General features: G+C 40.6%; 55 protein-coding genes (2 of these 55 only partly in view). 36 read left to right on the top strand and 19 right to left on the bottom strand.

Features of this window, described 5'->3' with window-relative positions; genetic code table 11:
- Window positions 1-456: the 5' portion of an IS30 family transposase gene (locus tag MsAm2_RS02030; RefSeq protein ID WP_420846959.1), read on the bottom strand. 423 nt of this gene lie to the left of the window's left edge; 456 of the gene's 879 nt are visible here — the first part of the coding sequence; the start codon lies at window positions 454-456; its stop codon lies beyond the left edge, outside the window.
- Window positions 457-1256: 800 nt separating this feature from the next.
- Here MsAm2_RS02030 and MsAm2_RS02035 point away from each other — a divergent pair.
- Both MsAm2_RS02035 and asd read left to right on the top strand, forming a co-directional pair.
- Window positions 1257-1643, top strand: coding sequence for an MreA family transcriptional regulator (locus MsAm2_RS02035; protein WP_338098153.1), 387 nt, complete (start codon window positions 1257-1259; stop codon window positions 1641-1643).
- Between the two features lie 467 nt (window positions 1644-2110).
- On the top strand, window positions 2111-3151 hold the full coding sequence (gene asd, locus MsAm2_RS02040) for an aspartate-semialdehyde dehydrogenase (RefSeq protein WP_338098154.1): 1041 nt from the start codon (window positions 2111-2113) through the stop codon (window positions 3149-3151).
- Window positions 3152-3311: 160 nt separating this feature from the next.
- On the opposite strand, the gene MsAm2_RS02045 is transcribed toward asd, so the two are convergent.
- The 5 genes from MsAm2_RS02045 to MsAm2_RS02065 form a co-directional block, all read right to left on the bottom strand.
- Window positions 3312-4148: a metal ABC transporter permease gene (locus MsAm2_RS02045; RefSeq protein ID WP_338098155.1), complete on the bottom strand. Its 837-nt coding sequence runs from the start codon at window positions 4146-4148 to the stop codon at window positions 3312-3314.
- Window positions 4148-5122 carry a metal ABC transporter ATP-binding protein gene (locus MsAm2_RS02050; RefSeq protein ID WP_338098156.1) on the bottom strand — a complete coding sequence of 325 codons (975 nt, stop codon included), beginning with the start codon at window positions 5120-5122 and terminating at the stop codon, window positions 4148-4150. The genes MsAm2_RS02045 and MsAm2_RS02050 overlap by 1 nt, the downstream gene beginning before the upstream one ends.
- A 30-nt stretch (window positions 5123-5152) precedes the next feature.
- Window positions 5153-6100 (bottom strand): metal ABC transporter solute-binding protein, Zn/Mn family, encoded by a 948-nt coding sequence (locus MsAm2_RS02055; RefSeq protein WP_338098157.1) that lies wholly within the window; start codon window positions 6098-6100, stop codon window positions 5153-5155.
- A gap of 120 nt (window positions 6101-6220) precedes the next feature.
- Window positions 6221-6715, bottom strand: a complete 495-nt coding sequence (locus tag MsAm2_RS02060) for a metal-dependent transcriptional regulator (RefSeq protein WP_338098158.1) — start codon at window positions 6713-6715, stop codon at window positions 6221-6223.
- 299 nt (window positions 6716-7014) lie between these two features.
- Window positions 7015-7149 (bottom strand): hypothetical protein, encoded by a 135-nt coding sequence (locus tag MsAm2_RS02065; RefSeq protein WP_338098159.1) that lies wholly within the window; start codon window positions 7147-7149, stop codon window positions 7015-7017.
- A 235-nt stretch (window positions 7150-7384) separates the two neighbouring features.
- Here MsAm2_RS02065 and MsAm2_RS02070 point away from each other — a divergent pair, with 235 nt between their 5' ends.
- The 5 genes from MsAm2_RS02070 (at window position 7385) to MsAm2_RS02090 (ending at window position 14477) form a co-directional block, all read left to right on the top strand.
- Entirely contained in the window at window positions 7385-8689 is a 1305-nt protein-coding gene (locus tag MsAm2_RS02070) for a hemolysin family protein (protein ID WP_338098160.1), read from the top strand.
- 828 nt (window positions 8690-9517) lie between these two features.
- Window positions 9518-11812 carry an S-layer protein domain-containing protein gene (locus MsAm2_RS02075; RefSeq protein ID WP_338098161.1) on the top strand — a complete coding sequence of 765 codons (2295 nt, stop codon included), beginning with the start codon at window positions 9518-9520 and terminating at the stop codon, window positions 11810-11812.
- Window positions 11813-12394: 582 nt separating this feature from the next.
- Window positions 12395-12676: a PGF-CTERM sorting domain-containing protein gene (locus tag MsAm2_RS02080; RefSeq protein WP_338098162.1), complete on the top strand. Its 282-nt coding sequence runs from the start codon at window positions 12395-12397 to the stop codon at window positions 12674-12676.
- Between the two features lie 281 nt (window positions 12677-12957).
- On the top strand, window positions 12958-13545 hold the full coding sequence (locus MsAm2_RS02085; RefSeq protein ID WP_338098163.1) for a hypothetical protein: 588 nt from the start codon (window positions 12958-12960) through the stop codon (window positions 13543-13545).
- Window positions 13546-13982: 437 nt separating this feature from the next.
- Window positions 13983-14477 carry an Lrp/AsnC family transcriptional regulator gene (locus MsAm2_RS02090; RefSeq protein ID WP_338098164.1) on the top strand — a complete coding sequence of 165 codons (495 nt, stop codon included), beginning with the start codon at window positions 13983-13985 and terminating at the stop codon, window positions 14475-14477.
- Window positions 14478-14498: 21 nt separating this feature from the next.
- On the opposite strand, the gene MsAm2_RS02095 is transcribed toward MsAm2_RS02090, so the two are convergent.
- Window positions 14499-14645, bottom strand: coding sequence for a hypothetical protein (locus MsAm2_RS02095; RefSeq protein ID WP_338098165.1), 147 nt, complete (start codon window positions 14643-14645; stop codon window positions 14499-14501).
- Window positions 14646-14676: 31 nt separating this feature from the next.
- Between MsAm2_RS02095 and MsAm2_RS02100 the strand changes: the two genes are divergently transcribed.
- The 4 genes from MsAm2_RS02100 to MsAm2_RS02115 all read left to right on the top strand — a co-directional run bounded on the left by MsAm2_RS02100 (window position 14677) and on the right by MsAm2_RS02115 (window position 21598).
- Window positions 14677-15831, top strand: coding sequence for an aminotransferase class I/II-fold pyridoxal phosphate-dependent enzyme (locus MsAm2_RS02100; RefSeq protein WP_338098166.1), 1155 nt, complete (start codon window positions 14677-14679; stop codon window positions 15829-15831).
- A gap of 386 nt (window positions 15832-16217) precedes the next feature.
- Complete coding sequence (locus MsAm2_RS02105; RefSeq protein ID WP_338098167.1) at window positions 16218-17864, top strand: sodium:solute symporter family transporter; 1647 nt, start codon at window positions 16218-16220, stop codon at window positions 17862-17864.
- Between the two features lie 603 nt (window positions 17865-18467).
- Window positions 18468-19859, top strand: coding sequence for a DUF1214 domain-containing protein (locus MsAm2_RS02110; protein WP_338098168.1), 1392 nt, complete (start codon window positions 18468-18470; stop codon window positions 19857-19859).
- 275 nt (window positions 19860-20134) lie between these two features.
- On the top strand, window positions 20135-21598 hold the full coding sequence (locus tag MsAm2_RS02115; protein ID WP_338098169.1) for a right-handed parallel beta-helix repeat-containing protein: 1464 nt from the start codon (window positions 20135-20137) through the stop codon (window positions 21596-21598).
- Between the two features lie 220 nt (window positions 21599-21818).
- Here MsAm2_RS02115 and MsAm2_RS02120 read toward each other — a convergent pair whose 3' ends face one another.
- A complete protein-coding gene (locus MsAm2_RS02120) occupies window positions 21819-22598 on the bottom strand; it encodes a Nif3-like dinuclear metal center hexameric protein (protein WP_338098170.1) in 780 nt (259 codons plus the stop codon).
- A 326-nt stretch (window positions 22599-22924) separates the two neighbouring features.
- Between MsAm2_RS02120 and engB the strand changes: the two genes are divergently transcribed.
- The 8 genes from engB (at window position 22925) to MsAm2_RS02160 (ending at window position 29384) form a co-directional block, all read left to right on the top strand.
- A complete protein-coding gene (engB, locus tag MsAm2_RS02125) occupies window positions 22925-23578 on the top strand; it encodes a GTP-binding protein EngB (protein ID WP_420846982.1) in 654 nt (217 codons plus the stop codon).
- A 54-nt stretch (window positions 23579-23632) separates the two neighbouring features.
- A complete protein-coding gene (locus MsAm2_RS02130) occupies window positions 23633-25051 on the top strand; it encodes a tRNA pseudouridine(54/55) synthase Pus10 (RefSeq protein ID WP_338098172.1) in 1419 nt (472 codons plus the stop codon).
- Between the two features lie 416 nt (window positions 25052-25467).
- Entirely contained in the window at window positions 25468-25767 is a 300-nt protein-coding gene (locus MsAm2_RS02135; protein WP_338098173.1) for a 50S ribosomal protein L21e, read from the top strand.
- 120 nt (window positions 25768-25887) lie between these two features.
- Window positions 25888-26241: an RNA polymerase Rpb4 family protein gene (locus MsAm2_RS02140; RefSeq protein WP_338098174.1), complete on the top strand. Its 354-nt coding sequence runs from the start codon at window positions 25888-25890 to the stop codon at window positions 26239-26241.
- Window positions 26242-26397: 156 nt separating this feature from the next.
- On the top strand, window positions 26398-26961 hold the full coding sequence (locus MsAm2_RS02145) for a hypothetical protein (RefSeq protein ID WP_338098175.1): 564 nt from the start codon (window positions 26398-26400) through the stop codon (window positions 26959-26961).
- Window positions 26962-27117: 156 nt separating this feature from the next.
- Entirely contained in the window at window positions 27118-27912 is a 795-nt protein-coding gene (locus tag MsAm2_RS02150) for a translation initiation factor IF-2 subunit alpha (protein ID WP_338098176.1), read from the top strand.
- A 305-nt stretch (window positions 27913-28217) separates the two neighbouring features.
- Entirely contained in the window at window positions 28218-28403 is a 186-nt protein-coding gene (locus tag MsAm2_RS02155; RefSeq protein ID WP_338098177.1) for a nucleolar RNA-binding Nop10p family protein, read from the top strand.
- Between the two features lie 186 nt (window positions 28404-28589).
- A complete protein-coding gene (locus MsAm2_RS02160; protein ID WP_338098178.1) occupies window positions 28590-29384 on the top strand; it encodes a proteasome assembly chaperone family protein in 795 nt (264 codons plus the stop codon).
- A 397-nt stretch (window positions 29385-29781) separates the two neighbouring features.
- Here MsAm2_RS02160 and ilvD read toward each other — a convergent pair whose 3' ends face one another.
- Complete coding sequence (ilvD, locus tag MsAm2_RS02165; RefSeq protein WP_338098179.1) at window positions 29782-31443, bottom strand: dihydroxy-acid dehydratase; 1662 nt, start codon at window positions 31441-31443, stop codon at window positions 29782-29784.
- An 868-nt stretch (window positions 31444-32311) separates the two neighbouring features.
- Between ilvD and MsAm2_RS02170 the strand changes: the two genes are divergently transcribed.
- The 3 genes from MsAm2_RS02170 (at window position 32312) to MsAm2_RS02180 (ending at window position 34488) form a co-directional block, all read left to right on the top strand.
- Window positions 32312-33715 (top strand): ATP-binding protein, encoded by a 1404-nt coding sequence (locus MsAm2_RS02170; RefSeq protein ID WP_338098180.1) that lies wholly within the window; start codon window positions 32312-32314, stop codon window positions 33713-33715.
- Between the two features lie 92 nt (window positions 33716-33807).
- Window positions 33808-33972: a hypothetical protein gene (locus MsAm2_RS02175; RefSeq protein WP_338098181.1), complete on the top strand. Its 165-nt coding sequence runs from the start codon at window positions 33808-33810 to the stop codon at window positions 33970-33972.
- A gap of 249 nt (window positions 33973-34221) precedes the next feature.
- Window positions 34222-34488: a hypothetical protein gene (locus MsAm2_RS02180; RefSeq protein WP_338098182.1), complete on the top strand. Its 267-nt coding sequence runs from the start codon at window positions 34222-34224 to the stop codon at window positions 34486-34488.
- A 55-nt stretch (window positions 34489-34543) separates the two neighbouring features.
- Here the strand turns inward: MsAm2_RS02180 and MsAm2_RS02185 are convergent, their stop codons facing one another.
- Window positions 34544-36394: a chloride channel protein gene (locus tag MsAm2_RS02185; protein ID WP_338098183.1), complete on the bottom strand. Its 1851-nt coding sequence runs from the start codon at window positions 36392-36394 to the stop codon at window positions 34544-34546.
- 51 nt (window positions 36395-36445) lie between these two features.
- On the opposite strand from MsAm2_RS02185, the gene MsAm2_RS08345 reads away from it, so the two are divergent.
- On the top strand, window positions 36446-36553 hold the full coding sequence (locus MsAm2_RS08345) for a hypothetical protein (protein ID WP_420846983.1): 108 nt from the start codon (window positions 36446-36448) through the stop codon (window positions 36551-36553).
- 94 nt (window positions 36554-36647) lie between these two features.
- On the opposite strand, the gene MsAm2_RS02190 is transcribed toward MsAm2_RS08345, so the two are convergent.
- On the bottom strand, window positions 36648-38414 hold the full coding sequence (locus MsAm2_RS02190; RefSeq protein WP_338098184.1) for a SulP family inorganic anion transporter: 1767 nt from the start codon (window positions 38412-38414) through the stop codon (window positions 36648-36650).
- A 226-nt stretch (window positions 38415-38640) separates the two neighbouring features.
- Between MsAm2_RS02190 and MsAm2_RS02195 the strand changes: the two genes are divergently transcribed.
- From MsAm2_RS02195 to MsAm2_RS02205, 3 genes are all read left to right on the top strand, one after another.
- Entirely contained in the window at window positions 38641-39195 is a 555-nt protein-coding gene (locus MsAm2_RS02195; protein ID WP_338098185.1) for a CBS domain-containing protein, read from the top strand.
- Between the two features lie 331 nt (window positions 39196-39526).
- Entirely contained in the window at window positions 39527-40690 is a 1164-nt protein-coding gene (locus MsAm2_RS02200; protein WP_338098186.1) for a pyridoxal-phosphate-dependent aminotransferase family protein, read from the top strand.
- Window positions 40691-40956: 266 nt separating this feature from the next.
- On the top strand, window positions 40957-41238 hold the full coding sequence (locus tag MsAm2_RS02205) for a hypothetical protein (protein WP_338098187.1): 282 nt from the start codon (window positions 40957-40959) through the stop codon (window positions 41236-41238).
- A gap of 98 nt (window positions 41239-41336) precedes the next feature.
- Here MsAm2_RS02205 and MsAm2_RS02210 read toward each other — a convergent pair whose 3' ends face one another.
- The 4 genes from MsAm2_RS02210 to radB all read right to left on the bottom strand — a co-directional run bounded on the left by MsAm2_RS02210 (window position 41337) and on the right by radB (window position 44055).
- Window positions 41337-41510, bottom strand: coding sequence for a preprotein translocase subunit Sec61beta (locus tag MsAm2_RS02210; protein ID WP_338098188.1), 174 nt, complete (start codon window positions 41508-41510; stop codon window positions 41337-41339).
- 156 nt (window positions 41511-41666) lie between these two features.
- Window positions 41667-42158 (bottom strand): 5' nucleotidase, NT5C type, encoded by a 492-nt coding sequence (locus MsAm2_RS02215; RefSeq protein WP_338098189.1) that lies wholly within the window; start codon window positions 42156-42158, stop codon window positions 41667-41669.
- 31 nt (window positions 42159-42189) lie between these two features.
- The gene (locus MsAm2_RS02220; protein WP_338098190.1) at window positions 42190-43260 is read right to left on the bottom strand and encodes an S-methyl-5-thioribose-1-phosphate isomerase; all 1071 of its coding nucleotides are present in this window, start codon (window positions 43258-43260) and stop codon (window positions 42190-42192) included.
- 57 nt (window positions 43261-43317) lie between these two features.
- On the bottom strand, window positions 43318-44055 hold the full coding sequence (gene radB, locus MsAm2_RS02225; protein ID WP_420846984.1) for a DNA repair and recombination protein RadB: 738 nt from the start codon (window positions 44053-44055) through the stop codon (window positions 43318-43320).
- A gap of 179 nt (window positions 44056-44234) precedes the next feature.
- Between radB and MsAm2_RS02230 the strand changes: the two genes are divergently transcribed.
- Together MsAm2_RS02230 and MsAm2_RS02235 are read left to right on the top strand one after the other, a co-directional pair.
- Window positions 44235-44435 carry a hypothetical protein gene (locus tag MsAm2_RS02230; protein WP_338098191.1) on the top strand — a complete coding sequence of 67 codons (201 nt, stop codon included), beginning with the start codon at window positions 44235-44237 and terminating at the stop codon, window positions 44433-44435.
- A 53-nt stretch (window positions 44436-44488) separates the two neighbouring features.
- A complete protein-coding gene (locus MsAm2_RS02235) occupies window positions 44489-44740 on the top strand; it encodes a hypothetical protein (protein WP_338098192.1) in 252 nt (83 codons plus the stop codon).
- Between the two features lie 142 nt (window positions 44741-44882).
- On the opposite strand, the gene MsAm2_RS02240 is transcribed toward MsAm2_RS02235, so the two are convergent.
- Both MsAm2_RS02240 and MsAm2_RS02245 read right to left on the bottom strand, forming a co-directional pair.
- Window positions 44883-46310 (bottom strand): RecJ family nuclease, encoded by a 1428-nt coding sequence (locus MsAm2_RS02240; protein WP_338098193.1) that lies wholly within the window; start codon window positions 46308-46310, stop codon window positions 44883-44885.
- Window positions 46311-46934: 624 nt separating this feature from the next.
- Window positions 46935-47333 (bottom strand): Panacea domain-containing protein, encoded by a 399-nt coding sequence (locus MsAm2_RS02245; RefSeq protein ID WP_338098194.1) that lies wholly within the window; start codon window positions 47331-47333, stop codon window positions 46935-46937.
- Window positions 47334-47635: 302 nt separating this feature from the next.
- Here MsAm2_RS02245 and MsAm2_RS02250 point away from each other — a divergent pair, with 302 nt between their 5' ends.
- The 5 genes from MsAm2_RS02250 to MsAm2_RS02270 all read left to right on the top strand — a co-directional run bounded on the left by MsAm2_RS02250 (window position 47636) and on the right by MsAm2_RS02270 (window position 51579).
- The gene (locus MsAm2_RS02250; protein WP_338098195.1) at window positions 47636-48760 is read left to right on the top strand and encodes a transglutaminase-like domain-containing protein; all 1125 of its coding nucleotides are present in this window, start codon (window positions 47636-47638) and stop codon (window positions 48758-48760) included.
- Window positions 48761-48898: 138 nt separating this feature from the next.
- Window positions 48899-49258: a DUF3788 family protein gene (locus MsAm2_RS02255; protein ID WP_338098488.1), complete on the top strand. Its 360-nt coding sequence runs from the start codon at window positions 48899-48901 to the stop codon at window positions 49256-49258.
- A 306-nt stretch (window positions 49259-49564) separates the two neighbouring features.
- Window positions 49565-50554 carry a hypothetical protein gene (locus MsAm2_RS02260; protein ID WP_338098196.1) on the top strand — a complete coding sequence of 330 codons (990 nt, stop codon included), beginning with the start codon at window positions 49565-49567 and terminating at the stop codon, window positions 50552-50554.
- A gap of 50 nt (window positions 50555-50604) precedes the next feature.
- The gene (locus MsAm2_RS02265; protein WP_338098197.1) at window positions 50605-51051 is read left to right on the top strand and encodes a hypothetical protein; all 447 of its coding nucleotides are present in this window, start codon (window positions 50605-50607) and stop codon (window positions 51049-51051) included.
- A 138-nt stretch (window positions 51052-51189) separates the two neighbouring features.
- Window positions 51190-51579 (top strand): hypothetical protein, encoded by a 390-nt coding sequence (locus MsAm2_RS02270; RefSeq protein ID WP_338098198.1) that lies wholly within the window; start codon window positions 51190-51192, stop codon window positions 51577-51579.
- A 107-nt stretch (window positions 51580-51686) separates the two neighbouring features.
- Here the strand turns inward: MsAm2_RS02270 and MsAm2_RS02275 are convergent, their stop codons facing one another.
- Window positions 51687-52994 carry a geranylgeranyl reductase family protein gene (locus MsAm2_RS02275; RefSeq protein WP_338098199.1) on the bottom strand — a complete coding sequence of 436 codons (1308 nt, stop codon included), beginning with the start codon at window positions 52992-52994 and terminating at the stop codon, window positions 51687-51689.
- A gap of 195 nt (window positions 52995-53189) precedes the next feature.
- Here MsAm2_RS02275 and MsAm2_RS02280 point away from each other — a divergent pair, with 195 nt between their 5' ends.
- The 3 genes from MsAm2_RS02280 (at window position 53190) to MsAm2_RS02290 (ending at window position 57180) form a co-directional block, all read left to right on the top strand.
- Window positions 53190-53714 (top strand): hypothetical protein, encoded by a 525-nt coding sequence (locus MsAm2_RS02280; protein ID WP_338098200.1) that lies wholly within the window; start codon window positions 53190-53192, stop codon window positions 53712-53714.
- Window positions 53715-53865: 151 nt separating this feature from the next.
- Window positions 53866-54366, top strand: coding sequence for a hypothetical protein (locus MsAm2_RS02285; protein WP_338098201.1), 501 nt, complete (start codon window positions 53866-53868; stop codon window positions 54364-54366).
- A 975-nt stretch (window positions 54367-55341) separates the two neighbouring features.
- Window positions 55342-57180, top strand: coding sequence for a DEAD/DEAH box helicase (locus MsAm2_RS02290; protein WP_338098202.1), 1839 nt, complete (start codon window positions 55342-55344; stop codon window positions 57178-57180).
- Window positions 57181-57338: 158 nt separating this feature from the next.
- Here MsAm2_RS02290 and MsAm2_RS02295 read toward each other — a convergent pair whose 3' ends face one another.
- Window positions 57339-57671, bottom strand: partial view of an ABC-2 transporter permease gene (locus MsAm2_RS02295; protein WP_338098203.1) — the final stretch only. The gene runs 333 nt beyond the window's last position; the window shows 333 of its 666 coding nt (coding positions 334-666); the start codon falls outside the window, past its right edge; its stop codon occupies window positions 57339-57341.

A 57671-nucleotide genomic window follows, 5' to 3' on the forward strand; every position in this document is an offset into this window, starting at 1 on the left:
TGACCCCAAAGTGTCAATTTCAAAATCGCCCACTCTGATTCTGAGATTTACAAACTCGGGTCTATCCTCAATTGAAACTCTGTTTGATATCTTTCCTTCATGCTTTTTTGATTCCTTTCCTCTTTTCCTTCTGATTCGATGATGTCTTGGCAGATACTGAATTAATTCTTTCCCGACAGAATAGATGTATCGATAAATTGATTCATAATTGGTCTTGAGATTTGGATAATCCATGGATATTCTTTTAGCAATTTGTTCCGGCGTCCATCGGTTTTTCAATTTTTCATGAACGTACCGGCGAATATATCTATCCTTCAATATTTCCTTCTTTGCAGCATCATACTTTCGTTTTTCGCTTCTTTTATGTGCTTGGAGAGGATTATAGCACACATCATTATGTGGTGGTTGATTCCGCTTTAATTCCCGGGAAACAGTTGATTGTGAACAGCCAATCACGGTTGCAATCTGAGTTTGAGTACATTTCTATGATTTGTACATTCCAATGTCTATTCGTTGTTCTAATTCTAGGTGCGAATATTTTTTATCTTTCAATGTGTTTTGCATCATGGGTGCTTTCCTCTTCTTTTTGTGCAAGAATTAGATAAGTTAAGCACCCACATTATTTTTTCGGAGATTATGCACTTCTCCATTGAATGTGGGATTTTTTATTATTTCTGATTTTTTATTATTTCAATTTTTCAATTTTTTATTTTTCTGATTTTTATTTTTTAATTATTTTCAAGGATTTTTCTAAATCTTTCATTTTTTTATTTTTGTCTTAATTTTTAGAAATAAAAAGGTCAAATAAATTTATCAAATCCAAATCGAAATATTTCTTCTTATCTTGGTTTTTCTGTTTTTTTATTTTTTGGTTGCTTTTATTTACTTATATTTTACTATTCTTATAATTTCGAATAGTTTAAATATAATTTGAATAATCTGGTTGGATAGGCAACTGCAAAAATTTATTTTTTATTTTTGCTCGTCTTTTTAAGGCTAAATATAAATAAATTGGACGACTTTATTTTATTATAATTATAATAATGATGTAATAAATATAATTCATTATTATAATTTTTTGAATATATCTAAAAATAATTAAAAATAATTAAAAATTATTAAAAATAATTAAAAATAATTCAAAATAATTAAAAATTATTAAAAATAACCGGACTTAAAATCGATATGTGTTATTAGAAATTAAAAAGAACTCAATTCAAAATCAATTTAGAATTTATAAAATGGCAGGTGTTTTTTTGAAAGATTATGAAATAAAAGTATTGGATGAGGATGACTTGTTATTTGCGAATCATTTAAAGAATCTGGGAATTCAAAAAAATGTCGCATTGACATTGACTTATCTCCTTAATGTGGAAGAAGCGTCTTCACGGGAAATTGAAATCGGAACCGGGCTGCGTCAGCCTGAAATCAGCTTGGCACTTTGTTACATGAAATCCAACGGTTGGATTTCCGGACGTTTGGTCAAAGTCAATAGAAAAGGTCGCCCAATGCATGTTTATTCTTTGAAAGTCACACTGGAATATATCTTTGAACATTACGAGGAAATCGTTTACAATAATTCTCAAGAATCCATTTTAAAAATACAACGGGTCAAAGACTTCTTAAAAAATACGGAAAAATAAATTACAGCCTGCTTCGTTTTTCATGGTTTTTTATTGAATCTTATTTTTATATTTATATTTGTATTGTTTTTAATACTATTGTTTCGATTAATATTTAATTAATATGTTTCCAAATTTTATTGTTTGGAATTTCAATTTTATGTTTGAATCGTTTTTCAAATTTATTGTTTGGACAGTTTCAAATATTGTCCATTGTCCGCTGTCCATTGTCCGCTGTCAACTGTCCATTGTCCGCTGACCATTGTCCACTGTCCACTGTCAACTGTCTGAGTTGTCAAATTTTGTTAAAATTTGATGTTGTCAAAACATTTCAATTCCTCTACCTCTTCCTTTTTTTCTTTCTCTTCCCTATTATTTTTCATATCAGCGAAACCGTTATATTATCCATTATTTTTAATTAGCAATACCTTTTTTGAGGGTTTAACGGATTTAAACTTTTGAGGGTTTAACTTTTTGAGGTTTTGATTATGGCAAAAATAAAAGTGGGAATTTTAGGTGCAACCGGCAACGTCGGACAGCGTTTCATTCAGGTTTTGAACAATCATCCGTGGTTTGAGATTTCAGCGCTGGCCGCGTCCGAAAGAAGTGCCGGAAAAATGTATGCCGATGTGGCGGACTGGAAAGTCGGGACGGAAATTCCGGACAGTGTTGCCGGCATTGAAGTTGTTCCGATCGATCCCAAAAATATTGACGCAGACATTGTTTTTTCGGCCCTTCCCGCCGATTTGGCGCTGACAATTGAGCCGGCTTTTGCCAAAGAAGGTTTTGTCGTTGCCAGCAATGCTTCCTCTTTTAGAATGGAAGAGGACATTCCGCTCGTCATTCCGGAAGTCAATCCCGAACATCTCGGATTGATTGATGTTCAAAAGAAAAACCGCAAATGGGACGGCTGCATTATTACCAACCCGAATTGTTCAACCATTATGATGTCGGTTACACTCAAACCACTTCTCCAATTCGGGCTTCAATCGGTTCAAGTCGCGACCATGCAAGCCATTTCCGGCGCCGGCTACAACGGAATTTACGCCATGTCCATTTATGACAACGTGGTTCCGTTCATCGGCGGCGAAGAAGAAAAGATTGAGACGGAAAGCTTAAAAATTTTCGGAAAATTCGACGGCAAAAAAGTGGTCAACAACACGGATTTCAAAGTCAGCGCGTCTTGTAACCGGGTACCGGTCATCGACGGTCACACTGAAGCGATTTGGGCCGGCTTAAAATCTAATCCGAAGCCGGACGCGGTCAAGGAAGCTTTCTTGAAATTTGATCCGGGACTTTCCCACTTGCCGACCGAACCCAAGTATCCGATTATTGTTCGGGATGAAAAAGACCGCCCACAACCTCGTCTTGACCGGGACATGGGAAAAGGCATGAGTGTCTCGGTTGGAAGAATCCGGGAAGGCGTCGGCGGAGTCCGCTACATGGCGCTTGGACACAACACAATTCGCGGGGCTGCCGGCGCCAGCGTATTAAACGCGGAACTGATGCATAAAAAAGGTTATCTCTAACCTTTTTTTGTTTTTTTATTTTCCTTTTCTTTTTTTCTTTTTTGCGGGCGGCATCTCGCGCGCGTTATGGCGACCATTTTTTTAAAGATTTTTTAAAAAATGGGGGCCGTTTTTTTAAGTTTTTCATTTCATGTTTTACGTTTATTTTTTTTTTTTTATGTTAAAAGTCGGCCGCAAACTTTTTTTGATTCATCTTTTGCCGGAGATAGGCAACGCCTGCGACAATCAGATATACGGTTCCCATCACCAATATGATAACGGCGCCCGACGGCAAATCAAATTCATAAGACAGGTAAAGTCCGGCAAAACTGAGGATGGCGCCGATAACGCTTGAATAAACCATCATCGTTTTCATGTTGTGCGAAAATTTCCGACTGATTGAAGCCGGAATGGACAGCATGGCGATGATCAGGATGATACCGACGACTTTAATCATGGCAACCACGGTCAACGCGATGAGCGCCAAGAGGATCAAATACAAAGCATCGGCGGCAACGCCTGCGACTTTTGTAAATTCTTCGTCAAAACACATGGCTAAGAATTCTTTGTAAAATAAAATCACAATCAGAAGGATTGTTAGGTCGATGCCGATCATCAGCCCAATATCGGACGCGGGGACTGTTAGAATGTTTCCAAACAAATACGTCATCAAATCGGGAGCATATCCGGGCGTCAGATAAATTAAAATAATGCCGATGGCGACGCCGAGAGACCACATAATTCCAATGGCGGTGTCTTCTGAAACCCGTGTTTTTTTGCTGAGAATTCCAAGGGTGACGGCGGACGCGATGCTAAATGGCAAAAGCCCGATAAGCGGATTTAAACCGAGATAAAAACTCAGACCCAGGCCGCCAAAACAAGAGTGGGAAATACCGCCGGCAATAAATACGATTCTTTTGGTGACGATATACACTCCGATGACACCGCACGCAAGCGACGTTAAAAGGGTGGCGACGATTGCGCGCTGCATGAATTCGTAGCCGAAAATCTCAAACATTATTTTTCCTCCGGCTTCTTCTTGTCTTGCCGCTGTATATTTTTGTCTTGTTGCGGTGTGTTTTTGTCTTGCAAATTTATATTTTTATCTTGTTCTTTTTTTCCATCCGATTTTCTCAGCTGAACCGGTGCCGCACATCCGCATTCCGAATGAGTGTGGCTGCCGTGCGTGTAGGCATGGCTGTCAAAAACGCGGTGCGGAACGCCGTGTGCCACAAGGTCGATGGAACAGCCGTAAGCGGCGGCAAAGTCGTCTTTTGACATTTCTTTACTGTCATGAAAAAAGAGCTTTTTGTTGAGGCAAGCGATTTTGTCCATATGGGCAGAGACGGCGCCGATATCATGACTGATAACGATGATTGCCATTTCCTTTTTGAGCTCTTCCAATATTTTGTACAACTCTTCCTGCATAAACGTATCCAAACCGGTGTTGGGCTCGTCCATTAAGAGGAATTTCGGACGGTTCGCCAAAGCCCGCGCGATAAAAACACGCTGGCGTTGGCCGCCGGAAATCTCTCCGATTTGTTTGTTTTTGTAGTCGGACATGCCGACCACCGCCAAAGCATCTTCGGCGGCCTTTTTGTCTTCTTTGGAATAGCGGCGGATGAGTCCGGCATGTTTGAGCCGTCCCATTAAAACGACTTCCATCACACTGATGGGGAATTCATAGTCAAATTTGCTGTATTGGGGGACGTATCCTATGTATTTTCGAGCTTTTTCCGGTGTGTCCCCAAAAACCAAAACACTTCCTTTGGAGGGGGAAACGAGCCCCAAAACCGCTTTTAAAAAAGTGGTTTTCCCGCCGCCGTTGGGGCCGATAATTCCGAGAATTTCTCCGGGGCTGCCGATTGTTATGGAAACATCTTCCAAAACGGTTTGCACTCCGTATCGGACCCACAGGTTTTTGACCTCCAGAATCGGAACGCTTCCGGCGGCAACAGCTGGCGTTTCATCATTTAATTTAAGGGAATGCATATGGATTCTCGACTTTTATTTTTTATTTTTTCATTGCAAATTTTCAGCCAACAATTCGGAAACGTGCCGGGTGTTGTTGACATAATCTTTGGCCAGTGGATTGATCACAAATACTTTTGCGCCGACGCTGTCCGCAATGGCTTTCGCGCCGGTCGTGCTGACTTGTTCTTGGACGAAAATGACTGTGATGTTGTTTTCTTCAGCCATGTCCATGAAGGCCGATAGGGTTTTTGGAGTCGGCTCTTTTCCGTCAATTTCGGCAGCGATTTGATTCAGGTTGTAATCTCGTGCAAAGTAACTCCATGCGGGATGATATACCATGAAATTAAGGTTGGAAAGACTGGACAGTTCATCGGTAATTTCCACATCCAGCGTTTCCAGCTCTCTCAGATAGCTATCTCGGTTTTGTTCGTAATAAGTTGCATTGGCCGGGTCAAATTCAACAAGCCCGTCACAGATGTTTTTTACCATGATTTGTGCGTTTTTTGGGGAAGTCCAGACGTGCGGGTCGGTGGTGTTTCCGCTAACAATGAGCGCAATTCCGGTGGATGAATTAATGATTTTCATTGCCGGGTTCAATTGGCCAAACGCATCCATGTGCATCGTTTCAAATATTTCTCCGGATCCGAGCTGAACATACAAGGCGGCGCTTGATAAATCTTTAATTTGACGCGGGGATGGATCGTAGTGATGGGCGGCGCCTTGCGGAATCATGGAAATGGCAATCACTTTGTCGCCACCGATTTTTTCGACAAATTCGGCTTGCGGAACAACGCTGACGGCGACCAATATTTTTTCTCCGGAATGGATCTGTTTTAAGGCTGAATCATTAAGCGCGGTGTAGGCGGCTGAATTTTCATGATCATGACCGGACTCTCCCTCATATTCATGTTCGTCTTCGGACGGGCCGATGCAGCCGGACGCGGCCGCCAACACTAAAAAAATGACTAAAAAACCGGCAATCAATTGATTTTTCATATTTTCCTTTTTCCTTATATTTTCTTTTTTTATTGTTTTTTTATTATTTTAAATTTTAGGGGGAAGTTAAATTTTTTGGTATATGGCTAAATTTTAAATTCGTTGTCAATGGATGGTTTTTTAATGATGGGCGTGAAGTTTGCATTCGTCTAAGCAAGATCGGTGTTTGATTTGTTTGTCTTCGCCGGGCGTTGTGCAAAAAGAGGTGGTTGGGTGTCCCATGGATGCGCAAATCGTATCAATTGCTGTTTTTGAGACATTGTTTTCAATTCGGGACACTTCTTCGCAAGCGGCATTGGGATTGAGGCCGTAGTGGGAAAAGACGAGGCTGAGTATTTGGTGGCGTTTTTGACAAAATTCCGCGTAAACTTTTCCTTTCGCGGTCAAGCGAACGCCTCGGTATGGAATATGATCTACATAATCCTCTTCGGCCAGTTCCCCGATCAGTTTGGTAATGGTGGATGGCTCCACATCGAAATTTTCAGCAATTTCCGTTGTGCGGACGGCTTCGTCCCGGCTGAGCAAATATTTCAGGCAGGCGGCTTTTCGAGGACTGAGTTCAAGTCCGGTGATTTCGGCGGAAGCGGATGTTTTTTCAATCGAATTTTCAGTCATAATTCTAAAAGCGTTTTTGAGTTTATAATTCTTTTTATGTTTTTAAAAAATTGGACTATTTTTTGGTATTATGGCAAATTTGGAAATTTATTTCTGAATGTTAACTCTCTATTTTTCTCATTCTCTTCTTCATTCTCATTTTTGTTTTCATTTTTTATTTTTGGTACGGTGCCGCGCGCGTTATGGCATCCAATTTTTTAATTTTTTCAAAGCCTATGGGGTGGTTTTTGATATGCGTTAAAGTTGCTCTTCTTTTATAATTTTACAGATTGAGCGTTACCACACTCTTCTTATTTTTTTCAGTAGGCAGCATGCATTTCCGCAACACATTCCGCAACATATCCATTATATATAACAATTCGATTCAATCCGACGTGTTTTCGCGTCGGATTGAATCGGAAAGGGATTGCTTGGATCGAATAGTTGGGAGTCATTTTCAATTTTTTCGCAACTATGGGGTCATTCGCAAAGCAAAACTTGGAAAATCCTTCCTGCCCTTTGAAAAATTCCGAAGCGAAGCGGAGGAATTTTTTTTCAATAAAGTATTTAACGGATTCAATCCTAATTCCCTTTGCTAAATTGCAATTTATTCGTTCTTATAATTCTATTAATTCATATTTTATAAAAATAGTTCTTTGTTGATTGTGGGGTTTTGGGGTTTAATTCGATATGTGGCTTGAGATTTTTATTATTTTCATTTTGATTTTGATCAATGGTTTTTTGGCGATGTCGGAAATTTCCATCGTATCTGCACGCAAGTCCCGCCTTGAGGCGGAAGCCAAAAAAGGCAATTCCGGCGCGAAAAAGGCTCTGTTTTTGTCCGGGAATCCGGACCGGTTTTTGTCCACCGTCCAAATCGGAATTACATTTGTCGGCATTTTTGCCGGTCTTTACAGCGGTGAGACCATTTCCGCCGAGCTTGAAATTTATTTTGCTCAAATTCCGCTGCTTGCGCCTTACGCCGGGCCGTTGTCATCGCTTTTCATCGTTGTTTTGATTACCTACTTTACGTTGGTTCTTGGAGAATTGGTTCCCAAAAGAATCGGTCTCTCCAGTCCGGAAAAAATCTCCTCAAAAATCGCGGCGCCGATGAATGTGTTGTCCAAAATCATGGCGCCTTTTGTCGTATTGCTTTCCGCCTCCTCAAATTTTATTCTTCGAATTCTTCGCGTCCGGCCGTCTGATCAAAAAGCGACGGAAGAAGATGTGAAAGCCGCTCTTCAGGAAGGTTTTGAAGGCGGCGCGATCGACGAAACCGAACAAGACCTTGTCGAGCGTGTTTTTAGTCTTAATGACCGGAAGATCAGTTCGCTGATCACGCACAAGAATGATATTACCTGGGTGGACGTTTCAACGACGCCGAGTCAATTGTTTGACATTATCCGGAAAAAACCGTACACGGTGTATCCGGTGGCTGACAAATCGCTTGAAAATGTCGTCGGCGTCGTCCTTCTCAAGGATTTGGTCGGCAAGATCAAAAATCCGGATTTCGTGTTGGCAGACGCGATAATGGAAGCACACTTTTTGCCCGAAAATTTAACCATCCTGTCCGTTCTTGATAATTTTAAGGACCAAAAAATCCAGTACGCGCTTATCACCGACGAATTCGGAAGTATTCAGGGAATTGTGACGCTCAACGATATTTTTGAGGCGCTTGTCGGCGACGTGACCGCCGGGCCGTCTCCGGATGACTTTGAAATCATTCAGCGCGACCCGGTCTCCTGGATTGTCGACGGCCAGTATCCGTTTTATGAATTTTTGGATTACTTTGACCTTCAAGATTATTACAATGATTTCCCTTACAATACGCTGAGTGGTTTTATTCTCGATAAACTTGGGAAAATGCCGCATGCCGGCGATAAATTCGAGTGGCTCGATTTTGAAGTGGAAGTTGTGGACATGGATTTGGCCCGAATCGACAAAGTGATTGTGACAAAAATACATTCAGACGAACCGGATGAAATTTTAGAATGATGTTTTTTAAAATAATTAGATCTATTTTTATATTACAATTTTCGTTATCCGGATAAGTTGTTCGGAATTTCCGAATAACTGAATCTATTAATTTATATTTCTCTCAATTATATTATATTCTAAGAAATGTAATTAAATATTTATATTGTATGTAAAGTAATTTGATTTGCAGCAAAAACTAAAAAATCTATATGCTTGGTTTTTTGGTTTTTGCTCACTTTTACTCACATTTTACTCACATGTTCTTTCGCTTACCGGTATTGCGGAGTCAAAAATAAGTTGCCGGGTCCAAATGTTCTCCACTTACCGGTGTTGCGGAGTCACAAACAAATTGCCGGATTCAAATCTTTTTTCTTTCTCATCATTTTGTTTAATTACATCTTCTCATCATTTTATTATGTTATCTATGTTATTATGTTATTATGTTCTGTTATCTTTTTTCTTCTAATTTCTCAAAAAAATATTTTTTCGACAAAACCACAAAAAAAATCAAAAACCCCGAAAAATCCAAAGTCATAAATAAATTGTCGACATTTCTTCAATAAAATTCGATAAATTTCAAATTTTGGTCAAAATCCAATCCAAAATTCGCAATCAATAAACACATCCATAATTAAAATCCAACTCTTTCGGTCAAATCTATGCCAAAATCGGAGTCTTTCAGCGTTAAAAGGTCTGTCGTCGATTATCGACTTGACAATCGTTTTAAAGTGTAATTCTCCTCCCTTTTCTATATAAATGACCGCAAAAGTTTAATACCTCTTTCATCAGTTCTACCATCTGTATAAGCTCGGGTACCGTGGAGTGTCGGGCGTTGGGCGTTGCTCAATGGCCGATAAATGTTTTTCACATATGCGAAAAACACCTCGTTCCGGTGCTTACCATAACAATTATGGAGGAAAATACATGCAAATGAAACACTTAATCGTTGCGTTAATTGTCCTTCTCGTTCTCGCCGGAACCGCATCTGCGGCAACCTCCGTCGATATCAGAAGCTCAATTATTAAATTCGCTGGCGATGCAAAAACTTTTAACTATGACGATGGTGCTGCTGGTACCAATGCTTGGAAACTTGATGCCATGACATGGGCTGGTTTCTACTATGACCTTAACAACAACCGCTTTACAGAAAACCTTCTTATTAAACAAAATGGTACTGCTGTTAAAGTGGATATTAAATACACAACTGCTCCTCAATTTGTTGAATACGAATACACTTGGAAGAGCGGTGCCAACAACCTGGGATATTCCGTCATTGGATTTTTCGCTGAGCCGTATGTTGCAATCAGTAACAACTCCAGCATGATCGACGACACTGACCTTGGTGATGCTGACAAGATTGCAAAACTCGTTATTGATTCAAATGACAAGTACACATTATCTACTGGTCAATCCCTTGACCTCGGCAATGGCTACACAATGGTTGCAAACCAAATCGATGTCAACGGTGACAAAGCTTACTTCTCCCTTCTCAAAGACGGAAAAGAAATTGACACAGGTATTATTAATGCATCTGACAAAACCAACAACAATGACACCTGGTTCCTCAACAAAACTATTCTTGGTGTGAGCAATGCTGAATACTTAAGGGTTCACGTGAACCAAGTGTTCCAAGGAACATCAAGCAGCCTTGTTGAAATTAAAGGTATCTGGCTCATCGACGTTGCAAATGCAATTGAAGTTGACAGTGAAACCGACTACGGAAAATTCGAAGCTTCCTCCATCGGTAAAACTGAACTTGTGTACGAAGCAAAAGGTATTGCTTTGACTGATGATATGTCTACCGACCTCGGAAAGGGTATTCTCCTCGAAACTCAAAAGAACTTTACTGGCGCAGCTAACCTCGACAAATTCTACTTCTTGAAATCTTACACGACACCAGGAAAGTATGAAGTCAGAAGTACAGTTACTCCGTACGCTGATGATGATCAAACAACTTTAAAGACATACAAAGCAACTGTTCCAGCATTGGCAACTGATCTTACTGGTGCAGCTCTCCAATACGATTACTTAAACTTTGCAGCATTCTACTACAATGTTGATGCAAATGCATACACTGAATTCTTAATGGTTGACCTTGTTGGTTCTCCGGTTCCGGCCGCAACTGCAACAACATATAAGATCGCTGAAGGCGACCTCTTGTACTACACACAGGCCAAACCGGTTGGGTATGAATACAACTGGAAAACATCTGCTGATGCAAAAATGAACTACTACGTGATTGGTCTCTTTGGCGAAGCATATGTTCCGTTCAATATGAATGCAACAAATGATGTTGCAAATCCCAATGTTGATGTTGAAAAAATCAGCAAACTTGTTCTTGATTCCAATGATAAGTATGTGTTGTCCACTGGTCAAACTCTTGACCTTGGAAGCGGATACACAATTGTTCCGAACCAAATTGATGTTAACGGGGACAAAGTTTACTTTGAATTCTTCAAAGACGGAAAGAGTGTTGACTCTTCAATCATCAATGCATCCGAGAAAACAAACAACAACGATACATGGGTTTATGATGCGGAACTCCTTGGCGAAAAGAATGTCCAAATTTTGAGAGTTCACGTAAACCAAGTGTTCCAAGGAACAGAAAGCAGCCTTGTTGAAATTAAAGGTATCTGGCTCATGGACTATGCAACAGCTCAAGCACTGGACACCGATGATTCATTTGGTGCTCTTGACTTCGATGGAAAATTCTCCTACAAGGATATCGCCACTAACACTGGTGATAACCTCCCCACCTTGAAATTCAGTTCAAACAAAGACATCTCAATCACTGCAGACAGTGACTCCAAGATTGCAAACAACTTGTACTACAAGGCAGGTTCAAAGGACACTCCGAACACATTGAAGAACTTCTACTTCTATGTCGTGAAGGAAGTCGATGGAAGTGGCCCGACACCGGACAACAACACAACCACACCAGTTCCGCCAACCCCGGAACCACCGCAGAACAACACCACTCAACCTGAACCACCGAAGGACAACAACACTACCACACCGGCTGAGCCGACTCCGTCCTTCTGGGACCAATACAAGTGGTGGATCATCGGCGCAATCGTGTTGATCATCATCATCGGTGCTGGTGCATACTACTACTTCAACGTCTACTCGAAGAAGAACTAATTTGAACGACCATTAAACATAAAGTGAAGTGAAAGGATTTTTCCAAAAATCCTTTCTACTTTTCTTTTTTTATTTTTCGATTTATTGACTGCTTTTTTTGAATTGTTTTTTTTGATTAACTTTGTTTTTCATGTTTTTTTGTTTCTTCTGATTTTTGTTTCTTCTGATTTTTGATTTTTTGCTTTCATGACTTCTTTTCTAAAAAATGAAATAAATGAAAAATTGAAAAGTTATTGTAAATTGGGAAAATTCTCAAAAAACATTGTCCTTTTCTTATTTCTCATCTTTTTTTTCTCTTTGCAGGCTTTTCGTCAATTATCGACTTTTTCATCGTTTAGAAGTGAAACAAATAGCGATTTTTCATTTTTTTGACCACAAAACTTAATATAGGGAAAATCGTGGTTTGCAACTAATTAAGCTTGGCAATTGGATTTTTGCACAAATACCTTTTTGCTTTTTTCTTGGTTTTTTCGCTTGAAATCAAGAAAAAGAAGGACACAAGAAACTAAAAAACATGATTTTGTGTCAAAAAAGGCCTTTGAATCAAGCTTTGCCAAAAGGGCAACAGGAGAGGGTTGACGGATGAACACAAAAAGTCTTTTCATTGCGACAATATTGATTTTCGCACTCATCGCAACGGCGATGGCTGTGGAAAACGGTATGTCCAAAGATAATTTCAAAAATATGAAAAGCCTTTCGGAATCCAACGACAGAAACAGTTTGGTTTTGTCAAGCCCGGCTCCGATGGCCACTCAAATGTCGGCATCCTCTTTGGGATATGAAAATATCCCGGGAGCCGGCGGATTTGAAATGCTCATCGCGGCGGTCGGATTGCTTCTGGTCGTTTATTTCGTCAGGAAATAATTCATAATTTAAGAAAAACAAAAATAAAAACGGATTTATTTATTTTCAGAATATCAAAATTAATCAATTTATTCAAATATTCCATATATTCCATATTCATTCTTAAAAATGAATTCAATTTAAACAATTAAATTAATATATGTAAAATATATAAAAATAAGCGTCGTGAATCTTAAATTTTAATTAAATCGATTTAATTGAATTTAATTAATTTTAATTTGAGGTTCTTTCGTTTTATTGTTTTAAGTTAATTGTTTATCAACAATTTCAAGAGAGATATCATGAAAAAAAGCATTTTCAGCATCTTATTACTTTTATTGGTGGCCGTTATTGCCGTCGGCGCAGCAGGCTGTGTTGACAGCGGCGACAACGGTACCAATGGCACAAATGGTACCAATGGCACCAACGGAACAAACAACACAACTCCCATCAATTCCAGCATTGTTGTTGTCGACCCGCTTCCGGCCGGCTTTACTTTAATGGCTTCCGGAAACATTACCGCAACCAGTGAAGAATTCGGCTTAAACGACACGTTGGTCGGCTACCAAGGCGTTTACCAATACTCCGTGAACAACAGTTCTCCAACGAACGCTTACCTGTCCGTTATGGAATGTGCGAACGCAACCGCAGCCCAAGGCTACGTCCAAGAAATGATTGACGACAACAATGCCAAATACGGCAACCAAAGCAATGTTTCAACCATTACAATCAACGGCCACAACGCAACACTCATCACACGCCCGGTGACGGCATCCACGCCGGTTCGCTATGACATCGTCTGGGCGAAAGACAACTTGTTGGTTGTCGTGAACGGTCCGCTTGCCGATTTAAATGCCATGGAAGCGTTGGCAAACGCCTCCAAACTTTAAATTAAATCGATTAAATATTATTTTAAAAATAGAATTGGGTGAAGGATTTTTCCTGAATGAAAAAAAATCCCTTCATCCTTTTTTTTGGTTTTTAGTTTCCACTCCTCATTTTCTTGTTCCTGTTTTTTCAAAAATCCCTATTCATTCTATTCTGATTCTCGTGTTCTTATTTGCCTCTCCGAGTTTTGATTCAATCCTATTTTCACCTTTTCATATCTTCGTTATTTATTTTACAGTACCTCGTATTTTATTAAGTTGCATTTATCCTTTTCTTTTTAGAATGAGTTTGACCATTATTTTTTTCAAAATCTTTAGATTTTTCATTTCGTTTCATTTATATAGGATAATTTTTAATTAAAAACGAAGATCATTTTTGCCCGACCGCATTGAAATATTTCAATTGCGCAACAATCATGACAAAAAAATATGGTGAGATTATGGACAAACAAACGCAAGACGTCTTAGAACTTCTTGAACAAAATGCAAAATTAACGCCGGAAGACATTTCCGAAATGACCCGGATTCCGCAAAAAGATGTGAAAAAAATGATTCAATCTTTGGAAGACGCGGGCATTATCCGGTACTACAAAGCGATTATTGATTGGGACCTTGTTGAAAATCCCTACGTCTACGCGTTTGTCCAAATCAAAGTCTCCTTGGAACGCGGTCACGGCTATCAAAAATTGGCGGACCGGATTTGCAAATTTCCGGAAGTACGCTCGCTCAGGCTTTTGTCCGGCGAAGATTACGACTTAGAATTCATGGTTCGCGGACGTTCCATGAAAGACGTCGCTTTTTTCGTCTCCGACAAAATCGCGACAATGGCGCAAGTCCAAAATACGTCGACCCATTTCATCCTCAAAACCTATAAAGAGGACGGAATCATTATGGAAGAGCCGGAAGAGTTTAAGCGCCTCCATGTTTCATTCTGAGGGGATTTTCATGAAACAAAATCAATCCAAATCATCTGTTCCAAAAACATCGTCATCGGTTTCATCATCGGTTTCATCATCGATTTCATCATCGTCAAAAACATCCATTCCAAAACCGCCGGTCAAAAAATCAATTCCAAAGCCGTCTGTCTCATCTCCGGTTCCCAAAATGAATTACTCAAAATTCATCACACACAGCATGAACAAAGTCCCTCGGTCTGGAATCCGAAAATATTTTGACATTGCGGAAGGCATCGAAGACGTGATTTCCCTGGGAGTTGGCGAGCCGGATTTCGTAACACCGTGGCACATCCGTGAAATGTGCATCCATTCCATTGAAAAAGGAGAAACAGCTTACACGTCCAATTTCGGTCTTTTGGAGCTTCGGGAAGAAATTTCCAAGCGGTACAAGAAAGACTACGGCATTTATTACGACCCAAAATCTGAAATTTTGGTGACGACCGGCGTCAGCGAAGCCGCCGACATCGCGATTCGCTGCCTCATCAATCCGGGAGATGAAATCATTGTTGTTCAGCCGGCTTACGTTTCCTACGTTCCGTTGATTCATTTGGCCGGCGGCATTCCGGTTTCGGTTTCCGCCAAACGCGAAAATGATTTCCGGGTGACGCCCGAAGATATTTTGCCTAAAATCTCCAAGAAAACAAAAGCGATTATTTTCAATTATCCTAACAACCCAACCGGCGCCATTATGACCCGCAAGGATTTCGAGGCGGTTGCCGACATCATTGTCGAATACGATTTGTTTGTGATTTCGGATGAGGTTTACGAATGCATGACCTATGAAGGAACCCACGTTCCATTTACCGCAATTGAAGGAATGAAAGAGCGCACGATTCTCCTCAACGGATTTTCCAAATCCTATTCCATGACAGGATTCCGTCTCGGATATGCGCTTGCGCCGCCGGAAATTATTTCCGCCATGATGATGATTCATCAGTATTGCATGCTTTGCGCACCGGTCACCGCCCAAATCGGCGCCATTGAGGCGCTTAAGAATGGCCGGGAAGAGATGCTTTCCATGATTCGAGAATTCGACCGGCGACGCGTTTTAATCGTCGACGGGTTTAACCGTCTGGGTCTGGATTGTTTTGAGCCCAAAGGCGCGTTTTACTCGTTCCCGTCGATTCGTTCGACCGGACTCACCTCGGAAGAGTTTGCCGACCAATTCTTCGCGCAAAAACACGTCATTACGATTCCGGGAAACATCTTCGGAGAAACCGGTACCGGTCACATGAGATGCGCTTATGCCGCATCTCGGGACGACATTAAGGATGCATTGGACCGGCTGGAAGATTTCCTGAACAACCTGAACAAAAATAAAAAGAAAAAATGAAGGGGGAAATGCCTTCTTTTTTTATTTTTTTATTTTTCTCCTTTTTTTATTTTTCTCCTTTTTTTATTTTTTCTCATTTTTATGAGTAACAGATTGCAGCAATGCTCAAACCATAAACAAAGGCAACGGTTCTGATATTAAAAAAATATGCGGTAACCTGAAAAATGATCTCCGAACTTATCCTTCGTTTTTGTAGTCTTCTTTAAAAAAGTGTTGCCATAACGCGCGCGGTGGCAGTGAATGAAAACTAGAAATCTGCAAATGGAGCCGTTTCAAAATTGAGAATGTACATTTTTTTGGTTTTTTGCATTTAAGTTGTTTTATTTTCACATTATGAAAAAATAGAACGCCACCTTTAAAAATACATTACTCCTTTCTGGATAATTATGGAAATTGGTATTGAAGTTATTGTTATTGCGGTTTACCTTGTATTGATGCTGGTTGTCGGCGTTCTGACTCAGAAAATCGGAACGTCTTCATCCAAAGGATATTTAATTGCCAACCGAAATGTCGGTGCGTTGCTCATCGGCGGCACAATTTTTGCAACCTTTTGGGGCGGCGGAACTGTGATGGGTGGCGCGGGAGCGGCCTACACATCCTACAATCTCGGGACCGTGGCGGACCCGTGGGCTTCCGGAATCACGCTCATCATTATGGCGATTTTCATGGTTCCGATTCTTTTGAGCATGAAAATCGGAACGTTGGGGGAAATGTACCGCATCCGGTTCGGAAGGCGTGGGGCATATGTGGCCTCCATTCTTTCCGTTCCGACCTTGATTGCCTGGACGGCGGTGCAAATGGTTGCAATCGGCAAAATGCTGTCTCTTTTTATCGGGATGTCTCCGGCGCTGAGCATGATTTTAGCGGGGGGGATTGTCATTATCTATACGTATATGGGCGGCATGTTGGCCGTCATTTGGACCGACAACATCCAGGCGGCCATTATTATTTTGGGACTGATGGTTTTAATTCCGTCGGCGGTCTGCTACATCGGCGCCAGCGGAAACCCGAATTTTACGTTAAATCTGGACAATTTGGTTGCCGGATTTTCAGTCGTCAAAGACAATACACCCAACGATTTTTGGACGCTTTTCCCGTCTTCTGACCCCGATCATCCGAGCGGAATCACCCAAACGCTGACCGGATTTTTGGTTTGGCTTGCGGCTTGGTGCGGCATGGGGCTTGGAAGTCTTGCTTCCCTTGACATTACGCAGCGGGTACTTTGTGCCCGGGATGAAAACGCTGCGCGTGGCGGGCTTTTGACGGGGACCGCTCTTTATTGGATTGCGGGGCTTGGTCCGATTTTCATCGGGCTTTTGGGAATTGTCATGGCGCAGCTGGGTATTTTTTCGGCGGCCGAAATCGGCGTTTTGTCGAACGATGCCGAAGTGTTGGTTCCGCTTTTGGCTCAAAAATTGCTTCATCCGCTTCCGATGGCAATCTTTATCGGCTCTTTAATGGCGGCGATTATGTCCACTTCCAGTTCCACAATTTTCGCGTCGGCCGCCGTGATTTCAACGGTTCTGTTTCCCGGGTCGGTGAGCAGCCATGAGTCAACGCAAAGCATTTTAAATGACAAAAAGGCGATCCGAATGACGAAATTTTTGGTGGTCGTTATCGGCGTTTTCTGTATCGGAATCAGTTTTTTGGCGGTCAATCTGTATGATTTGATGATTTTCGGGTTCACGCTTCTGTTTGCCTGTTTATTCTGGGTGGTCGTTTGCGGTCTTTTCTGGAAGAAAGCGAATATCCCGGGAGGTATCGCGTCGATGATTGTCGGAATCTCATTTTCGATGTTGGGTTGCATCTATTTATCGATTCAATCCGGTACAATCGTTATTGTTCCGAATGATTCGGTTTGGGAAGTTTATTTCACATTTGTCCCCTGGATTTTTTCAGGAATCGCAATGTTTGGCGTTTCTTTGCTGACACAAAAATCCCATCCGCCGCTTCCGCTGACGGATTCGGATGGAAAGGTTCTCAAGTGGCCGGAGCTGGAAGGAAATATTGAGAAAGAAAGAAACGAATTATAATTTTCGAAGTAGTTCAGCTGAAAAATTAATACAGTTTGCAGCAATTGCAAAATTAGAAACCGTTTGCAGCAATTGCAAAATTAAAAACTGTTTGCAGCAATTGCAAAATTAGAAACCGTTTGCAGCAATTGCAAAATTAAAAACTGTTTGCAGCAATTGCAAAATTAGAAACAGTTTGTAGCAACTTAAATAAAATAGAATAATTCACCAACTATTATTCCCTTCTTAAATATAACACTCCGATTCAATCAGATGCGAAACGCATCTGATTGAATCGGGGCGGCTTACTCGGTTGGAATAACACGGATAGAGTTGATAATTTTTCATTTGCGGTTGACATTTTTATTTAATTTTGTTTTGCTGTTTGTTATTTTGTTTTGCTGTTTGTTATTTTGTTTTACTGTTTGTTATTTTGTTTTACTGTTTGTTATTTTGTTTTGCTGTTTGTTTTATTATTTTTTTGTTTTTCTCTTAGCTTCTTGTTTTTGTGTTCTGTTCCTGTTTTTATTGCTTTCTTCTTGTCTTTTTATTTATTCAGTTAATTTTATATTTGTTATGTTATAATTGTATACAACTTTCTAATATTAATTTTAGGTGAATTGTATGTCCAAACCCGCACAAGAAAAATCATTTTTATTGTCTACGAACGAAGCTTTTGAAAGAATGACAGAACAACAAGCTTTGGAAACGCATGCTTATTCCCTCGGGCTGCAAACTGTTCTTTGGGGTATGCAAATTGTGAAAGGGGCCATCGTATTCTCAAGAATGACAGCACCATTGCCAAAAGGAATGCCTGTTTTACCTTCTGATGACCAGGCGCATGGTGTTAATATTTGGGGCCATGCAAGGGGCTTGCGTACACATGAACTTAGAACAACGGAAACCCCAAACAGTGAAACCCTTTACTCCTGTTTTGTCGCCGATTTAAAAGACGGACCGATTGTTGTTGTTCATCCGGACCATAAAGGACGGTATTTCCGCACATCCATTTGGGGCATTCGCGGCGACACCGACACCATCAGCCAAAAGAATGATGGAGACCATCCGGCACCGGTTATTTTGATTCCCTATGGCTGGAAAGGGGATTTGCCAAAAGATTTACGTAAAATCTATGTCCGAAGCCGATATATGCTTTTGGCACCGCATATTGCCGTTTTTGGAAAAGATGACCTTCCTCATGTGCATGAATTGCAAAATCAATATAAGGTCATTTCTTTAAAAGATTGGGGGAAATCTGACAAAATCCTTCAAAAAAGTTCATTTCCGGATGTTCTTCGAAAAGATACAAAAACACCTTTCAATCTTCTTTTTTATGACGTGCTTTGCGAAGCCATCCAACTCATTTCCATTCAGGAAGACGAACTCGGATTCATTCGCCAGCTTTCTCATATTGGAATTGTTCAGGGGAAAAGTTTTGATTACGCCTCCTTGTCCCAACCAGTAATAGATGGTTTAACAAAAGCACTTTTAGACGGACAATCTATTTTGGAACACAAAGCCAGAACACTTTCTCCTTTGCAGACCAACGGAACTTGGTATCTTGATTACGATGTGACCAGTTTAGACAATTGGCTTTTTAAAGGAGCTGTGGGGTGGAAACATGTTTGGGGCGATCTTGCCAGCGAACTTCTTTATCCGATGACACGTATTGATGAAAATCATGAACCACTTACGGGCAAGTACAAATATGTTTTACGTTTCTCCGCCAAAAATCCGATCCCATCTCAGTTCTATAGTCTTACCATGTATGGGCTTGACGGTTATTTTGTCCCCAATGATTTGCAACGTTATCAGGTTGGCAACATTCCGGACACGCTTGAAAAAGATTCTGACGGCGGGGTGACAATCTATATTCAGCACGATGAACCGGCGAAGTACAAAACAAATTGGCTGCCGGCTCCGAATGATGGTTTTTTCCTCGTTTTAAGGTGTTACCATCCAACCGATGCCTTTTATAATAAAAAATACACGGTTCCCCCGGTTAAAAGGGTTTAAACACCCTTTTCTCTTTTAATTTTTCTTTAATTTCCGACAGAAAAATCTGTCCTTTTTTGACATAAATCTATTTTTTAAATTTTTTCCATCGCTCGTATTTTTATTTTTTTGACATTATATTCCATATATACCTATCGATTTTTCTAAAAAAGAAACCTCTTTTAACAATCAAAATATTTTCCCTCTTACAGCAAAAAGCCGGCTTATTCTTGCTGTCGGCGGTTGGGCTGATCACCACAGCCGCGTTATTTTTTATTATTTAAAGGAGGAAAATCATGAATCAATCCAAAATTCTTCTTGGAAAAGTGCTTTTAGCGGCTTTTCTTGTGTTGTTCGCTTTGACCGGAACCGCTTTTGCAAAAACATGGACAGTCGGAGGAGATGCACCCGATTTCTCAAATTTGACAGACGCCATTTCCAATTCAAGTGTTGTTGACGGCGATACCCTTTTCATTTGTGCCGGAACGTACAGTTCAACCGCCAATATCAGCGTGGGAAAATCCATTACAATCACCGGTGAAAACAAAGAATCAGTGATTTTAGATTTGGGCAATTATTCGATTTTGCCCAAAAAAGAAGGGTTCGTTCTTCGAAATGTCACCGTCTTTAACGGTTCCAATGGAATTAATTTGCAAACCAATGCAACCGGCGCAGTCATTGAAAATTGTATTTTTGACAGCATGACGCATGCGGACGGCATTAAACTTTTCAAAGACAACGTCACTTTTAAAAACAATATTGTTCGCAACATGAGCGGATTTACAAATGCGGTTTACCTCAAAGGCAATGATTCCAAGCTCATCGGCAATACAATCGTCGGGCTTTCCGGTTCTGGAAACACATCCCGAGTGATTTGCATTGAAAATTCCAGCGGCGTGCAGGTGGACGGAAATGTCATCCAAAATAACACGGGGGAAGCCATTCGAATCTGGCGGGTGGACACACATGATGTGACCATAACGAAAAACACAATTTCCGGCAATTCCCAAAAAGGAATTTACTTCTACAATGCCGGTGAGAACAACACCGTTTTTTTCAACAACATTCACGCCAACGGCAAAAATGTTGACATTTACGGAACGGCACCAACACTTATTCATTTCAATTCCTTAAACCCGATGACCTTGTCTTACAACAACACGAACTGGACCGGAAACCCCGGAAATTATTGGGGTGCCGAATACACGGGAGCCGATGCGGACGGAAACGGAATCGGAGATGTGCCGCACACGATTCTGACAAAATTCAAAGACCAAAGCCCGCTCATTCAACCCTTTTCATCTTACGTGAACGGAACCGGCAATGGAACCGGAAATGAGACCGGAAATGAGACCGGCAATGAAACGGGAAACGAAACAGGAAATGAGACCGGCAATGGAACAAAAGCAAATCACACCATTTCTCTGATTGCAAAAATTTTGCCGTCCCTCTCTGTTTCTTTTTCCCCGGAATCTCTTGACTTTGGCGAGTTATCCGTCGGGCAAGCCAGCAATCCCCAAGAAATGACCATTACCAACAATGGAAACTGTGATGTCATTGTCACGGCCGAAGTGACAACATCTTCCGATTCTCTCTACAAAGATGGAATTTGGATTGATAATGAATTTTGGCCCGACTTTGAAAAAGCTGTTTTGAAAGGATCAAATGAGACCTGCGATGTTGTTTTAAAAGTGCCCTCGGATTACGTGGACACCGGAAGCCGGCAGGGAACTTTGATTTTCTGGGTGGAGGCGGCCTAAATAAAAATATGACATTTTGAAAAAGGTGCTTTCATATGTGAAATTCAATAATTCATTTTGTTTTTCATTATGAAAACAACTTTTTAAAATAAAATTCCATAATATGCCATCCCTTAAAAAACGAATCGGTAACAACAACTCTGTAAATATGTATATTTGAACGAAAAAGCATTCGAAAAACCATTCTCTTCACCTGAAATGGTTTTTCGAATCGCTTTTTTTAAGGAATTGATTGAATTCCCGGGTTATCGTCAATAAACAAAATTTCAATTTTTTCGGCATTGCCAAGCTTTTCAACAAGGAATGCCTGAATCTTTTTGGGAAGCTCTTCCATTCCCGGATTTTCAGTTGCGTAATGACCGGCGTCAATTAAAGTAATGTCACCGCGCTCCCGAAGGATGTCACTATGTTTGAGTTCGGAAGAAATAAAGGCGTCAACCCCGTTTTCTTTGGCGGCTTTAAGAGTCTCCCGGTTAAAACAACTGCCACCGCAAATGAAAACTTTTCGGATTGTTTTGCTGCCCGCATAAATTAAAGGAGTCTTTAATTGGCCGGAAACAAATCGCGCAAAGTCCTCAGAGGATTGGACCGGCACGGTTCCGATAATTCCAGCGTCACATTTTTCAACATTTTCCAGATGAAGCCGAGCCGCTAAAACATCATTAATGCCGCCGCAGGCCCGGTCATAATTGGTATGCATCGCGTAAATTGAAATATTGTGATCAAAAATTATTTTTAATTTCTCCGCAAGAGATCGGTTGATTTGGGTAACCGGATGAAATATTGGCGTGTGGTGGCAAATTAAAAGGTCGGCTTGAAATTCCGCCGCTTTTTGCAAAACTTCCGGCGTTACATCCAAAGAAACGGCAACCTTTTGGATTTGCCGGTTTTTTTCATACAGTAAATCCACGACAAGTCCGATTCTTCCAACGTCGAAATCAGCCGCAAGTTCCGGTGGTGCAATCGTTTCTAAAATATTTATAAAATCTTTTTGATCCATGAGATAATAAATGTCTGCACCCTTTAAATAGAAGATGGCAATATCATCTCAAATCATTTATTCCAATTTCATGTTTCAAATGATCATGTTTCAAATGATCATGTTTCAAATGATCATGTTTCAAATGATCATGTTTCAAATGATCATGTTTCAAATGATCATGTTTCAAATGATCATTTCAAATTATCCTTGTTCATTTCATTCCATCATTTTCTTTATCAATCAAGCCTTTGCGGCAAAAATCGGGAATCATTATGTCTTCTCCACCTGTTATTACAACTCCACGGACAAAACACGACGTCAAACGAAAAAAGAATCTGGCAAAAATGAAAAGCCGGGAACAAAAGAAATCCGTCGAAAGAATCGAGAAAAAAAACAATGCTGTGACCTTTGAGGTTATTTTTGCGGGGCGGTCCAACGTCGGCAAATCGACACTTCTCAATAAATTGACCGGCGAAAATGTCCGGGTCGGCAAACGCCCGGGCGTCACACTCAAGCCGATTCATCTTTATTATGATGATTTTCTCATCACCGATATGCCGGGATTCGGATTTATGTCCGGCGTCACACCGGAAAAAGCGGAAGACGTGAAAAATAAAATTGTCAGCTACATCGAAGACAATGCCGACCGGATTAAAATCGCGGTCCAGGTCATCGACGGCCCTGCTTTTGAGGAGATTGTCGAGCGGTGGGATGCACGCGATGAAATTCCGATCGATTTGGAACTTCACGCTTTTCTCTTGGAATTAAATATCATCCCGGTGGTGGCGGTCAATAAAATGGACAAAGTCCGTGACGACGAGGTCGATGCGATGCTTGACCGGATTGCGGAAAAATTCGGGTATGATTCACCTTGGAAAGAATGCGGCTGCTTTGCGCCCGTTTGCGCGCGCGACGGACAAATCCGCCCGCTCACATCTCTTTTGAAGAACGAAATTCATAAAATGAAACGGGACGACTTATTTAAATATTTCAAATAAATTCAAACAATTGCAAACAATTAAAATAAATTCCGGATGCAAGGGGACGAAAAAATGGCGGACATATTTGACATATCTCAAAAAATATTGGCGGAAGGGCCGATTTGCGACCACTGCTTAGGACGGCAATTTGCAAAATTATCCACGGGGCTTTCCAACGACGAACGTGGAAAAGCGGTGAAGTTGGTTTTGGCGATGGAAGGCAGCCGGGTTTTTCAAGAATCAGGAGACAGCTCCCTTCTGGAAAATTTGGCGTGTTGCGAATCCCATGCCCAAAAAACGTTGGATGCGGCAGAAATTTCAAATAATGACCTTTCAAAATCCGGTAAATGTTGGGTGTGCGGTGATATTTTTAAAAAGCTGGAGGATTGGGCAGATATGGCCATCGCGAAGCTTTCCGGTATTGAATATTCCACATTTTTGGTTGGTACTAAATTAAGCGGTCTTCTTTCCGAAAACGAAGAAATTTTATGGGAGCAATGCGCCACCGCTTACGCCGAGCAGCTCAAAAGTGAGCTCAATCGCGAAATCGGAAAAGTCATCTCTCAAAAGACACAAAAAGAAGTCGCTTTTTCCAATCCGGATGTCATGATTACGTTTGACATTGCCAAAAAAGATGTTGAGGTGGATGTCCGGTCCGTCTACATTTACGGACGGTATTTGAAATTGGTGCGCGGAATTCCGCAAACCAAATGGCCGTGCCGAAAATGCGGCGGGCGCGGGTGTGAACACTGTGGCGGTACCGGAAAACAATATCCGGAATCGGTGGGTGAATTGGCCGGATTTTCTCTTCTGTCTTCCGATTATGCGGAAGCGAATGACGTTGTTTTTCATGGCGCCGGTCGGGAAGACATCGATGCGCTCATGTTAGGGACCGGACGTCCGTTTGTGTTGGAAGCCAAGTCCCCGAAAAAGAGAAAGTTTGATTTGGCCGCTCTTGAATATGAAATCAACCGGTCGGTTGCCGGAAAAATTGAAGTTCACGGCTTGAAGTTTTGCAGCAAAAACCAAGTTGAAAAATTAAAGGGAGAAAAAGCGCAAAAGACTTACCGCCTCAAAATTCGATTTGAATCTCCCGTTTCCAATGAAAATCTGTCTCAAGCTCTTCTTCAGCTTCGGGGCACGGAAATAAATCAGGATACGCCCAACCGTGTCCTTCATCGGCGGGCGGATTTGTGCCGGAACCGCACGGTCCATGAAGCGGTTTTGGAACAGATGGGAGATAAGAACGATGGTTTTGGCGATGGCATCAAAAATATTGAAGAAAAAGAGGATGCAGGAACTATTTCCAGAAAAATCGCTTCCGAAAGTGATGTCGCATATGTTCGTATTTTGTGCGACGGCGGTCTTTATGTAAAAGAGCTCACATCGGGAGACGAAGGACGGACAACACCAAGTATTGCAGGGCTTTTAAGCGTCGGCGCCAAGGTCGAAGAACTTGATGTCATTCATGTGGAATTGGATGTTGAATAATTTATTTTCATAAAGAATAAAAATAAAGAATAAAAGTAAAGAATAAAGAAAATCTGATTCGAAGAATTTGTCTTTTTCAACAATATTTCCATAATAATTCGACAGATTTTTCCGCAACATTTCAACAACCTTTATTAATGTTGGATTGTATTAGATATTCCTTCTATCGATAAACTTAATATATCAAAATATTTATTCATGGGGTAAGTTACCAATTTAAATGACGAATTAAGAGTAAACCCGTTTAATGAGTTATTCAATTAATCATTTTACCGTACATGAATTTATTTGATTATCCGAATTTATCCGATTTCTCAAATAACTTTTCAGCTTACAGCTTACTTCAAATTTAAAAGTTTAAATTAGAATCATATTTCAACGACACAGTTTGCATTAAAAATACGGAGGAAAATTAAATGTCATCAAAATCAAGCGGTGAAAGACACTGCACAAGATATAAATTAAAAAACTCGATTCGTGAAAGAGGAATTTCCGCACCCAGCCGGGCGATTCAGGAATTTGAAGACGGTCAAATGGTTCATATTGATATCGACGCCAGCCTTCAAAAAGGACACCCGCACCCGAAGTTCCAGGGCTCTACCGGAAAAGTTGTCGGTCAAAGGGGCCGTGCCTACGTTTTAAGCGTGAAAGACGGAAATTCCATGAAGCATGTTCTTTCCCTTCCGCAGCACTTAAAGCCGCAAAAATACAACTAAGCGCCTCTTACAAGACCGCTTAGGAAAATTCAATATTTTAAATTTATTCTAAATATTAATTTTTAATATTTAATTTTTAATTTTTAAAACACTTTTAAAACACATTCCGGGAGCATTGAAATGATTGTCAAAGAAGTCCTCCACGAAGAGCTTTTGACTTTGGCGGAAGTCAAGGAAATGCTCACCCAAATTATGGAAGAAAGACGCGCCGAAAGCGATGAAGAACAAGTTTATGAGTTCAGAAAGGCGTTAACTCATGCTGAAGTTTTTGCAAAACTCAGCGCCAATGATGCCAAAGAACTTGTCGGCAAACTTCTGGAATTTGAAAAGATGAAGCCGGTTATCGCGGTTCGAATCGCGGACATTTTACCGCAATCCCGCGATGAACTTCGGTCGATTTACGCGAAAGAAAAATTTTCTATCAAAGATGAGGAATTAGACGCCATTTTAGACCTTGTCCGCCAATACAAGTAAAAAATGGTTTTTTTCTTTTTTCATATTTTTTCTTTTTCTTTTTGTTTTTTTTTGTTTTTTTGTGTTCGCCGTCGCACGCATTATAGCACGAATTTTTAATTTTTCAACAAAAACGGCGAGGTCGGTTTTTAATTTTAATTTTTAATTGGACTGCTTTTGGTTTTATTTGATGCGACTGCTTATTGTTTGAGCATTGCTGCTGCTTACGGTTTGAGCATTGTTGCTGCTTACGGTTTGAGCATTGCTGCTGCTTACGGTTTGAGCATTGCTGCTGCTTATTGTTTGAGCATTGCTGCTGCTTACGGTTTGAGCATTGCTGCTGCTTATTGTTTGAGCATTGTTGCTGCTTACGGTTTGAGCATTGCTGCTGCTTACGGTTTGAGCATTGCTGCTGCTTACGGTTTGAGCATTGCTGCTGCTTACGGTTTGAGCATTGCTGCTGCTTATTGTTTGAGCATTGCTGCTGCTTATTGTTTGAGCATTGCTGCTGCTTACGGTTTGAGCATTGCTGCTGCTTATGGTTTGAGCATTGCTGCTGCTTATTGTTTGAGCATTGCTGCTGCTTACGGTTTGAGCATTGCTGCTGCTTACGGTTTGAGCCTATCTCAATATTCGTATTTCCAAAAAATTCAAGACACATTTTGCGTCTCGAATTTTCGTGAAGGGTTTCTTGGGATTGAGTGGGTTTTTAAGTTCTTTCTGATTTTTCGTAATCTTTAGAAATATTCACGGTGAATTTTAGTAGCCGACGGTTTTTCCCGCCATGAATTATTCCGAGCGCAGCGAGGAATTTTTGCGGGAGATTTTCTTTGGGAACCTTTTATATCTGATAATATCTTTATGACCCCTATCAGAAAAGATTTCAGGTGATTTTTCATGAAAAGTAATGATTGGCCGGAGGCCGGCGATTATGTTGTTTGTCATGTGACAAATGTAACGGATTTTGGCGCTTATGTCGAACTTGAGGAATACAAAAGTAAGGAAGGCTTTATTCATATTTCCGAAATCAAAGCCGGCTGGGTAAAATATGTCCGGGATTACATTCGCGAAGGACAAAAAGTGGTTTGTAAGGTTTTAAATATCGACCGAAACCGCGGTCACATTGATTTATCGTTAAAAGATGTCAACGAACACCAAAAACGAACAAAAGTTCAGCTTTGGAAAAATGAGCAAAAAGCTGAAAAATGGATTCAAATCGCGGCGGAAAACGCTGAATTTAAAGGAAATATCGAAGATTTGTATTATTCCTTTGTTTCCAAATTCGGAAGTGCTTACACAGCATTTGAGGAAGCGGCAATCGGCGGAGAATCCGTTTTTGCCGGCATGGATGTTGACAAAAAAATGGAAGCGTCCATCGTCAATGTTTCCCGTGAAAATATTAAAGACGCATTTGTTGAAATCGCCGGTTATGTGGATTTAACTTCTCTTGCCCCCGATGGGGTGGAGCACATCAAAAACGCCTTAAAAATGGCTGCGGAAATCGAAGAGCCGGAAACACGAGTGGAAGTCACTTATGTCGGTTCTCCCCGGTACAGAATCCGTGTCATCGCGCCGGATTACAAAAAAGCGGAAGCGGTATTGAAAAAATCGTCATCCGCCTCAATAAAATATATTTCGGAACATGACGGAACCGGTGTTTTTAACCGGCATATCGAATCCGTAAAATCCTAATCGGCAAAATCCATCTCGAAGGATTGTTTTTGCCGGTTTTTCCAACGAAAATTATATATAATTTAAATTGAATAAAATATTTGATTATCTATGTATACTGGTAATAAAATTTTGAGTTTCCTCTTTTAAATCCCGTCCGGATTTAAAAAATTGAAAAATATATCGGAAAAGATTTAATCGAGAAAAATTAATCGAAAAAAATTAATCGAAAAAAATTAATCGAAAAAAATTTTACTCATTTATCTTTATTTGTTCAATTCACCCAAAAATCGGTCAAAAATCAAAAAAACAAAGGTTCTGATAGCTTGGGGAAACAAATCAAAAAATGTTTAAATTGTAAGAGGTATACTCTTTTGGAAAACTGTCCGAGTTGTGGATTTTCATGTATGAGTCCGAAACCCGCTGCTTATTCTCAAAGTGACCGCTATGGAAAATACCGCCGGGATTTTCGTACATATTTGCGAAATCGAAAGGAAGACGTTAACCGGTAAATTATATCAAAATATTAATTATTTTATATATTTTATTAATCATTTTATATATTTTAATGATATTTTATATAATATTACCAACAATAACGTGGGCATTATTTACATGGCATTCTCAATCACGTACAATTCAAGGAATCATTTGCGGAAAGCATAGGAAAATCGGTACGGTTTTTTGGAAGGGATTTTATGAAGGAAAACATTGTCGTTTATCATTACGATCAAGACGCGTTAAATTTGAAAGATCCGGTTATGATTGTCGGACTTCCCGGTGTTGGTCACGTCGGGAAATTCGTGGCGGATCATTTGGTTGAAGTTTTGGAATCTAAGAAAATAGTTGATATCTATTCGGCACATTTCCCGCCTCAGGTGATGGTGCAAAAGGACAGCACCATTAAATTGGTTGGAAATCAAGTTTATCTGGCTCGGACGGAGGAGTTGGATCTTCTCATTTTGGTCGGCGATTCTCAAAGTTCGGATTCTTCAGGGCATTACAATTTGTGCGAGCTTTACATCAACATCGCGTCCAAGTTCGGTGTCCGCCGGATTTATACACTGGGCGGCTATCCGACCGGTGTTGTGAATTCGGATGATTTCGTAATTGGTGCCGTCAACAACCCGCTGATGATTGAAACGCTCACTCAAAAAGGAATTGAATTCCGGCCGTCGGAGCCGCCGGGCGGAATCGTCGGAGCGTCCGGTTTAATTTTAGCGTTTTCCCAATTCTGCGGCATTGACGCCGTCTGTTTAATGGGAACGACATCCGGGTATATTGCTGATCCGAAAAGCTCTAAAATTCTTCTTCAAAAACTGACCGGCGTTTTAGGAATTGAAGTAGATGTCTCCTCTTTGGATGATAAAATCAAAGACATGGAAAAAATTGTCGAAAAACTAAAAGATTCCGTTACCGGGGAAGGCGGAGAATATGACGAAGGATATGAGCCATCGGCCTCCGAAGAAGAAGATTTGGTTTATTTCGGTTAATTGATATTGTTTTTACAATTAAAAATCGAATCCAAGTTATGCAAACTTAACTCCAAGTTATGCAAGTTTAATCCAAGTTAAATAATAAAATCAAATAAAATCAAATAAAGCTCAAATCGAAAATAAAGAACTAATATAAAAAAATCAATCGCCTCAGGACTCATAGGGTTCATCACCGATCAGAAAAAATAATCATCATCGGCGATTGATTTTTAATTCTTTTTTTGTCTTAATGGGTTTGCTTGTTTGTTTTTTTGTTTGTTTTTTTGTTTTTTTTTTGTTGTTTTTTTGTTTGCGTGTCATCGCACGCGTTATGGCGACATATTTTATTTTTTTAAAAGAAACAGGACGGCTTTATTTGAAAATAAAGCCCGTATTTTCCAATTTCATTTTTGAATTATTCAACAATGGCTCCCGTATTTGCGGAACGGACCATTCTTCTGTATTTCTTCAAATATCCCATCGCCGGTTTTTCATTTTGCTTTAGAGATTTTTTCCGCTCGCTCAGCGTTTTTTCATCCACATTCAGATTTAATATGCGGTTTTTAATGTCAATTTCAATCTCATCGCCATCTTTTACAAGTGCGATCGGACCGCCTTCGGATGCTTCCGGGGAAACATGCCCGATACACGGGCCACGGGTTCCGCCGGAAAAACGCCCATCGGTCACAAGTGCCACGGATTCGATTAAACCCAGGCCGGCAATCGCGGCGGTCGGGGACAACATTTCCCGCATCCCGGGACCGCCTTTGGGCCCCTCGTTTCGGATGACGACCACGTCGCCGTCTTTTATTTTTTGGCTCAAAATCGCCGCCATGGCTTCCTCTTCGCTGTCAAAAACCCGGGCAGGACCTGTATGTTTCATCATTTTTTCACTGACGGCCGCTTGCTTGACAACCGAGCCGTTGGGCGCGAGTGTTCCTTTCAAAACGGCAATCCCTCCTTCGGCGTGAATCGGATTTTGAAGGGGTTGGATAATCCGCTGATTCAATTTCGGGTTGACCAACACCAAATTTTTCGTGTTTTCGCCGATTGTTTTTCCGGTCACGGTCATTTCATTTTTACAGACACGGTCTCCCAAGCGTTCGAAAATTGCGTAAATGCCGCCTGCCCGGTCAAAATCCACCATGAAATTCGGACCCGCCGGACGCAGGTAAATTAAATGCGGTGTGGTTTTGCTGAGCCGGTCAAAATCATCCAGTCCGGAATCAATGGAAAAAGCATGCGCAATCGCCGGCAAATGAAGGGCCGTATTCGTGCTTCCGCCAATTGCCATGTCCACCATAATCGCATTTTCAATGGAATTCTTGGTCACAATTTTTCGGGGTGTGATTCCGGTTTTTGCCAGTTCCACAATCCGCTCTCCCGACTCTTTTGCCAGCCGGATTTTCTTGGAATCCACCGCCGGCGCAGTTGCACAACCCGGCAGAGCCAGCCCCATCGCTTCCGCGATACACGCCATCGTGTTTGCGGTAAACATGCCGGCGCAAGAGCCGCACCCCGGGCATGCGCCGTCTTCCATATTTTTAATTTGGGTTTCGGTATATTTTTCAGCCTTTGCCGCCCCGACAAGTTCGAATGTGGAAATCAAATCCTTTTCCTCGTCTTCGACAAATCCCGGCATCATTGGTCCGCCCGTCACCACAATGGATGGAATATCCAAGCTGCCGGCGGCCATCAAGTGAGCCGGAACCACTTTGTCGCAAGATGGAATCAAAACCATTCCATCAAATTGGTGTGCGCGCACCATCACTTCGATGGTGTCTTGAATTAATTCCCGGCTTGGAAGCGAGTATTTCATGCCGGAGTGTCCCATCGCGATTCCATCGCAGACGCCGATGGTATGGAATTCAAAAGGAACGCCTCCTGCATTTCGAATTCCAGCTTTGACCGCTTCCGCAATTTTGTCCAAATGAATATGTCCTGGAACAATATCGTTTTTAGAATTCACCACCGCAATAAACGGTTTTTGAATTTCGGAGTCCGTAAGCCCGAGTGCTTTAAGCAAAGCCCGGTTTGGAAGCCGTTCAGGTCCTTTTTTAATACTGTCGCTGATCATTTTAATGTCCACCTGGAATGTACATGAATTATTTTGCATAAGAACATGAAAAAATGTAAAAATTGAATAAGAATATGAATAAAAATATGAATAAATCTTGATAAATATTCATATTGAAATGTTATGGTGTAAACATTCGCCGATATATAAAAGCATTTAGAATTCCAATAATTGGATAGAAATTAGATTCAGATGCCATCATAGTTAAGTTTGGATTTATCCGGTGAATTCTTTTATTGATCTATTTTGTGACTGACATTTTTACAAAACGATATTTTGCTATATCGTAATATACTATATCGTAATATAGTATATTACGATATAGTATTTTGAAAATCCAAAACTGTAGATTTGAAATTATAACTCCAAAAACGTAGATTTGAAATTATAACTCCAAAACTTTAGATTTGACAATTTAAATTTGGCATTTGTATAAAGCATATCTTGATGCCATGTATCTCGATGTCGTTACCCTGAGACCGCATATTTTGATGTCGTTATCTGATCGTATATTTTGATGTCGTTATCCTGATCGTATATTTTGATGTCGTTATCCTGATCGTATATTTTGATGTCGTTATCCTGATCGTATATTTTGATGTCGTTATCCTGATCGTATATTTTGATGTCGTTATCCTGATCGTATATTTTGATGTTGCTATCTGATGTCATATCTTAATATACTATATCGTAATATCGTATATTGTAATATAGTATTTTTAATACAGATTAATAAGTTATTTTAAAATCATGAATCATGGTGCTTTATGCCTTAAACGCGCACCTCATTGCAAGTCATTGCATCATTGCATCATTGCATCATTGCAAGGCATTGCAATTTAATTGAAGAAAAATTATGGGGAATCTTATGTTTATTGGCCGGGAAGAAGAATTAAACAAGCTCAACCAAATGTATCAAAGTGGAAAATTCGAGTTTGCCGTAATTTATGGGCGCCGTCGTATCGGTAAAACAACATTAATTCGGGAGTTTTGCAAAGACAAGAAAGCGATCTTCTTTGTAGGGATTGAATCGTCTCTTTCCAATAATTTGGTCAACCTTTCCAATTCCATTTTTTCCGTGACCATGCCGGCGATGGAAAAAAAACCGATTTTTGAAAAGCTTGACGATGCATTGGATTATTTGTATTCCATCGCACAAAAAGAACATTTGGTTTTTGTGATGGATGAGTATCCATATTTAGCAAACGCCGAACGATCGGTTTCAAGCCTTCTTCAGTTTTACATTGACCAAAAGTTCAAAGATACGAATTTAATGCTGATTCTTTGCGGCTCATCCATGTCTTTTATGGAAAAGCAGGTATTGGGCTACCAAAGTCCGCTTTATGGACGGCGTACCGCCCAGTTTAAAATCGGACCGTTTGATTATCACACATCTGCATTGTTTTGTAAAAATTACAGTGATTACGACAAAGCTGTTGTTTACGGGTTAACCGGAGGTGTTCCTCAATATTTGGAACGCATTCAACCTTCTTGGAGTCTTTTTGAAAACATTGTCCATACATTTTTGGACCCGGCCGGTTACTTTTTTGAAGAGCCGTCAAACCTTCTAAAACAGGAACTTCGTGAACCACAGATGTATAATGCAATAATTACGGCGATTGCAAACGGTTCATCTAAATTGAATCAAATCTCCACGGCGGTTGGTATTGATACAGCTCTTTGTTCAAGTTACATTTCTTCCTTAATATCTCTTGGCATTCTTAAAAAAGAAAAACCCCTGGGTAAAGAAAACTTGAAAAAAAGCATTTACCGGGTTTCCGATAACATGTTCCGGTTTTGGTACCGTTTTATTCCCGCCAATATGAACGCAATCGTCAACGGAAACGGTGAACTTGTTTTTGACAAGATTGTCGGCCCGAATTTAAATGATTTTATGGGAGGCATTTTTGAGCAAATGTGCATTCAATACTTGAACCGGTTGAACAATGCCGGTAAATTGCCGTTTCCATTCTTTGAAATTGGATGCTGGTGGGGGACGGATTCCAAGCAAAAGAAGCAGGTAGAAATCGATATCGTTGCCGCTTTTCCTCGGGATAAAAAAGTACTGTTTGGGGAATGCAAATTTAGAAATGAACCGCTTGATAAACAGGTTTTGGAAGAACTCCTGGAAAAAAGTGCTCTTCTGACCGATTATGATGAACGGTATTATTGTTTATTTTCCAAATCCGGATTTGAAAAGAAATTCAAAAAAGAACATCCGGATAATGTTTTACTGATTGATTTAAAAGACATGTATGCGCCGGATGTCTAAATCTCCTTAAAATCACAGGGATGGGTTTTATTTAAATTATCGCCGCCGCTTTTGCGCGGTGCGGCAACAATTTTTTAAAAAATGTTTTCAAAATGCCGGCTCGGGCTTTACTTTTATTTTTGAAGATTGCTGCGACAGTTGATAGTTTAGGGATTGCTGCAACAGTTGATGGTTTAGAGATTACTGCGACAATTGATGGTTTAGAGATTGCTGCGACAGTCGACGGTTTAGGGATTGCTGCGACAGTTGATGGTTAAGGGATTGCTGCGACAGTTGATGGTTAAGGGATTGCTGCGACAGTTGATAGTTTAGGGATTGCTGCGACAGTTGATAGTTTAGAGATTGCTGCAACTTTTTACAGTTTGCAATCGGCTGCTGTACTTTTTGCCAACGTATCCGCTCATAATGACAATCCGATTCAATCAGATGCGAAACGCATCTGATTGAATCGGAAAATTTCTATCGGATTGAAATTAATTATTTTCGATTTTTTGTCAGAATAAAATATGTTGTCAAAAATGATAACAGCAAAACAACAAACAATAGCAGCAAAACAACAAACAATAGCAGCAAAACAACAAACAATAGCAGCAAAACAACAAACAATAGCAGCAAAACAACAAACAATAGCAGCAAAACAACAAACAATAGCAGCAAAACAACAAACAATAGCAGCAAAACAACAAACAATAACAAACTGCAAAAACAAACTGCGCAGCAAAACAACAAACAAAAACAAACTAATAGAAGCGAACAATAACAGAAAGCAATAGCGGTTGCAAATGAAAATATCCAACAAAATTCAAAAAATCAATAATAAGCCGGCCTTTATTGTTCCGCTATTTCTTCTTCGCTGACTTGCTGTTTCGCTTGCTCTTCCCCGACCCGCTGCACTTTTGTCAGGATACTCTTGTTGTACGCATTCATCACGTCTTTACGCGTAATGATTCCGACCATTTTTTTCGGATTGGATTTCATGACAACAGGAAGACGAGCGACGTCATTGGCGACAATTCGGTCAGAAATCACATCCAGCGTTTCAAACGGGTACGCAACCAATATGTTTTTGGTCATCACATCTTTGATGAATTGTTTGTTTTGCGGGTTTCCGGGCTCGATTTGTTCCTGCAGGTCCTTCACCGTCACAATGCCAGTCAGCTCTCCACTCTTGTTAACAACCGGAAATCCGGTATGTTTGCTGCTCTGAATGACCGCATAAAGGCTGTCAATCGTGTTATCTTCCGAAACGGTTTGAACGTGCGGACGCATCGCGTCTTTGACCAAAATGGATTCCATAACATCCACTTCCCGGCCACCGCGGATATTGTATCCTTTTCTCTTGAGCATTTCCGTAAAGATCGAATCCGGATTGGCAGCTCTTGCAATGGCGTTACTGAGCACGCAGGCAAACATAAACGGCAAAATCATGCTGTAATCCTGCGTTGTCTCAATCAAAAGAATGATTGCGGTAAAGGTTGAATTCGACGTTCCGGCAAACACTGCTCCCATTCCGGCCAGCGCATAAGCCCCCGGCTGAACGGTCAGTCCCGGAATGAAGGCTTCGCAAACCATTCCAAACGCGGCGCCCAACATCGCACCGACAAACATGGACGGGACAATGGAACCGCCGGCTCCGCGAGAACCGATGGTGAAGGAGAAAGCCAGCGTTTTTAAAACGACAAGGCCGAGCAAAAGCGCAATGGGGAATGCGTACGGGTCGCGAACAACCTCTAAAATCACATCATGACCGAGACCAAAAACCTGCGGGTAAAAAAACCCGATAATCCCGACAAGAAGACCGCCAAGCGCCGGTTTATACACATTCGGAATTTTCAAAACCGTAAAGTGTTCCCGGATAAAGTAAAAGCATTTGATGAAAAAAATGGACACGATTCCGGCAAAAACACCCAAAATCGGAAACAGCCAAATTTCCGTAAACGGATTTAAAAGCGTGTAGTTCGGAAAAACCATGAGGTCCGTTCCAAAAAAAACATTAAAAACAAATGTTGAGAAAATGGATGAAATCACAATTGGAATAAATGTTTTTGCTTCCAGTTCTCCGTAAATGACTTCGACCACGAACACAATTCCAGCCAACGGCGCATTGAATGCCGCAGAAATTCCGGCGGCGGCACCACATCCCAAATAAGTCCGAAGACTTTTCCCGCGCAGGTTGAGGATTTTTGCGACCATGGAGCCGACACCGGCTCCCATTAAAACGCCGGGCGCTTCTTTGCCGGCCGACCCGCCGGTTCCGATCGTAATTACGGACGCGAACGCTTCGACAATCGCATACCGGGCTTTTAATTTCCCGCCATGAAGCGCCGCCGCTTCAATTACACTCTCCACACCATATCTTGTTTTTAAAAAATATTTATTGAGAAGACCTACAATAAGTCCGCCCGCCATTGGGACAAATATGATGGACCAGCCGGGAATGCCCAGACGCTCCAGAATGGACGTTCCGCCAAAAAAGGTATCCGTCACTTCATGCAAAAGCAAAGAATAGATTCCGATGAGAAACCCGGTGATGATTCCAATAATTATGGCGATGAGCGCGATTTTGACGTTGGGCGTGTAGAGTTTCGATACATATTTTTTAAAAAATTTGAATCGAACGGACGCCCGCTCCATCACGGAATCTATTTTTCCGGTCCATGAAAAAGAGGCTTCTGACAATGGAATCAACCAACAACTTTATTGCAATAAATATTTCTAAAATAATCTAAAATAAATCTCTCTCAAATAAATCTCTCTCAAATAAATCTCTCTCAAATAAATCTCTCTCAAATAAATCTCTCTCAAATAACGGGTTACTCAAAATGCTTCTTTTTTTAATTATCTCATTTTTTCATATATAAATTCAATCATAAATCAATCCGATAATATGAGAACGAAACATTTACAAAAATAATCCTCTAACTCCGGGTTTTTATAATTTCGGTTCTATTTCATTTTCCGCCGGATCGGTTTTTTCTTCGCTGACCGTGATTTGTTTGGGTTCATGTTTGTCAATCAGCGGGAATAACTCATTTTTGGCAAATTCGACGGCATGCTCCGTGCTTTCAAACAAAAACACGTCTTTTTGCCGGACATGTTTCTCAAATGTTTCATTTCTAAACAAATGTTTTTTCACAACCGGTCGAAGGCTTGTTAAAATCACGTATCTCTTCTCACGGTTCCGGCTTTCGATAAATCCGTTGAGGCGGGAAATGGCGGTGGTGTCGACATACGGGACAAAACGCATCCGGATGATGATGACTTTCTTTTTGGTCGGCAAAATGGCGTTGACTTTTTGGTCAAAAACGTTCATGGCACCAAAGAAAAACGGTCCATTGATTGTGTAAATGGCCAATTTGTCTTTGTATTGCTCATTCAGCTTCATGATTTCATTAATCCGGTCGTCGGAATCGTGCTCTTCAACGGTTTCGATGCTGGTTGTTTTGGTCATGTCGTACAGGAAATTTACCATGGTGAGCAAGATGCCAACTTCCATTGCCAGAATCAAATCGGTCAGGACGGTGAGCAACATCGTGATGATAAATATCGCGGCTTCAGTTTTGTTATTTCCCCAAATCAACCGCAGTTCCTTATAGTTGACCATGCGGGCGCCGATACAAATTAAAATGCCGGCGACAAAGGCCTTGGGAAGATAAATTGCAAGCGACCCGAAAAAAATCACGAACAATAACATAAATCCGGAATGCATCATTCCGCTGGCTCTGGATTTCGCACCTTCGCGGATGTTCACGACACTTCTGGAAACGGCGGCGGTTGACGGCAGTCCTCCAAAAAACGGAGTAATCATTTTGGTGATGCCTTGAGCGATGAGTTCCCGGTCACTGTTGTGTTTTGTGGCGGTCATGCCGTCGCAAACAACGGCGCACATCAATGATTCGATGGTTCCAAGAAGGGTCAATGAAATTGCGTAAGGAAACACATTTCGTGCCAAATCAAAATTGATTTTAAACAACGAGAAAGAGGGGAGCGTCTGTGGAAGGGTCCCAATGGTGGGAATTTCAAATCCACCGAAGTATATTAAAACAGCGGACAAAATTAAGGCAACAATCGTTGGCGGAACCGAGGATATATATTTTCGGTCTTTGGTAAACCGGGGTAAAAAGAGCATGATGATTGCGGTTCCGATTGTGATTAATATGGCAACAAGGCTGATGCTGTCCATATGTTGGTAAATGTCATAAAGTGTTTGGAACACATATTCATGAACCGGAATGGTCAGGCCGAGGGCGTTTGGAATTTGTCCGGCCACAATCAAGAGGCCGATTCCGCTGGTAAATCCGGCAATAATCGGAAGCGGCATAAATTTCGCGATTTTTCCGACTTTAAAAATGCCGAGAAGAATTTGAATAACACCGGCCAACAGTGTTGCTAAAAATAATCCTTCGAGTCCGTATTTTGTCACGGCGGACAAAACGACGACACCCATGGCTCCGGTCGGGCCTGTAATCGAAAAACGGGAGCCTCCGAGGAGTGATCCAAAAAAACCGGCGACGATTGCCGTATAAATTCCCATGTATGGCTCAACACCGGACGCGATTGCAAAACCAATCGCAAGTGGTAGAGCGACAATGGCCGTGATGAATCCGGATTTGACATCAAAAACAAATGATTTTTTGAAGTAATCGGTGGCACGGGCTGGAATTTGGTTGAAGTCGAATGTGTTTTTTGTATCGGACATGGATTTTCACGGAAAAAAATAAGTTAGGGATATCAGATTTTTAACAATGATTTTTAATTCAATATTAATTTATTGGTGTGATAAATTATAGATATATTATTATAAAAACAGAGAGGATTGTTTTTGAGTTATTTTTTATTTACTTTCATTTTACCGCGATGAATTCCGTCGGCTGCCTTTTTGGAATCTGAATAATTATATACTATTACTTGAAGTAATACAACTCATGCAGATTCCTACGCCGGAAGATTTAAAAAAGAAAAGGATTGAGCTCGGGCTGACACAGAGTGATTTGGCGAAAAGGGCAGGGGTCAGTCAGCCTTTGATTGCGCGGATTGAAATGAATGATGTGGACCCGCGGCTTTCGACAGTGGCGAAAATTTTGGCGGCTTTTGAAGAAGCCAAAAAGGAGCAGCAAATCGTCGCGAAAGACATCATCAGTTATCCGGTCATTCATGTCCGTCCCGGCCAGCTTTTGGAAGAAGCGGTGTCGATTATGAATTCTCACGGAATTTCACAGCTTCCGGTGATTGAAAATGGAGTCCCGGTCGGCAGTTTGTCGGAAGGCGCCATTGTCAAAACCATCGCGCTTAAAAAATCTCTTTTGGGAATTACGGTTTTTGATTTGATGGAAGAATCCTTCCCAACGGTTCCACAAACCGCATCTGTTTTAACGGTTTCACATATCTTAGAACGAAGTCCGGCGGTTCTGGTCATGGAAAAAGGAACCGTCACCGGCGTGATTACAAAAAGCGATATCATGAAGATTGTAAACGGTTGAGGTTTGCGCAATATTTTTTCAATATTAAAAAGTTTTCAAAAATGTATTTAAAAATTTCAAAATATTTTCAAATCGACATCTGAAATTTTATTTAATCACATTCCATATATTTCAAATTTCATATTTTCAATCATATTTTCAATATTTTCATCACAAATTTCTCAATCACAAATTTCTCAATCACAAATTTCTCAATCACAAATTATTAAAATAAAATCAGTCTTTTCTATTCAAATTGTTAAAACATTTAACATCTACAAAATCGTTAAACGTTTTGTATTCTGAAATTAAAAAATTAAATGAAAGATTCATATCAACAGGTTGTTTTTGTATGAAAGCCGATGAAAAACTTTTAATGATGCCCGGTCCGGTTGTTGTTCCTTCACGTGTGTTGCTGGCCATGGCCAAACCGATGATTAATCACCGCGGCAAAGAATTTTCCGCCATGTACGGCGAAATCCAATCCATTTCCGCCCAACTTTTCAACACGAAAGCCGACAACATTTCCGTCATTTCCGGGTCCGGGACCGCCGGCATGGAAGCCGCGATTGGTTCTTTGAACAACAAATCCGACAAAATTTTGGCGATCGAAAACGGAAAATTCGGTCAACGCTTTAAGAAATTGGCCGGAAAATACGGCACCGTCGTTCCGCTTGAATTCGAATGGGGAGACTCGGTCGACCTGGGCAAAGTGGAAGAGAAATTGGAAGCCGGCGACATCAAATCCATTGCGATGATTCACAACGAATCCTCAACGGCAATTCGAAATCCGGCACCGGAAATCGGAAAGTTGGCCAAAAAATACGGCGCCTATTTTATTTTGGACGTCGTTTCATCTCTTGGCGGCGACACGATTTTAATGGACGAATGGGGCGTTGACATTGCCGTCACCGGTTCTCAGAAATGTTTGGCGGCGCCGCCGGGACTTTCCTTGGTCGGTGTCAGCGAAAAGGCGGCGGAGGAAATGAAAAACATCACTAACCGTCCGTATTACTTGGATCTTTTGGCCTACCGCAACAGCGCGACCAAAGAATTAAAGGAAACCCCTTACACGCCGGCGGTTTCTCTCTTCTACGCGCTTCAAGAAGCGCTTCGCATTGTCAAAGAAGAAGGCATTGAAAACAGGATCAATCGCCACTATTTGATGACAAAGGCGGTTCGTGATTCCATGACCGCGATCGGCATTGAAATGTTCCCGCAATTGAACAAATACAGCGCGTATTCCAACACGGTTTCCGCCATGAAAGCGCCGCCCGGCGTGGATGGGGAAGAAATCAAAAAGGCGCTTGGAAAACGCGGTATTGTCATTACCGGCGGTCAAGACCATTTGAAAGGCAAAATTTTCAGAGTCGGGTCCATGGGTTCCACCACACCGCTCAACATCATGAACACAATGACCGAACTCGAATTTGTGTTGTTCACGCTGGGTGTTATTGAGTCCACCGGCGCGGTGGACGATTTCGCGTCGGATGCCATGAAAGACTTGTATGTTTAAAAAATCAACTCAAATTCGGAATTAAATCAGAATTTTTTCTGATTTGATTCTTTTTATTTTTTTCTTGTTCTCTTTTCGTTTCTTCTTGTTCTCTTTTCGTTTCTTCTTGTTTCTCTTTTCGTTTCTTTTTTGTTTTATTTATTTTATTTTTTTCAGTGCCGCCGCGCGCGTTATGGCAACAGTTTTTGATTATTCTCAACAAAAAAGAGGGGATGGCTTTTTTAAAATATAAATTTAAAAATTTGCGTCCGTTTATGGTTTGAGCGTTGCTGCAACTGTTGACAGTTTTGAGCGTTGCTGCAGCCGTTAATGGTTTGAGCGTTGCTGCAACTGTTTATGGTTTGAGCGTTGCTGCAGCCGTTAATGGTTTGAGCGTTGATGCAACTGTTTATGGTTTGAGCGTTGCTGTTCTCCTCGCTCTTCATTTTCTTTTTAATATCGTGTTTCCGATTCAATCCGATGCGTTGCCGCATCGGATTGAATCAGAATGGTCACTTGGTTGGGATACGGAAAATAAATCAAAACGATATGAGGGACATAAAAAATGAGAAGAACAAAAAAAATGAAAAAAAAATGTATAACCTGCAAAAAAATTAAAAAAGAAAAAAGAAATTTTAAAAAAATGAAAAAAGAAAATAAGATAAAATCAGCTCAGCGGCCAGGTTCCGTAGAAGTAGGAAATTAAAAGAACCGCGACAGCGATGACAACTCCCGCAATTAATACGTATTGGGGTTTGACTGTAATTGATTTTTTGTCCGCGTCATAATATCTCATGAGACCGGCGGATGATTGAAGACCGTTTCCTTTACTTTTTGCCATAAAATATCTTTCCTGAAATTTTAATCGATGATGAATAAAATGAATTGAAATAGATTTACTCCATACAGTCTGTTCTTATATAAATATTTAGACAAATGATTCACAGTTTACATTTGTTTTGCATTTATTTTATATTATATTTTTATTTCAACAAAGTTACTTTTTTTGAAGCAAATATTCTAAAACCGTCTTCCAATCCGGAAAAATATCCGACCCGAACTCAATCCATTCACCTTCAAATTCAGCGGCGCCGTTTTTGCTCCGGTCATCTACCAAAAAGTCCCCCCGATTCAAATTTTTGTGATGCGTCAGAATCAATCTCTTGTAAGCTGGCTCTCCCAGATGTTTTTTAACCCAGAGGAGCTTATCCGACCACGCGGTTTCATTTTCCCACGGCGCGGTGGAAAGAATGTAGACATCAAAATGGTTGCAAAGCACACAAAAACTTTCAACGGCATCCTTCATCGGTTCAGGATTTGAGAAAATATGCGGGATTTCATCAAATGTCGGCGAAATGCCGGCGGAGTGGTCTCCCTGATGCGCTTGTTTTGTTGCGGCGTCCAGTTGCCGGATCGATGATTCAAAATCCACCAAAACATTATCCATATCAATGTAAAGGATTTTTTTGCGGCCGGTGGAAGAATTCATAATTATCAGCCTCCTGCTTTAATTATCCGTTTTATCCGAGAATAATCTCATCCATGAGAATCGGCGGATAGAAAACCCCGTTTTCGGTAATCAGTGCCGATATATTTTCCATCGGTGTTAAGTCAAACGCCGGGTTTTTAATGGAAACGCCAAGCGGCGCGTTGAGTTCTTTTGCTTTTCCAATGTAGCGGATTTCATCCTCGGACCGCATTTCAATCGGCACCGCCTCGTCAAAATTTTCCGCGTCAATCGTGGAAACCGGCGCCGCCACATAAAACGGAATATTATGTTCTTTGGCCAAAACAGAAAGCGAATACGTTCCGATTTTGTTAAACACGGAACTTTGGGTAATCCGGTCCGCACCGACAATAACTTTGTTAATTGTTCCGGTCGCCATGAAAAAACCGGCGGCGGAATCCGTAATTAAGTGAACCGGAATTTTGTCGTTAAAAAGCTCCCATGCCGTAATCCGGCTTCCTTGGTTCAGCGGCCGGGTCTCGCAGGCGACGACCGTAATTTTTTTTCCGTCGGCCACCGCTGACCGAATCACGCCCAACGCGGTTCCCCAGTCCACGCACGCCATTTTCCCGGCGTTACAATGTGTCAGGACAACATCGCCGTCTTTGAGCAATTTCGCGCCGTTTTTGCCGATTTTTTTGTTCAATTCGACATCTTCTTCCGCCATCTTTTTGGCTTCCAAAAGCGCAATACTTCGCATTTGTTTGGGGTCATATCCTTCCTCTTCCGAAATCAAAAGAACGCGGTCCACGCCCCGTGACAAATTAATTGCCGTCGGGCGGGTTTTTTTAATTGTCTCGCCGGCCACCGTCATGTCTTTGATAAGTCCTTCCACCGTATCCGCACTGCTTCTTGCCGCCGAAAGCGCAACCCCAAACGCGCCGCAAACCCCCAGCGCCGGGGCTCCCCGAATTCGAAGGTTCAGAATCGCTTCGCAAATTTCCGAAATAGTTTTGCACCGAATGATCTTGTATTCGGCCGGCAAAAGAGTTTGATCGACCATGACAACGGAAGAATCGGAATCATCCCAGTCAATTGTCCGTCCCGCAAATGAATTCCCGGATAAGTTTTTGTCTGTTTTCAAAAGAATCACCTGACTGATTATGAATTTAATTTATAATATTTGAAAAATGATCTCAAATTATCTCAACCCCTCGGCTGTAATTGTAAATTCACAAATTTCTCCTTCCGGCCGGCATCGGTGCTTTATGATTTTAGCGATCCGGGTTCCTGCCCCTGTTTTTTCCAGTTGCAGAATTGTTTTGGAAATGTGTTCGATGGCTTTTCCGCCGATCGGGCGGACATTGCTGCTGCCATTGCTGCTGTTGTTTCGGCCATTGCTAATATTGCTGTTTCCATAACTGCTGCCGTTCTCTCCGCGGCTGACATCGCTAAAAATTTGATTTGTAATCAGAACGGCAACGCCTGATTTTCGTGCCATTCCTTGCAAAAATCCGATTTGATTGGACAGTTCACGACGGCTTTGGATGCCGGAAAGTTCGTCATCGAGTTCAAAACGGTAAAAAGAAGTTGCCGAATCGACAACAATCAGACCGATATTTTCCCCAAGAATTTTTTCAATTTCACAAATCGCCGTGTATTGTTCATCAAAACTCATGGGCTCGTAAATCAAAATATTTTGTGCGATTTCTTTGGATCTTTCTCCGGCAATTTGGGAAAAACGATTCAAAGAAAGCCCTTCCGTATCAATAAAAATAACTTTTTTGCCGGATTTGGAACATTCAATCGCTGCCTGAAGACACAGATTTGTTTTTCCTGAGCCGGGCTCGCCATATACTTGCGTGACAATGCCGCATTCTAAGCCGCCGCCTAAGATTTCGTCAATCGGCCGGCATCCGGTCGGAATAAAAGAACTGATGGTAAACCGCTCCGTTTGGAATAAAATGGATTTTAAGTTAATTGATTTCGAATTAATTATTTGGATGAATTATTTGGATGAATTATTTGGATGAATTATTTGGATGAATTGATTTTAGTTAATTAGTTTCGAATTTATTGATTTTAAATAAAAATTTGATTCCAGATAACTGTTTTCTTGTGACAAATGAGACAGATGAATTATATCTATTTTCTGTTTCTTCTTCTGTTTCTTCTTCTGTTTCTTCTTCTGTTTCTTCTTCTGTTTCTTCTTCTGTTTCTTCTTCTGTTTCTTCTTCTGTTTCTTCTTCTGTTTCTTCTTCTGTTTCTTCTTCTGTTTCTTCTTCTGTTTCTTCTTCTGTTTTTTTCGGAGAGTTCTAATATATAAATAGGGTGTAATAAAAACGGGTAGGACAAAGCCTAAATACAAAAAAATGGTAGAGAAAGTTATGGCAAGTCAAATTTTAGCAGCAATTTTTTCGTTCTTTATTCCTGGACTCGGACAGTTCTATGCCGGAAATTTCCTTCGCGGCGCAATGATTTTCATCGGATTTATAATTTTGGGTGCCATCGCAGCCGGCTCCGTTCTCAGTGTCGTAGGTTCTCTTGTCGGCGGTCTCATCGGAATATTTATGTTCCTGCTCTGGCTTTGGAACATTTTTGATGCTTATCAATTGGCAAAATAAATTGATTTTTTTAATTTTTTAAATTTTAATTTTTCTTCTCTTCTTCTTTTTTTATCCTTCTTCTTTTTTTATCCTTCTTCTTTTTTCGTCCTTCTTTTTTTTTCGTCCTTCTTTTTTTTTGTCCTTCTTCTAAACTCCTTTTTCACATGTTGTTGCCGTTGATCTGATTTCCGATGTAATCATTCAGCTTCATGATGAATTCATCCACGCGTTCCGGTGGAATAGTTCCACCGGCCGCGATATCGTGTCCGCCTCCGGTTCCGCCGACCATTTCAGTGACCTCCGACATCGCTTTGGACAAATTCATTCCCCGGCGGATGAGGTCTTGTGTTCCCCGGGACGAAATTTTAACGCCATCTTCCGAATCGGCAAGCCCGATAATTGGTTTTTTACGGTCCACGCCTTCGATGGACGACGACATGCCTGCAATGATTCCGACAATAGTTTCCTTAATCGCCGATCCGGAATAGAAATATTGAATATTTTTCAATTGAGTCATTCCGCTTTCCCGGACATAATTCAGGCCGTTGACCAGATTTTTCCGGTGCTCCACCAAGAGATTTCCGGCCTGTGCCAACGCATTATTCCGGTCACCCATGCAAACCGCCACGCCGATTTCAGCGCAATCATATCGCCCGGTCGCATTCAGAAGTGTCGAATATTCAGAGGCGTCACGCATTTCTGTTCCTTCTTTTTCCGACAAAAGCGTGTAGCATTCCCGGACAATGTCATCTGTGCGCTTGGATGAAAAGCCGCGGTCATTGCAGTATTTGACAAGACCGGTGATGATTTTTTTACGCTCTTCAAAATTCAATTCAATCCACAATTTGGCGCCGTCGGTTTGATTGTAGCCGACGCCCGTGTTTTGCAAAAATCGGATGCAAGCTTCTTCATCCCCGGTCAGTCCCGGAAGATAAGGCTCCGATGAATATTGTAAAATCCGGTAAATCGGACGGGTTTGTTTTCCAAAAAGCGCAAGGTCAAGGTTGCAGCTTAAAACACCGGCATCAATTCCCCGCTCTAAAATTTCACGGTTGAGGCCGACCAATTTTCCATATTTCCGGTTTTGCATGTCGCCAATCGCGCCGACAATCGCCAAGTCCGCCAAATCGGCATTGTTTCCCAGAGCGCATGCCAAAATGTAAGAGACGCCCGACCCGCTGATTTCAAAGCCGCCGTTGGCGCCGAAAAGATGCGGATTCATATGGTGGGGAAATGTTTTAGAGTCCGTGGAAATGTTTTCCGGCCGTCCGTTAGGCTGGTGGTGGTCGGCAACAATCGCATTCATGGAATGGTCGACCATAAAATCAATCAAGGAACTGCCCAAATCGGTAAAAACCAAGAGCGGATGGTTTTCCAAAAGCAATTGTTCCATCACCCGCTCATCTAACTTTTTGACAAACGCATGCGTGTATTTTATGCCGGCCCGCTCAAAACACCGGCACATGATTCCGGCAGAGGTGATGCCGTCGGCGTCAATGTGAGATACCAGATGAACTTTTCCGATTTTTTGAATTTCGGCCGCGCAAAGGCGAGCACGCGCCTCAAGGTGTTTGTAAGTTTCAGACATTTTCAACCTGCTTGTTTTTATGTCTTTGAGAAGGGACTCTTGATTTAAAAAGATAATTAAAGAAAAAGAAAAACAATAGAAATGAAAGATATAAAAATTAAGGAACTTCTTTTTATTGGGTGGTGCCGCACGGTTCAAAGGACGGGAGGAAAATGACAGATTTTTGTGAAAAAAATTCCAGCTTATGATTTTATAAATTTTTCCAATTTATTTCTATTTTATTTTCCTATTTTAGTTGCTGCCTTTATGATTCGGGTCAAACGCAACCAAATAAAATTTGTTTTCAAAGAAATATCTGTGGACACGTGCTTTACTGTTTGCCCGTACATGAATTATTTTTATTTCCAGATTTTTCAGGTGACTCATTTGGCTTTCTTGTGCTTGCTAATGTTTTATAAAATGTGAAACAAGGCAGCCGGATGATTTTTCAAAGAACGAATCATAAATTTTCAGCTCACAATTTTCCATTTTACAAAAGCACGTATGGCTTTTTTTTTCCGCAACTTTTCAAGTCTTTAAATTGAAAAATAATTTCATCGGAAACATTTCCGTATTCGGATAAACTTGCCCCATTCTTTTTTTCAATATTTACGGGTGGAATGTGAAAATTGAAATGTCTATTCTTCAATCGTTTTGCCCCCTGTGGTGCAATGTTTTGTAATAATTTTTCATGTCCGACGGGGAAATGATTTCTTCCGACGGTTCAAATGTCTTAAGGCTTCCACGTGCGTTTTTCCAAGGGTTTTCTTTATGCGTTAAAATTTCAAGTTGAGTTCCCGAAAAATAACCGTATGTATCCCAAATCATTTCTAAAAATTCATCCGTTTTTCCAAAATCCGGCTTTTGAGGACACATATCAATTTCTCTCCATTCATAATCCCGATAAATATCATAAAGAGACAAATTGACCGGGCCGTGAACCCAAGCCTGGAATTCATAATTTGAGCAAAGAAATTCATCTGTCAGCGCATAGAACCAAGCAACTGCATAATAGCACAATTTCTGAAGCTTTTTATGAGTCATGGATTTCTTTATTCAAAAACCAATTCGCGACGTCTGTAATGTCGTAAATAGGGTTGCATTCGAGATGTTTAGTCTCCATGTCTTGCCTCCTTCATTTGAAAAACCATTTGAAAAACTCATCTCAAAAATTATTGAATTTCACATAGAAACGCCATGTATTTATAAATTTTTAAATAATTTTTGGATGAATACAAATGATTGAAAAAAGATTAATAATGAACAGATGAATATTAAAAATGAAAAATTAAAATTTAATTAAAAATGAGAAATTAAAACTTAAATTAAAAAACCGAGGTTTCATCATGGGAAAAGCTTCAAAAATGATTTTCCTTCTTCTTTTTGTCATCGTCCTTGCGGTCTTGGTATTTTATGCCGCCCCCTTTTTCGAAAGCGGCACAAACAAAATCCCGTTTCCGGATTTGAATTCATCTTCATCTTCCAATCCGGCCGGCCCTGTGTCACCGGACAAAATCAATGACCCTGAGCGCGTCAACTATTTTAACAACCAAAAGGATGAGCCCGGTTATTACACACGCACCTACACTTGGAAATATGACAACCAAACTTGGAATTATACGATTTCCATTCCAATTGAAACGTATGACCTGTACCGAAACAAATCCCACGTTCGGGCGGATTATTCCCAATATGCGCTGTCTCAAGACGACCGTGAAATTCTCGGACAAATGACTCACGCGTTTCAAGCGCAAGGGGAACAGTACAACTATACGGATGATCAAACCGTCGGAAACATTATCGCATTTATTCAGTCCATGCCGTACAGTTCCGACAGCGTCACCACCGGTTTTGACAGCTACCCGCGCTATCCGGTCGAAACGCTGGTCGACGGCGGCGGTGACTGTGAAGACAGCACAATTTTGGCGGCCGCGCTTTTGCATGAACTTGGATATGATACGGCTCTTCTTGGATTTACCGGCCATATGGCGCTGGGCGTTGCCGGAATGGACGATATGCCGACGGATGCTGTCTCTTTTGAGCGCAACGGAAAATACTACTACGTGGAAACCACGTCTTCGGACTATGCGATTGGAGAAATGCCGGCTGGCGTGGACGCTGGCAGCATTCATATTTACAAAATGAATATCGGCGCAAACCTGGAAGTGATGGTCAGCCGGGAACTCGTGGAGAAAGGAGAGACAAGCGCCATTCATGAAGTGATTGTCACAATTAAAAACCGGGGTCCCAACCCGGCGGAAAACATCACGGTTGAAATGAATGGATTGTTTTCCAAATCAAGCAAAATGTCCGACGAACAAAATATCGGAACGATTGGCGTGAATGAAACAAGAAAAGTCACGTCCACGTTTACGGTTGCCCGCGGGCAGTGGGTGGAATTTCGGGGAACGGTTTATGGCAGCAATTTTGAAACCGTGGATCTCATTTTAACGCCGTTTGAGCAGGAATAAACAAATTTAATTCAAACAAAAACTCCGGAACAAATGCAAGAACTTGCAAAATGTTTCAGAAACAGGAAGTGAAATATTTGTCAGAAATTCAAGTTTTAAGAGATCCGAAATATTTCCGTCCGATGATGTTTTAAAAAAATCCTTCAAAACAACTACCAAATCTATGCGGATTTGATGAAAGCGATCACCGATCCGGAATTCCATCTTACGCCGGAATGGCATTATTACAAAGACGGAAAGAGTTGGCTTTGCAAAGTTGTTCATAAGAAAAAAACGGTCTTTTGGCTGTCGGTTTGGGACGGATTTTTTAAGACAACGTTTTACATGACCGAAAAAATCCGAGGGGGAATCGAAAACCTTTCGATAGATTCAAAAATTAAGAACGATTTCAAACAAAGCAAACCGATTGGAAAATTGATTCCGTTGACCGTTCGCGTTGATGAAAAGAATTTGAAAGATGTTCTTTTGATTGTAGATTTTAAAAAAAAGTTGAAATAATTGAAAATAACCAAACAAATTTATTTCGATAAAATCATTTAATCGAAAAAGATTCAATTTTGAAGAAACAGACGTATTTTTTTCAATCGTATACGAAATACTTTCAAAAAGACTTACCAATTTACATACATCTGAATATAATTTTATGTTGAGAAAATCTACTCACATCCAATATTGACAATTTGCTGTTGTCAATATTGGTTTAGATTGTGAGTGAATTCAAGTGTAGTCACCTTTAGAATTCACTCCTTTCTCTGATTTTCTATTACATAAATGTTTGTAAATCTGTAAGGAGGAACTTAACAAATGAAAAATAAACTTATTCGTTTAGTTTGTATTTTTCTTATTTTAATAACATTAATTGTTCCAACTGTTGCTGAAACAAATAATGAAATGAAAAAAACTGAACAAAAGGATGTTTTGAAAGGCATTGATTTTGATTCGCCTGATTTTAATTATGAAAAACTGACAGATATTCAAAAGCGGGCATTAAAAGAAAAATCCGATAAGTGGATTGAAGATCATACTTTTAATGTAACAGTTACAACAAATTATAAAACGCAAATAAAAAATTCTAATACAAACGAACTGATTGTAGAAGAAATATATCAAAGCAATGATCCAAAATTTAATGAAATGTTTGGAACAAACAATATTTTATCAAAAAAAACATATTTGATTGACAATAAAAATAAATTAATTAATTTTGAAGGAAATATGGTGACCTTAGATGTTTATACGAAAGAATCAAAAACTGAAATACTTGTTGTGACAACAGGTTCAGATCCTTATAATTGGAAGGCCGTTGGGTATCCATATCCTGATTATTTATGGAAAGTTGTTGACCCGAATTATCCAGGAGGTGGTCTTTACATAAGAGCCGATCCTGTCAATATGATGTGGCAAAATACTTCAGCATCGATCGTAAAAACGTTTATATTATCCAAAACAAATTGGACAGGAGTCATAACTATAGAATATGATTATCGTGTATACGATCCATTTACACAGACATACATAAGAAGTCAAAGTGTTGCTTCGAACCCAATTAGGCCCACTGGTGGTTACCATGTTCGAATATATCAAATGCCTCAAGGATATGTTGTTGCTGGAGCACATGAAGATAGCAGTTCTCCCCATCAGGCGATTGCTTTTGAACCTGTTGAGAAATACATTGCGGGTCTTTTTTCTGGAAATTCAAGTTGGTCTGTAAGTAACAATAGTACCTATTTGAATAATAGTTGTTCATCTCCTGCATATAACAATGGATATGCAACAGTAATCAAAAGGCAATGACATAAATTAGTTCCGATAATTTTATCGGAACTAATTTTCCAGGTGTTTTTATGAAAATAATAGAACAAAATAATTCCATCCGCATTCTGCTTTTTATTTTATTTGTTGTTCTTTTTCTTATTATTATGTTGCCCGATATCCACTTTGAAAATATTTTTCTCACTCTATTGCTTTTTGGCGGACCGGTTTACGGAATCTTATCCAAAGACAGATTCAAATCCACCCTCCTCTCCGTGTCTTTCCCAATCATTTTTGGCATCTTTACAATCATTTTCGGCTATCTGGACGGAAACGAAATATTTTCAAATATGAATTTGTTTGCGGAACTTTTGTACGTTTCTGCATTTGCCGGAATGACCGTCATCAATGGATTTAACGGATATTTTTCAGCGTTGGAAATGCCCGAAGAACGAACACAACAAGCTGTCCGATATGTATTAATAATCTGTCTCGGAATTGCGAATTTCGGATTTTTTTTGTGGATGGGAATCAATTAAAAACGGAATAAAACCGAAATTAAAAACAAAATTAAAAACTCAAAAATAAGAAACAAAAAATTAAAAAATGGAATCGACAACATGAAATATTTCAAACCTACAAATCAAAATAATATCCAAAATAATATCATTTTATTTGTGATACTTTTAGCGATCGGTTTTGCAAGTGTCATCGCTTATTATTTTGGTCCGCTGTCCCAAAGTATTCTTCCGGCCATCGCTGCCGCATTTTTTTATGTATTTGGAAGTTTGGTTTACGGTCTGCTTTCCAAAGGCACAGCCAAATCGGCTCTTTTTGGTTTCGTCTTGACACTTCCGTTTTTATATGTTTTTCGAAATTCTTCTGTTTTTTTTCTGGCGTTTGCCATCCCATTTGTACAAGCAGCCATTGGTTATTATTCATCCAAAAATGAATCCGATTTGGATGTAAAAGGATTTTATTATCTGGCTTTGGTTTTTTTAATGATTTTGCTTGTTTTTATGACACCGCTCATCTATTTTCCATTAACAAATTTGAAAAAATCGTAAAAATAAACAATAAATGATAAAATGAAAAATAATAAGGGCAACCGGCATGAAATATAATCCGTCCAATCCAACCAACATTTACATCATGAACCGGCAAATTTTTCGGTTCATCTCAACAACAAATTCAGCCCGGTTTTCACCGGTTTTGGCAAATCGCCGCACTGCATGGCTTTGAGCCGGTCCGCCGGAAGCAATTTAAAAGCGGCATTCATGAGCTTGTCCGACACAATAAATTTGTCCATCAGTTTCCGAGCTTGGACGGTTGCCAAAAGTGCGTCGCCAAACTGTTCCCGCCAAATGGAATCATATTCCAAAACCGAGAAGCCATTCCCGGAGTTTTGTTTTTGAATCTGTTTCGCCGCCACTTGTCCCGCGATTTTCCCGGCGGCAAGCGCAAATGGAATGCCGCCACCGTTTGTGGCCATCACGTGTCCCGCCGCGTCGCCGGCCACAAGCGCGGTTTTTGCAGCCGTTTTGGGCGGCGCGCCCGCCACCGGAATAATCCCGCCGGTTTGCGCGGTGATGGTCGCGGATTTTAATTTTTGGGACGCGATTGGATGTTCCAAAATGAATCTGTCCAAAAAAGCCTTTGCCGACAGTTTTTCGGACATCGTTGCCGGCGTTTTTTCAGAACAAAGAGACCGGCGAAGGCCGAGTCCGACATTGGCTTTTCCGTTCCCTTCCGGAAAAATCCAAACGTAGCCGCCCGGAACATACCGGTTTCCAAAATACATGTCCAGCGTTTCCATGTCGGTGTCCACGTTTTCCATTTTATACTCAAAACCGATTCCCCGCTCATAAGGCGCGCCGGAATTTGTTTTCTCCGATTCCGAATGAACCAACCTGAAAGTTTTTCCGACAAAAGAGGACGGACCGTCGGCACCAATAATGATTTTCCCGAAAATTTCACGTTTGCGGGATTCACCGCCGGATTTGTCATCAGATTCGCCGCCGAATTGAATTAAAACAGACTCAAACTCTCCATCTTTTGTTTTTTGAATTTGGGTCACCCGCGCGTCTTGCAAAACATCGGCACCGGCCATCAGAGCTTGTTTTGCCAGCTGACAATCAAATCGCTCGCGGTCCAAAACAAATCCGCTGACGAGGAAGTCCTTTGAGTTTAAATCCGGGCTCGTGAGCCGTTGCGTCTTTGTTTTTGCCCGGATGCAATGTTGCGGGATATTTTTCATTTCCTCCGGCAAAACTAAGTCTGGGATCAGTTTTTCAATTTCGAAGGCTTCCGGAATAAATCCGGCGCATTGCATCGGCTTTCCAATTACTTTTTTTTTGTCAACCAAAAGGACACGGGCACCGTCAATTGCCGCATATTTCGCCGCCATTGAGCCGGCGGGCCCGGCGCCGACGACAATGATGTCGTATTCATTTTCAATGGATGACAAATTTGTAAAATTCATAAGAATCAATCACATACAATTGATTTTTATAATAAAATCATTTCGGAAGGATTAAATAATTACGAAAGTTTTGGAGAGATTGTTGAAAAAAAGGTGCAAAATTCAAAAGGTCCGGCAACTCAAAAATATTCCAAAATATTCAAGATGAATTCAAAAAAGATTCTAATTAAAATAAAAAAACAAAGGGTGGGGACTTTGGCGGACAAGGCTGTGATGAATAAATATTGCTGTTGTTATTGTCTCAATCCGAATGTCACCGTTTTGATAAATGGTTCGGTGACAGCTGTAAAAAATTATTCAGCAAATTGTAATGTCATCGGCATAACATTTGGGAAAAATCATATGAGCCAAATTATTCAATCTCCTGTAACAGTAAAATGTAATCTTTGTCATATGGAATATGAAATTCATTTGAAAAAAGAAGACCGAAAAACAATGCATAATATAATTGATAAAATAATGATCATGGATAATGAGATAAACCGTGATCGCTTTTCAAAAGCCCTTTGCCGCGAAAATATGGACTTTAAAAAAATGAAAGACCACGTTTATGGCTGTACCCTTCCAAAAATTCAAAATCGTTTATTCTATAGACAAAACTTTATAAAGAATAAAATCTCATACCATCTATTCATAAAAATAGAAAATGTTCGATATTGTACTCAAATTGTTTCCGGAAATAAATCTCAACCATATATTTTCAAAAGTTTTTCAAGATAGGAGGAGAGTATTTATGAATGAATTTATGAACGAAATTATGAATGTCCCGGTTTTTTCAAAAACAGGAGAAGACTTGTTTATCGAGTCCTAGATTCGGCTGAAAAACGAAACACGGACAATGATTTCCGAATATGATCTGGTCCTGAGTTTGTTGTACGCCGATGAAAAACCGATTGTCGGAATGAACCGCCTCATTCGTGAAATTTTTATTGTTTATGAATCTTTCAAGAATGATTCGAATTTATTGGTTCAGGATATTAATTTTCAATTCCACAAGTCCGGCCCAAAATGTGATGATTTGGCGGATACTTTGGTTTGTATGTATTTTTCAAGGGATATAGACCGCCAATTATTTGAAAAATCAAATGCGGAAGAATATAAGCTCTCTAATTCAGGCAAAAACCATATTTCTCAAGAATTTGAGTTATTTCCAATAAATGTTAAAAATAAGTTGTTAGAGACACGAAAAAAATTTGACCAATTAAAAGAAGATGAGTTTTTAAATTACTTATCAAAAAATCACGGCGAATATTTCAAAAGTTCAAAAAACGATAAGAAACGGAATTTTTCTTTGGACAAGAACATCTTGAATAAAAAAAGTAAAAACAAATGTAAAAGCAAAAACTCTGTTGCAAAACCTCTTTTAAGGTAAGTGCGGTGGGCCGGACAGCAAAATATTTTGATTGGTTCCTAATTCCAATCAGCCCGGCTCCGATTCAATCAGATGCGAAACGCATCTGATTGAATCGGATTGTTGAGGAAAAGGAATATGTTGGCGAAAGACGGCAGCAAACTGTAAAATTGGAAACGGATGCAGCAAACTATAAAATTGGAAACGGATGCAGCAAACTATAAAATTGGAAACGGATGCGGCAAACTGTAATCCGTAAACAAAAAAAGCAGCGGATATGATTTTTAAACATGAATTAAAAATCAAATACCGGTTTTTGTTGAAAATTTAAAATTTGCTGCCATAACGCACGTGGCGACAGCAATTCTAAAACCATAAACAGAATGCAGTTATGTTCAAATTTTTAAAAGATGCATTAAAAACCAGACCCGGTTTTTATTGAAATTTAAAAATTGGATACCATAACGCGCGCGGCAGCAGCACCCCTAAAACCATAAGCAGATTGCAGCAATACTCAAAACAGTAAATAATTGCAGCAACACTCAAACAAAAATTGAAACTGAAAAAAAGACGTTGGCGCCAACAATCCATTGGAGGCCGGTTGTCCCCCGCCTTAAAAAATTCCGATAGCGTTGTGTAGGAATTTTTTTAAGAAAGATTCATATAGGGGATTTATTATTGTATGTTTCTCTCCAGATAAATTTCTCTTCGCGTTGTTGCAAAGATTTAGGGAACAGATCTGGAAATTCGGGTTTTCAGATAATTTTAAGATTTCGGAAAAAATGCTTCCGATAACTTTTTTTATTATGTATTTCCCTCGACAGCGTATGAATCAGCGTTTTTGTAAACGCCCGTCCCTCTTAAACAAAGATGGAAAAAACGGATGAAAATGCTTTGGATGACTTTTCATTCATCCTTTCATTTCCTTTAATCCTGCAAAAAAGCAGTGTTCATAACGCACAACACACTTGCTTATGAAATCAAAAGGATTTTAAAATGACAAAACAAACTCAAACTCAAGCTCAAACCCCGACTTCAACGAAAGATTTTCAAATGACTCCAACGACATTTCAAGACCTTGGAATTTCCGACAACATCATTCAAGCCCTTCGGTTAAAAGGATATGAACATCCGACACCGATTCAAATTAAAACCATTCCTCTGTTTTTGACCGGAGAAGCCAACATTATCGGACAAGCACAAACCGGAACCGGAAAAACCGCCGCGTTTGGCGTTCCGATTATTCAAAATATCACGCAAAAAACAGGACGCGTGCAAGCGATTATTTTAACACCAACCCGCGAACTCGCGCTTCAAGTGTGCGAAGAAATGGAAACCTTTGGCGGCATTCGCAATCTTTCAATTATTCCAGTTTTCGGCGGTCAGCCGATTACGGTTCAACTCCGTGAACTTTCCGCCGGTGCCGACATTGTCGTCGGAACCCCGGGGCGCGTCATTGATTTAATTCACCGCAAACGCTTAGATATCTCCCACCTGTCCTATTTCGTTTTGGACGAAGCTGATGAAATGCTTAACATGGGATTTATCGACGACATCAAAGAAATTATCCAGCACACCAACGATGATAAACGGATGTTGTGTTTCTCCGCGACCATGCCCAAACAGATTCTCGGAATTGCGAAAAAATACATGGGCGACTATGAAATGGTGGCGGTTGAAAAAGTCAAAGACGGAGAATTGACGGAACAATTGTCGATTGATGTCCCGCCAGCTCTTAAATTCGAAGCGCTTTGCCGGGTCATTGATTCCGACCCCGATTTCTATGGCCTCGTGTTTTGCGCCAGAAAAGACACATCGGATGAAGTTGTCAACCGCTTGGAAGAACGCGGCTATGACGCCGATGTGATTCACGGCGACATTTTGCAGGAACAACGCCAACGCATTATGGAACGATTCAGAAAACAAAAATTAAAAATATTGGTCGCGACCGACGTTGCCGCCCGTGGAATCGATGTCAATGAACTCACCCACGTGGTCAACTACGACATTCCGCAAGACCCCGAATCCTACACGCACCGGATCGGGCGGACCGGACGTGCCGGAAAGACCGGAATCGCCGTCACATTGTTGACGCCGGCCGATTTTAGAAAATTCGCGTTTATCAAAAAAATTGCCGGCTTTGACGTCCGCCGGGTTGAGCTTCCCAATGCCGAACAAGTCGCGGAAATAAATCGGGAAAAATTAAAGAATGATTTGACTCTCTTGATTGATTCAGACTTTGTTGAAACCACTGATGCTGATCCGTTTTTGGAATTCGGGCAAATGCTTACGGAGTCCGGCCGCAGTTCCCAAGAAATTGTCGCGTGCCTTTTAAAACAAGCCTACGAAAACCGGATTCTTCCCCGAAATGATGATAAATATTTGGATGAAATGTTTGCCCAAATCCATAAAAAGAGACGGGACAGCGAAGAAGAGCCCAAGAAGAGAGGTCGTGGAAGCAGTTACGCCGATAAAGATTCCAAAGATTCCGGTCGAGGCAGACGGTCCGAACGCGGTTCAAGCACGGAACGCGGTGGCCGGGCGGATGGAAAAAGCGAAAAGAGACCCGGTCGGGAAGGAAATGCTGAAAAAAGACCAAGCCGGGACAAAAAAGAAAGCGGTTATAAAAAACCGTATTCTTCCGCAAAAACCGAAGGCAAAGAAGAACGGCGCGGGTATGTTTATAAAAAAGATGATGCTTCCGACGATGATTTTAAAATGGATAAAAAATCCAAAAGAGGAAGTGCTGGCAAAGGAAGCTCAAGCGGTTCCAACAAAGAATACGCAACGAAGCGGATTGAAAATAAAAAAGCGGCAGCCGGCGGAAAATATTAATTTTTCCGCTCTTTTTTGTTTTTGTGAAATGAGCAAAATCGGTTGACGATTTTGCCTTCATTTTTTATTTTTTTGGCGCTGCTGCACATTATGGCGGCAAATTTTATTTTTTCTAATGAAATTGCGGGTTCGGGCATTTTTTGATAAATTTTGTATTTTTACAAATCTCTTTTTTGATACAATTTGCATGAGACCCAACAGGATATTGCCAGGAATACAAATCCAAGTAGGACAGCTATTCCTCCGATGAGCATGATATTGGAGTCAGCCATTTCAATAACTGTTTCCATGTTTTGGATGAAAAACGGACTTATGATAATCAATCCGAAGATCATGAATAGCGGAAGCATCGCCATGAACTTAGCTTTTGTGTATCCGATTTTGAAATAAATTGGATATTGAATGGCGGCAACAGACAAGGAAATCGCAAGTAAAATGCATAGTGTAATGAAAACTTCCATCATCTCATAAGTGGTTTTGAAAAAATATTG

The organism is Methanolapillus ohkumae (genome assembly GCF_032594355.1).
Taxonomy (GTDB): domain Archaea; phylum Halobacteriota; class Methanosarcinia; order Methanosarcinales; family Methanosarcinaceae; genus Methanolapillus; species Methanolapillus ohkumae.

Excerpts from the sequence above, each read along its gene's own strand:
- MsAm2_RS02250 (WP_338098195.1), top strand. The coding sequence starts at position 47,636 with ATGGGAAAAGCTTCAAAAATGATTTTCCTTCTTCTTTTTGTCATCGTC.
- MsAm2_RS02055 (WP_338098157.1), bottom strand. The coding sequence starts at position 6,100 with ATGAAAAATCAATTGATTGCCGGTTTTTTAGTCATTTTTTTAGTGTTG.
- MsAm2_RS02240 (WP_338098193.1), bottom strand. The coding sequence starts at position 46,310 with ATGTCTGAAACTTACAAACACCTTGAGGCGCGTGCTCGCCTTTGCGCG.
- MsAm2_RS02105 (WP_338098167.1), top strand. The coding sequence starts at position 16,218 with ATGGAAATTGGTATTGAAGTTATTGTTATTGCGGTTTACCTTGTATTG.
- MsAm2_RS02290 (WP_338098202.1), top strand. The coding sequence starts at position 55,342 with ATGACAAAACAAACTCAAACTCAAGCTCAAACCCCGACTTCAACGAAA.
- MsAm2_RS02115 (WP_338098169.1), top strand. The coding sequence starts at position 20,135 with ATGAATCAATCCAAAATTCTTCTTGGAAAAGTGCTTTTAGCGGCTTTT.
- MsAm2_RS02065 (WP_338098159.1), bottom strand. The coding sequence starts at position 7,149 with ATGACTCCCAACTATTCGATCCAAGCAATCCCTTTCCGATTCAATCCG.
- MsAm2_RS02265 (WP_338098197.1), top strand. The coding sequence starts at position 50,605 with ATGAAAATAATAGAACAAAATAATTCCATCCGCATTCTGCTTTTTATT.
- MsAm2_RS02190 (WP_338098184.1), bottom strand. The coding sequence starts at position 38,414 with ATGTCCGATACAAAAAACACATTCGACTTCAACCAAATTCCAGCCCGT.
- MsAm2_RS02175 (WP_338098181.1), top strand. The coding sequence starts at position 33,808 with ATGCCGGCTCGGGCTTTACTTTTATTTTTGAAGATTGCTGCGACAGTT.
- MsAm2_RS02085 (WP_338098163.1), top strand. The coding sequence starts at position 12,958 with ATGAAAAAAAGCATTTTCAGCATCTTATTACTTTTATTGGTGGCCGTT.
- MsAm2_RS02160 (WP_338098178.1), top strand. The coding sequence starts at position 28,590 with ATGAAGGAAAACATTGTCGTTTATCATTACGATCAAGACGCGTTAAAT.
- ilvD (WP_338098179.1), bottom strand. The coding sequence starts at position 31,443 with ATGATCAGCGACAGTATTAAAAAAGGACCTGAACGGCTTCCAAACCGG.
- MsAm2_RS02140 (WP_338098174.1), top strand. The coding sequence starts at position 25,888 with ATGATTGTCAAAGAAGTCCTCCACGAAGAGCTTTTGACTTTGGCGGAA.
- MsAm2_RS02195 (WP_338098185.1), top strand. The coding sequence starts at position 38,641 with ATGCAGATTCCTACGCCGGAAGATTTAAAAAAGAAAAGGATTGAGCTC.
- MsAm2_RS02075 (WP_338098161.1), top strand. The coding sequence starts at position 9,518 with ATGGCCGATAAATGTTTTTCACATATGCGAAAAACACCTCGTTCCGGT.
- MsAm2_RS02090 (WP_338098164.1), top strand. The coding sequence starts at position 13,983 with ATGGACAAACAAACGCAAGACGTCTTAGAACTTCTTGAACAAAATGCA.
- MsAm2_RS02100 (WP_338098166.1), top strand. The coding sequence starts at position 14,677 with ATGAACAAAGTCCCTCGGTCTGGAATCCGAAAATATTTTGACATTGCG.
- MsAm2_RS02110 (WP_338098168.1), top strand. The coding sequence starts at position 18,468 with ATGTCCAAACCCGCACAAGAAAAATCATTTTTATTGTCTACGAACGAA.
- MsAm2_RS02080 (WP_338098162.1), top strand. The coding sequence starts at position 12,395 with ATGAACACAAAAAGTCTTTTCATTGCGACAATATTGATTTTCGCACTC.
- MsAm2_RS02180 (WP_338098182.1), top strand. The coding sequence starts at position 34,222 with ATGTTGTCAAAAATGATAACAGCAAAACAACAAACAATAGCAGCAAAA.
- MsAm2_RS02210 (WP_338098188.1), bottom strand. The coding sequence starts at position 41,510 with ATGGCAAAAAGTAAAGGAAACGGTCTTCAATCATCCGCCGGTCTCATG.
- MsAm2_RS02060 (WP_338098158.1), bottom strand. The coding sequence starts at position 6,715 with ATGACTGAAAATTCGATTGAAAAAACATCCGCTTCCGCCGAAATCACC.
- engB (WP_420846982.1), top strand. The coding sequence starts at position 22,925 with ATGAAAAGCCGGGAACAAAAGAAATCCGTCGAAAGAATCGAGAAAAAA.
- MsAm2_RS02275 (WP_338098199.1), bottom strand. The coding sequence starts at position 52,994 with ATGAATTTTACAAATTTGTCATCCATTGAAAATGAATACGACATCATT.
- MsAm2_RS02070 (WP_338098160.1), top strand. The coding sequence starts at position 7,385 with ATGTGGCTTGAGATTTTTATTATTTTCATTTTGATTTTGATCAATGGT.
- MsAm2_RS02200 (WP_338098186.1), top strand. The coding sequence starts at position 39,527 with ATGAAAGCCGATGAAAAACTTTTAATGATGCCCGGTCCGGTTGTTGTT.
- MsAm2_RS02150 (WP_338098176.1), top strand. The coding sequence starts at position 27,118 with ATGAAAAGTAATGATTGGCCGGAGGCCGGCGATTATGTTGTTTGTCAT.
- MsAm2_RS02170 (WP_338098180.1), top strand. The coding sequence starts at position 32,312 with ATGTTTATTGGCCGGGAAGAAGAATTAAACAAGCTCAACCAAATGTAT.
- MsAm2_RS02135 (WP_338098173.1), top strand. The coding sequence starts at position 25,468 with ATGTCATCAAAATCAAGCGGTGAAAGACACTGCACAAGATATAAATTA.
- MsAm2_RS02130 (WP_338098172.1), top strand. The coding sequence starts at position 23,633 with ATGGCGGACATATTTGACATATCTCAAAAAATATTGGCGGAAGGGCCG.
- MsAm2_RS02045 (WP_338098155.1), bottom strand. The coding sequence starts at position 4,148 with ATGTTTGAGATTTTCGGCTACGAATTCATGCAGCGCGCAATCGTCGCC.
- MsAm2_RS02050 (WP_338098156.1), bottom strand. The coding sequence starts at position 5,122 with ATGCATTCCCTTAAATTAAATGATGAAACGCCAGCTGTTGCCGCCGGA.
- MsAm2_RS02235 (WP_338098192.1), top strand. The coding sequence starts at position 44,489 with ATGGTAGAGAAAGTTATGGCAAGTCAAATTTTAGCAGCAATTTTTTCG.
- MsAm2_RS02245 (WP_338098194.1), bottom strand. The coding sequence starts at position 47,333 with ATGACTCATAAAAAGCTTCAGAAATTGTGCTATTATGCAGTTGCTTGG.
- asd (WP_338098154.1), top strand. The coding sequence starts at position 2,111 with ATGGCAAAAATAAAAGTGGGAATTTTAGGTGCAACCGGCAACGTCGGA.
- MsAm2_RS02120 (WP_338098170.1), bottom strand. The coding sequence starts at position 22,598 with ATGGATCAAAAAGATTTTATAAATATTTTAGAAACGATTGCACCACCG.
- MsAm2_RS02260 (WP_338098196.1), top strand. The coding sequence starts at position 49,565 with ATGAAAAATAAACTTATTCGTTTAGTTTGTATTTTTCTTATTTTAATA.
- MsAm2_RS02215 (WP_338098189.1), bottom strand. The coding sequence starts at position 42,158 with ATGAATTCTTCCACCGGCCGCAAAAAAATCCTTTACATTGATATGGAT.